Raw genomic sequence first — 53,508 nt, 5'->3', positions numbered from 1 at the left:
GCCGGGTGCCCACGCCTGCCGCCTGCTGGCCGCCCGGCTGCGGGTCGGGGTCGACGCCGCGACCGGCGCGCTCACCGAACTCAGCGTGCGGGAGGCGGCCGACGCCGCCGCTCGTGACGCCGTCGCCGCCCTGCGCCGCAACTTCTACGCCACGCCGAACCGCCCCACCGGCCTGTCGACGCCGGCCCGCGCCCTGGTCCGGCTGGTCGACGAACTGGGCTGGTTCACCGGCGTGCTCGACCAGGCCGACGGCACCCGTCTCGCCCCGTTGCGGCCGGAGGTCGCCGAGGTCCACCTGGGCGTCGCCGACGTGCTGGACCGGTGTGCCGACCTGCTCGACACCCACAGCGGCGACCCCACCGCGCTGCACGCGGCCCTCGACGTGGTGGCGGGACGTCTGGCCCACATGGAGGTCACCGCGGTCGGCACCCTGTCCGACCCCACGATGGCGCCGGAGGAGGTGGGTGCGCTCGAGCCGTCGTTCCGCGCCCAGGAGATGGTGTTCGCGACCCGTGAGATCGCGGCCAACACCGAACGCGCGGCGCGCGCGGAGCAGCGGACCTGGTGGGAACGGCTGTCGGGCCGGCAACCCGAGGGGGTCGGCGGACCGGGCGCCGCGGCGTGGGAACGCGCCAACGCCCACCTGGACCTGCGCTCGGTGTGGCTGCACAACAGCGTGCGGGGCGCGGCCGGGCTCGGGGTCGCCGTCCTGGTCGCCGACCTGACCGGCGTGCAGCACTCCTTCTGGGTCGTGCTCGGCACGCTCTCGGTGCTGCGGTCCAACGCCCTGTCCACCGGCCAGAACGCCCTACGGGGGTTGGCCGGGACGGCCGTCGGGATCGTGGTGGGCGGGTTGATCGTGTGGGCCGCGGGCACGAACCGACCGTTGCTCTGGGTGCTGCTCCCGCTCGCCGTGCTGCTCGCGGGTCTCGCCCCCGCCGCGGTGTCGTTCCTCGCCGGGCAGGCCGCGTTCACGGTCACCCTCGTGATCCTGTTCAACATCATCGCGCCCGTCGGGTACGAGGTCGGCCTGGTCCGGGTCGAGGACGTCGCACTCGGCTGTGGCGTGAGCGTCCTCGTCGGCCTGCTGTTCTGGCCCCGCGGTGCGACCTCGGTGCTGGGCCGGGCGCTGGGGGACGCCTACGAGAGCGCCCTGGACTACCTCGCCCACGCCGTGGCCTTCGGCGCCCGCCGCTGCGAGAGGGGACTGCCGGAGCTCCCGGCTCCGACGACCCAGGCCGAGACCGCCGCGGCCGCCTCCCGCCGTCTCGACGACGCCTTCCGGGAGTACCTGGCCGAACGTGGCGGCAAGAAGCTCCACCTGGCCGAGGTGACGTCGCTGGTGACGGGCACGATCGCGCCGCGTCTCGCCGCCGACGCCGTGCTCGACCTCTGGTCGCGCGAGGACGGCTCCACCACCGGCGACCGCACCGCGGCCGGCCGCGAGGTCGGCGCCGGCGCCCGCCACCTGCAGTCCTGGTACCACGACTTCGCGGCGGCGCTGCGCGGCGAGGCGGGCGTGCCCGCGCCGCTGCCGCCCGACCCGGACGTCCACGGCCGGCTCCTCGACGCCGTGCGCCGCGACCTCGCCGGCCGGGACGGCTTCGGGACGCCCACCGCCGTCCGGATGGTCTGGACCGGCGACCACCTCGACGCCGTCCGCCGCCAGCAGGACGGGCTGATCGACCCGGCGGTCGCCATCGCCCGGCCCGAGCCCGCCCCGGCCGCCCAGCCCGCCGAGGGTGTGCCCGCGTGACCCGCCTCGACCTCCCCGACGACTCCGGCTTCGGGGCCGCCCACCTGCCGTACGGGGTGTTCTCACCCGCGGAGGGGGCGCCGCGGGTCGGGGTGCGGTACGGCGACCACGTCGTCGACCTGGCGAGCGCGTTGCAGGATGCAACGTTCGCGGCACCGTCGCTGAACCCGTTCCTGGCCCTGGGCCCGGGCCGATGGCGCGAGGTGCGGGAGCAGGTCGGTGAGCTGGTCACCGGCGACGTGCCCGATGCCGCCGTCCACGCGCTCGAGGACGTCACCCTGCACCTGCCCATCGAGGTCGCCGACTACGTCGACTTCTACGCGTCGCTGCACCATGCAACGAACGTCGGTCGCATCTTCCGGCCCGACGGTGAACCGCTCGCGCCGAACTGGAAGCGGCTCCCGGTCGGCTACCACGGCCGGGCCGGCACCGTCGTGGTGTCGGGCACCGAGGTCGTCCGGCCGCGGGGGCTACGGGTCGGGCCCGACGGGCCGACGTTCGGGCCGTCGGAGCGCCTGGACTTCGAGGCCGAGTTGGGGTTCGTGGTCGGTGCCGGGTCGTCCCGGGGGACCCCGGTTCCGACGGACGCGTTCGCCGAGCACGTCTTCGGTGTCGTCCTGCTCGACGACTGGTCCGCCCGCGACGTCCAGGCCTTCGAGACCGTCCCGCTGGGCCCGTTCCTCGGCAAGAGCTTCGCCACGTCGATCGCGGCCTGGGTCACCCCGCTGGCCGCGCTCGAGGCAGCGCGGCTCCCGCTGCCGCCCCAGGACCCGACGCCCGCGCCCTACCTGCGCCCGGCCGCCCCCTGGGCGCTGGACCTGGACTTCGAGGTGGCGTGGAACGGCGAGGTGGTGAGCCGGCCCCGGTTCCGCGACCTGTGGTGGTCGGCCGACCAGATGCTCGCCCACACGACCGTGAACGGCGCCTCGCTGCGCACCGGGGACCTCTACGGGTCGGGCACGGTCAGCGGGCCGGAGCCCGACCAGCGGGGCTGCCTGCTCGAGCTCACCTGGGGCGGGACGACGCCGCTGCGCGTCGGCGGAGCCGACCGCACGTTCCTGGTGGACGGCGACGACCTGACGATCCGCGCCTCCGCGCCGGGCACGGACGGCCGGCGGCTGACCCTGGGGGAGGTCGCCGGGCGGGTGACCCCGGCGCTCGTCGACTGAGGGTCCACACAGACAGGTCGCGTACCGTCTGGACCCGACCGGACCGACCCGCGGCTGGTCTGGCAGGAGGAATGCACGACGTGGCGAGCGGCCGAACCGGCAGTGGCAAGACCCCGACCAAGCCCTCCGGATCCCCGGCACCCGGGGCGAAGTCGAGGACGAAGCCCTCGACGGCGACAGCGGCCGGCGACGCGACCTCCACGGCCAAGGCCGGAGCGGCGAGCCGACCGGCCAAGCCGGTCGGGCCGGTCAAGGGCGCAGCCCAGACCCCGCAGCAGAAGGTCGCGGCCATGCGCCGCAAGGCCGCCCGCCGCCAGCGTCGCAACCGGTTCCTGGTCATCGGCACGATCGTCGTGGTCGTCGCGGGCGCGGGCACCGCGATCGGGGTCTACTACGGCACCCGCAGTGACCCGCTGGCGAACGTCCAGACCTTCACCAACACCCGCAACCACGTGCAGGGCACCGTCAAGTACGCCCAGAACCCGCCCGCCGGTGGCGACCACAACCCGGTCTGGCTCAACTGCGGCGTCTACAACGAACCCGTCCCGAACGAGAACGCGGTGCACGACCTCGAGCACGGCGCGGTGTGGATCACGTACCGGCCCGACCTGCCGAAGGCCGACATCGACAAGCTCGTCGACAAGGTGACCGGCCAGACCTACGAGACCCTCTCGCCCTACCCGGGCCTGCCGGCCCCGGTCGTGGTGACGGCCTGGGACACCCAGCTCAAGCTCACCGGCGTGAACGACCCCGGTCTGGACGCGTTCATCAAGAAGTACAAGCTCGGCCCGCAGACGCCCGAGCTCGGCGCGTCCTGCTCCGGCGGGACGGGAACGCCGGTCGGATGACCTCCACCCGGCAGCGCGACGACCTCGACGACGTCGAGGCCGACGACGACCTCGAGGCGGACGACCTCGACGCGGACGACCTCGTCCGCCCGACGCGGCGGATCTCGTTGCGGTGGTGGGTCGCGCTGATCGCCGTGATCGTCGTCGCCGCGGCGTCCGCCCTCATCGCGGTCATCGTGGTGCGGCCGTCGTACCCCGGCGACGACAGCCCCGAGGCGGGCTTCGCCCGCGACATGCAGCAGCACCACGCCCAGGCCGTCGAGATGTCGTTCATCGTGCGCGACCGCACCGACGACTCCGCCACCCGGCTGCTCGCCTACGACATCCTCACGACCCAGGAGAACCAAGAGGGTCAGATGCTCGGCTGGCTGCAGAACTGGGGCGACTCCCAGGCCCGCACCGCTCCGGCGATGGCCTGGATGGGCCACGACATGGCCGGCATGGGGGACATGACCGGCGCGACCATGCCCGGCATGGCCACCCCGGCCCAGCTGGCGAAGCTGCGGACGTTGTCCGGCCGCGCCGCCGAGATCCTGTTCCTGCAGCTGATGATCGCCCACCACAAGGGCGGCGTGGAGATGGCCCAGGCCATCCTCGGCCTCACCGAGCAACCCGAGGTCGTGCAGTTGGCGAACTCGATGATGACCTCGCAGCAGTCGGAGATCGACCTCATGGAGTCGATGCTGAAGCAGCGCGGCGCCACGGATCAGGTGCCCGCCCACTGACCGTTGCTCACTGCAACGATCAGGACAGCTTGCTCCGCCACCGGGCGACCTTGGTGCTGACCTCGTCGGCGAGGGTCGCCGCCCCGGAGCTCGGCCGGAACGCCCGCGCCGCGGCGGTCAGGGCCGTCACCTCGTCGGCGGCCAGCGCGATCTCGCCGGCTGCGACGTTGGACTCCACCTGCTCGACGCTCGACGCGCCCGGGATGACGACGGTCCGCGGCTGCGCCACCAGCCAGGCCAACGCGATCTGCGACGGAGACGCGTCGTGGGCCGCGGCGATCTCCCGCAGCAGGTCGAGCAACGGGGCGACCCGTTCGAGGTTCTCCCGTCCGAACAAGGGATTGGCCCGGCGCACACCGCCCGGTCGGTGGTCCGGGCCGTAGCGCCCGCCCAACAGCCCCTGGGCGAGTGGGCTGTAGGCGATGACCAGGCGGTGCTCGCGCTCGGCGAACGGCACCAGGTCGTCCAGCGGGGCGGCGTGGGCGAGCGAGAACTGCACCTGGTTGCTGACCACCGGGCGTCCGAGGGCGTCGTCGGCCTTCTTCCACCGCTCCAGCGAGTAGTTGCTGACGCCGACCGCGCCGAGGGTGCCGTCGTCGACGAGGTCGGCGAGCACGGGCATCGGGACGGTGTCGGGAACGAGCGGGTTCGGCTGGTGGACCTGGTAGAGCGGGATCTTCGAGACCCCCAACCGGCTGGCGCTCGCGGTGACGCTGCGGCGCACGAGTGGCGGGAACGGCGCGACCGGGAACAGCTTGGTGGCGATCACGACCTCGTGCCGCCTGGGCCCGAGCGCATCGCCGAGGATCCGCTCGCTGCGCCCGAAGCCGTAGACCTCGGCGGTGTCGAACAGGGTGACGCCGAGTTCCAGCGCCCGCCGCACGATCTCGCGGGCCGCGCCGGTCGCGTAGTCGTCGCCGTACCCCCACTCGCGGGATCCGAACTGCCAGGTGCCCAGGCCGATGCGGCTGACCGGGGCGAGACCTTCGACGTCGAGTCGTTCCACGTGGTCAGGGTGCCCGCCGCCGGGGCGGGCTCACGCTGTGAGGACCACGAGCCGTCCGGTCGCCCGGGTCATCGCGACGTAGCGGTCGACCGCGCCCGCGACACCGGTGCCGAACGACTCGGGCTCGACCAGGACCACCAGGTCGAACTCCAGGCCCTTGGCGGTGACGGGGGTGAGCGACCGGACGCGGGCGGTGGGCTCGAAGTCGGCCGCGCCGATGACGCAGGCGACGCCGTCGTCGTGCTCACGGGCCCAGGCGGCCACGACCTCGTCGAGGTCCCTGACCGATCCGTGTTCGACCGGTCGGCCGCCCCTGCGGATCGAGGTCGGGACGTTGACGTCGGGCAGCACCGCGCGGATCACCGGCTCGGCCTCCGCCATGATCTCGGCCGGCGTGCGGTAGTTGATCCGCAGCGTCGCCGTGGTGACCCGGTCCAGCCCGACCCGGGTCAGCCGCTCGTCCCACGTCTCGGCGAACCCGTGACGCGCCTGCGCCCGGTCACCGACCACCGTGAAGCTGCGCGACGGACACCGCGCCAGCAGCATCTGCCACTCCGCGTCCGTGAGTTCCTGCGCCTCGTCGACGACCACGTGGGCGAACGGACCGGCAAGGGGGTCGGTGGGCAGCGCCGGCAAGGTCGCGCCGTCGTCGAGATCGTGGCGGGCGTCCGCGCCCGTGAGCATCGACATGAGCTTCATCTCGGAGTCGTCGGTCGCGGTGAGGTCGTCGACCACCTGCTCCATCCGCTCGCGGTACGCGGCGATCGTTGCTCTCTGCACCTGTCGAACCCGCGCCCCGTCGGGGTCGCCGAGACGCCGTCGCGCGGCGTCGAGCCACGGCAGGTCGGACGTCGTCCAGGCGTGCGGATCCGTCCGTTGCAGGGCGCGGACCTCGTCCGGCGCGAGCCACGGCGCGCAGTGCCGGAGGTACGCCGGTACCGACCACAGGTCGCCGACCACGTCCGCCGCCGCCAGCAGTGGCCAGGCCCGGTTGAACGCTGTCACCAGCTCCTCGTTCCCGACGAGGGCGCGACGCAGCAGGTGCGGCGGAGCGCCGGTGCGGTCGCGGTCGAGCAGGGTGGTGAGCAGTTCCTCGAAGACCTGGTCCCGGGCGTCGTCGTGTGGGGTGCCGGGTGTCGGTGCTGCGAAGGCCTCGGTCCAGTCGTCGGGGTGCAGGCGGAGATCGCCCCAGTCGGTCTCGACCGTGAGTCCGCGCGCGGGTGGTTCCTCGTGGAACAGCACGGCGTTCTCGATCGCCTCGGTGACGCGCGCCGTGGCCTTCAGTGCGGCGACACGGTCGTCGGTCTCCTCGGTCAGGGCGCTTCCCTCCCGCACCAGGTCGCGCAGGGTGCAGGTGTGCACACCCTCCTCGCCGAGGCCGGGCAGGACGTCGGCGACGTAGTCCAGGTAGGGCTGGTGCGGGCCGACGAACAGCACGCCGCCGCGGCGCGGACCGAGGCGCGGGTCGGCGTACAGCAGGTACGCGGCGCGGTGCAGCGCGACGACGGTCTTGCCCGTCCCCGGTCCGCCGTCGACGACCAGCGTCCCGGCCGACCCGGCCCGGATGACGGCGTCCTGGTCGGCGGCGATCGTGCCGAGTACGTCGCGCATCCGGGGCGACCTCGTGGCGCTGAGGCTCGCGATGAACGCCGACTGGTCGTCGAACGCCGCGGTCCTCTCGGTGCCGTCGAAGACCTCGTCCCAGTAGTCGGTGATCCGGCCGCCGGTCCAGCGGTACCGGCGGCGGCTCGCGAGCCCCATCGGGTGGGCGTGGGTCGCGCCGGAGAACGGCGCGGCCGCGGGGGAGCGCCAGTCGACCAGCAGCCGCCGGCCGTCGTCGGCGCCGTCGGTGAGGCCGAGACGTCCGACGTACACGGGGTCGCCGCCGTCGGCCGGCACCACTCGGCCGAGGCACAGGTCGACACCGAACCGCCGCAACGTCCGGAGCCGCGCGGTCAGCCGGTGGATCTCCTGGTCGCGGTCCAGTGCGCGTTGCCCCGAGCCGGCCGGCGCGAGGCGTTCGGCCTCGAGGCGGCGGGCGAGGTCGGCGACGGTCCGGTCGAGGCTCGCGGCGATGGCCGCGAAGTGCGCCTGGTCGGACGCGACCAGGGCCGGGGCGGCCTTCGCGGCCAGACGCTCGGGAAGGGCGAAGACGTTGTCCGGTAGGGGTTCCACGGCATCAGCTCCTGTCACAGGAGCGAGACCATAGGGCGGTTCCGGAGGCCTCATGAGCCACTCGGATCCGTGATAAGAATGAAGGGGCAGAACGTAGGTCAGTGGCGCGCCGCGGCGAGGGCGTCCCGGACCAACGGCGGCGGCCCGTTCTCGTCCCACAGTGTCTGCGTGAGCACCACGACGCTGAGGTCGTCGTCGGGAACGGTCGACCAGGTGGTCCCGAACCCGCCGTCCCAGCCGTAGCGGCCGTCCGCGTGCACGGCGAGCCCCAGTCCCCAGCCCTCGGCGTCCAGCAGGTCGAAGCCCGGCCAGACGTTCGCGCGGGCTGCAGGTGCCACCTGGTTCCGGGTCAGCTCGGCGACGAGTTCCGGAGCCAGGACGTCCGCGCCGCCGCGGCGCAGCATCGTCGCGAAGCGCAGGAAGTCCGCGGCCGTGGAGAGCAGACCCGCGCTGCCGTCGGGGAAAGCCGGCGGCCGTGACCACTGGCCGTCCGGCGGGTCGTGCACGACGAGCTCACCGCCAACGCGGGCGTACGCCGTGACCAGGCGTGCGGTGTCGGCCGTCCAGAACGCGGTGTCGGTCATGCCGAGCGGCTCGAACACCCGCTCCCGGCACAGGTCGTCGAACGGGGTGTCGGCCGCGCGGGCGGCGAGCACCCCGGCGGCCTGCGTCCCGGTGTTGTAGAGCCACCGCTCGCCCGGCTGCGCCATGAGCGGGAGCGCGCCGAGGCGCGCGATCCAGGTGTAGGGATCGGGGGTGACGGCGGGTGACGGCGCGTCGAGGCTGCGCAGTGACGCCTCGTTCTCGGCCGCGGCCACCGGCCAGGGCGGATCGGCGAGGAACACCGCGCCCTGCAGGCCGAAACCCCAGGTGAACGCGAGCAGCTCCCGCACGGTGGGAGCCCGATCGGCTCGGACGGTGTCGTCGAGCGCGGCGTCGGGGCGCACCAGGACCTGCCGGTCGGCCAGCTCGGGCAGCAGGCGGTCGACCGGTTCGTCGAGGTCGACCAGACCGTCGGCGACGAGGGTCAGCACGACGACGGCGGTGACCGGCTTGGTCATCGACGTGATGCGGAACAGGGCGTCGGTGCCGAGGTCCGGGCCGCCGAGGGTGCCGACGCCGGCGGCGGTGAGGTGGACGTCGTCGCCCCGGGCCACGCCGACCACGGCGCCGGGCGCCTGGCCGTCCGCGACCGCGGCCCGGGTGAGCTCGTCGACACGACGGCGGGTGGCGTCCGGGATCGTCATCGACCGACCGTAGCCGGACCGGCGTGGGATCTCCCGGGGCCGCCCGACGTGCTCTAGGGTCGAACACGTGTTCTCCTCCGCCGCCGCCGAGCTCGCCTGGGACCACGGTCTGGACGACGCCCAGTTCGCCGCCGTCACCCACGGCACCGGGCCGTTGGTCGTCGTCGCGGGGGCGGGAACGGGCAAGACCCGCACGCTCACGAGCCGGGTGGCGCGTCTGCTCGAGACCGGTGTGCGCCCCGAACGGGTGCTGCTGCTGACCTTCACCCGCCGCGCGGCGGCGGAGATGCTCGCCCGGGCGGCCGCGACGTGCGGGGACCCGTCGGCCGCCCGGCGGGTGTGGGGCGGCACGTTCCACGCCGTCGCGCACCGCGTCATCACCGAGTTCGCCGACGTCCTGGGCCTGCCCGAGGTGTCGGTGCTCGATCCGGGCGACGTCGCCGACCTGCTCGACCTGCTCCGCGACGACCACGGGCTGACGGCCACCGGCGGGTCGACCCGGATGCCCCGCGCGGCGGCGCTCGCCGACGTCTACTCCCGCGCCGTCAACACCGGACGGCCGGTGCGCACCGTGCTCGACACCGACTTCCCGTGGATCAGCGCCCACGCCGACGCCGTGACCGCGCTGCTGCGGGCGTACGTCGCGCGCAAGCGCGAACGGGGCCTGCTCGACTTCGACGACCTCCTGCTGACCTGGCGGGCGCTGCTCGACCACCCGGCCACCGGCGACCTGCTGCGCGAGCGGTGGGACCACGTGCTGGTCGACGAGTACCAGGACGTCAACGCCGTGCAGGTCGACATCGTGCGGGCGCTGTGCCCCGACGGCCGTGGTCTGACCGTCGTCGGTGACGACGCCCAGGCCGTGTACGGCTTCCGGGGTGCCGCGAGCGGTCACCTGCTCGCGCTCACCGAGCGGTGGCCCGAGACCACGGTCGTCACCCTCGAACGCAACTTCCGGTCGCGGCAGCCGGTGCTGGATCTCGCGAACGTGGTGCGGCCCGGTGACGGCGTCGGCCAGGTGGTGCTGCGCTCGCACCGCGACTCCACGGCCGACGACGCCGTGCCGGCCGCCCGGCCCCGCCTGGTGCGGTGCCACGACCCGGCTGACGAAGCTCGCCAGGTCGTCGACTCCGTGCTCGCGGCCGTCGACTCCGGCGGACAGTTGCGCGACCACGCGGTGCTCATGCGGTCGTCGAGTCACAGTGACCTGCTCGAGGTCGAGCTCACCAGCCGGCACGTGCCGTTCGTGAAGTACGGCGGCCTGAAGTTCCTCGAAGCCGCGCACGTGAAGGACTTCCTGGCCGCGCTGCGGGTCACGCACAACATCCGCGACGAAGTCGCGTGGTTCCGGTTGCTCCGGCTGCACGAGGGCATCGGTCCGGCCCGGGCCCGATCGTTGCTCACTGCACTGATCGCTGCTGCCGACTCCGAGGGTGTCGCCGCCGACGACCTCAACGACCTGGTGGCGTCGGCACCCGCCGCCTCCCGGACCGCTCTGGCCGAGACGTTGCTGGGACTGTTCGACACCCACCGGTCGGCGGAGGTCGCCCAGCAGGTCGCCGGCTGTGTCGCGGTCGTCCGTCCGCTCGTCGCCGCCAAGTACGCCGATTCCCCCGCCCGCGTCGAGGATCTCGACCGGCTGGCCGAGGCGGCGTCGGTGTCCGCGGACCTCGCGGCCTACGTCGCCGAGTTGACCCTCGACCCGCCCGCGAGCACGTCGGACCACGCCAAGCCGCCCCACCTCGACGAGGACTACCTGACGCTGTCGACCGTGCACTCGGCGAAGGGGTTGGAGTGGCCGAGCGTGCACGTCCTGCACGCGGTCGACGGCGCCTTCCCCTCCGACATGGCCCTGGCCGGCAGCAACGAGGGGATCGAGGAGGAGCAGCGGTTGTTCTACGTCGCCCTCACCCGCGCCCGCGACGATCTCGCCGTCTACACGCCGTTGCGGATGCCTCACCACCGCAAGGGCCGCGACGACCGCCACAGCTACGCGCCCCAGTCCCGCTTCCTGTCCGACGACGCCGTGGCCACCATGGCCGTCACGATGCCGCCCTCACGTGAGTCCTCCCGCCCCGCCGCCCTCGTCGACGCCCGCGTCGAGATCCCCACCCTCGACGCCCTCCTCGGCTGACCCGGCGACCGCCCGTCGCCGTCACCCGCGCCCCGGCCATCTCGGCGAGTGGTCACCTCTCCCTGTGAGTGGGCGGAAAGAGCTGACCACTCGGGGGGTTTCCTCACCACTCACCAGGTCTGTGCCGGGCGCGGCGGGGCGGTCAGAGCCAGCGGGGGACGACGCCGAGGTCGGGGCCGGGGGAGTGCGGATCGTCGTGGGCCGCGGCCAGGCGGGCGAGCCACCCCGCGATGCCGGCGGCGCCCTGCATGAAGCCCGCCTCGGGATCGAGGTCCGGCGGGTGGGCTGTGTGTTCGTGGTTCGACCAGCGCGTGCCGGTCGGGTCGACGATCGCACGGTCCAGGACGTCGGTCGCGAGGTCGTCGGCCCACGCCAGCAGGTCGGGATCGCCGGTCGCCCGGTAGCGGTCGAGCACCATCGTCCCCACGCCGGCCGTGCCGCAGCAGCGGGCGACGTTGTCCCAGAACCCGGGCGTGCGCCGCTCGGGCAGACCGCTGCCACGGACGGCGTCGTAGCACCGTGCAACGGTCTGCCCCCACCGCGGGTCGGCGGGGTGGAGCCGGTCGAGCAGGTCGAACAGGCGCAGCGTGCCGGTGGGCCCGTGGCACCACCCGAACGACACCGCCGGTCGGTGCTGCTGCCGCGGGATGGTCATCGGCAACGCCCAGCCGTCCGGCTGATCACCCAGTCGCAGCAGGGTTTCCGCTCCGAGACGGGCCACGTCGAGCAGGTCCGGCCGGTCGAGGCGGTCACCGGCCACGGCCAGCGCGTACGCCACGCCCGCGGTGCCGTGCGAGAAGTTGGGCATGAGGATCGAGTAGTCCGGCACCATCCGCCACTGCGGGCCCTCAGGGGTGTCCTCCGCCGTGGCGATCAGGCGGTCGGCCACGACACCGGCCGCCGCGCGGGTGGCGGATGCCGTGCCCGCGGTGAGCAACCCGACCAGGAGACCGGCGTCGCCGCTGATGATGTCCGTGTACCCGCTCACCGGAGGGAGCGAGGCCCGCGCCGCCACCCGCTCGAGCACCGTGTCCGCGGCGGCGCCGGTCGCGGCGTCCCCCGTCGTCGTCGCCCACACGCGCAGCGACACCCCGACCCCGGCCCAGCCGGTGAACAGGCCGTCGTCGTCGACCTTCTCGGCCGCGCCGGTGCGCGCCAGGCGGGACACGCGTTCCACGGCCAGTGAGGCGGTCCGGTCCAGCCCGGCACCGGTGACACCGCTCGCGACGGCCTCGGCGCAGGCGAGCAGGACTCCGACACTGCCGGAGTAGAGGGAGTCGTCGATCTCGCCGACCTCGGCCCACGCGCGGGTTCCGTCGCCCACGTCGACCGCGGTGGCTGCGATCCAGCCGAACGCCGAGGAGGCTGCCTGGCGCGCACGTTCCGCGACGTCCGGCATGCGCTCCAGCCTGTCAGCGCACGCCCGCCAGCACCAGCGCGCCGGCGCCGACGAGTTGGGCGTCGTCACCGAGCGCGCCGAGCCGCACCGCGACGTCGCGCAGGACGCCGGGTTGGGCGAAGCGTTCGAGGGATTCCACGAGCCCCGCGAGCAGCGGCGCACCGGCCGCGGCGAGTTCGCCGCCGAGGACCACCGCCCCGGGGTTCAGGCTGTTGACCATGTCGGCGAGCACCCGGCCGACGGTGCGGCCGGCGTCGCGGACGACCCGGGTGGCGCCGGGGTCGCCGGCGGCGCACAGCCGCGCGACGTCGGCCATCGTGAGGGTCTCGTCGTGGGCGGGCTGCAGCACGGCGAGGACCTGGGTGGTGGCGGCCACGGTCTCGAGGCAGCCACGGTTGCCGCACCGACAGACGGCGCCGGTGATGTCGACCGGGACGTGGCCGATCTCGCCCGCCCGTCCGCTCACCCCGCGGTGCAGCCGTCCGCCGAGCACGATGCCCGCGCCGATCCCGGTGGCCGCCTTGACGTACACGACGTCGGAGCACCCCAGCGCCGCGCCGAACGCGATCTCGCCGAGCACACCGAGGTTGGCGTCGTTCTCGACCATGACGGGCACACCGAGCGCGTCCTGCAGTTCGACCGCCGGTCGCCGCTCGACCCACTGCGGCAGGACGTTGCCCGGACCCACGGTCCCGCGTTCGACGTCGACGGGCGCCGGCAGCCCGATCCCCACGCCGATCACGCGCGACCGGTCGGCACCGGCCTCGGTCAGCAGGTCCGCGACCATCCGCCGGGCCTCGTCGAGGGCGCGGGTGGGCGAGGAGTCGACGTCGAGGTTCATCTCGCGCACGGACGTCACCCGGCCCGCGGCGTCGACCAGGCCGGTGCGGCAGTGCCGGTGGCCGAAGTCGACCCCGATCGCGAGCGAGGTGTCGACGGGGCGTCGCAGCCGGTGCGAGGGCCGACCCGCCCGGCGGCTCGACGTCGGCGGCACGTCGTCCGCCTCGACCAGGGCACCGCTCGCCAGCAGTTCCGCGACCAGGTCGGTGACGGTGCTGCGGGCGAGGCCGGTCACCTCGCCGAGCTCGGAGCGGGTGCTGCCGCGGGCGGTGTCGACGGCGGCGAGCAGACGGGCCCGGTTGTGGTCACGCAGCGTCGACCCGGGTGAGGGGTTCAGGTCGATCACCGGCGCAGCGTAACCACGAGCCGGACCGTTGTCCGGGAAGCGGTCGTGGTTTCGCCGGGAGCTCGGCCGAATCCCACGGCAAACACGACGGAATCGATGCGGTTGCGACCCTTGACCGTCCTATTTCAACCGTCTTACGCTCCGCTCTCCCACCCACGTGCTCCCATGGAAGTGAGCCGCATGCCCCGTCCTCTGCGTTCCCGGACCGCCCGCCGTCGCCGGTCGGTCCCCGTCGCCCTGGCGGCGGTCGTCCTGGCCGTCCCACTCGCGTCCCTCGTCGCCGCTCCGCCGGCATCGGCCAACAGCACCCTGCCGATCATCGAGGACTTCGAGGGCACGGTCCCGCTGTCCGACGCCTCGCCCGGCATCTTCACCTTCCACGGTGACGACGCCAGCAACCCACCGATCGCCGTCGTCGCGGCCCCGGACCGTCCGGGCGCCGGCGACGACAACCACGCCTTGAACGTCCCGTACACCATCACCAGCTACGGCGGCTTCAGCGACAACCTCGCCGCCGCCGAGAACTGGTCGTCCTACCAGGGCTTCTCGTTCTGGGTGAAGGGCACGAACACCGGTCAGCGGGTCGAGTACGAGATCAAGGACGGCGGCACCGACGGCGAGCACGCCGAGCTGTGGCAGGCGTTCTTCGTCGACGACTCCTCGGACTGGCGTCAGATCCAGACCCCCTTCTCCGACCTGGTGCACCGCGGCGACTACCAGCCGCCGGGCTCCCCGCAGGACAACGTGCTGTCGTTGACCAGCATGTGGGGCCTCGCGGTCAACCTCCCGGCCGCGAGCACCGGCAACCTCACCTTCGACGACTTCGGTGTCTACGGTCAGGCCACGGCCAACGTGACGCCCGTGCGTCCGACCGTGCTGGTCGACGCCGGCGGCACCGCCCTCGTGCCGGTGCGGGTGACGACCCCGAGTGGGTCCGCGCTGCAGCAGGACGTGACGGTCGCCTACGAGGCCACCGGCACCACCGCGGTGGCCGGCACCGACTTCCAGGCGACCGACGGAACCCTCGTGTTCCCCGCGGGAACCCCGTCGGGCACGGTCAAGAACGTGCGGGTGGTGACCCTGCCGAACACCACGCCCTCCGAGGCGAAGTCGATCACGGTCACGCTGACGTCCGACGACGCCACGGTCGCCAGGACCACCCCGACCGTGGTCGTCAACGCCCACGGCCTGCCGTACCTCGACGCCTCGCTGCCGGTCGCGGACCGGGTCAGCGACCTCATGTCGCGCATGGACCTCGCCGAGAAGGTCGGCCAGATGACACAGGCCGAGCGCGCCGCGGTCGGTGACGGCACCGACATCACCAAGTACCTGCTGGGTTCGCTGCTCTCCGGCGGCGGTTCGGTGCCGGCGCAGAACACCGCCAAGGGCTGGGCCAACATGATCGACGGCTACCAGACCCAGGCACTGTCCACGCCGCTGCAGATCCCGTTGATCTACGGCGTCGACTCGGTGCACGGCCACAACAACCTCGCGGGCGCCACGCTCTTCCCGCACAACATCGGCATCGGCGCCACCCGCGACCCGGCGCTGGCCTACCAGGAAGGCGTGATCACGGCGACGGAGACCCGCGCGACGGGTGTGCCGTGGGCCTTCGCGCCGTGCGTGTGCGTCTCGCGCGACCCCCGGTGGGGCCGCAGCTACGAGGCGTACTCGGAGGACCCGGCGCTCGTGCAGCAACTCGAGACGGTCATCGACGGTCTCCAGGGCGACGGCGACCTCGCGAAGAACACCGCTGTGCTCGCCACCGCCAAGCACTTCCTCGGTGACGGCGGCACGACGTACGGCACCGGCAGTGGCAGCTACACGATCGACCAGGGCATCACGTACGCCACCCAGCAGCAGCTGAACGCCCTGTACGTCGGGCCGTACAAGACCGCGGTCGACAAGAACGTCGGAACGGTGATGCCGTCGTACTCGAGCCTGCAGATCCTCGGCAAGGACGCCGCGCCGATCAAGATGCACGCTCGCGGCGACATGATCACCGGTCTGCTGAAGAACAAGCTCGGCTTCAAGGGCTTCGTCATCAGCGACTACGCCGCGATCGACCAGATCGGCCCGGACTACACGCAGGACATCCAGATCAGCATCAACGCCGGGCTCGACATGATCATGGTGCCGAACGACTACCCGCGGTTCACGGCGGGACTCACGTCCCTGGCGAACTCCGGCGACGTCACCGGTGCGCGGATCGACGACGCCGTCCGGCGCATCCTCACCCAGAAGTTCGAGCTGGGCCTGTTCGAGCACCCGTTCGCCGACCGGACCAACGCCGGCACCATCGGCTCGGCCGCCCACCGGGCCGTGGCCCGTCAGGCCGTCGCGGAGTCGCAGGTCCTGCTGAAGAACGACAACGCGACGTTGCCGCTCGCCAAGAGCGGCAAGATCTACGTCGCGGGCTCGGCCAGCAACGACGTCGGCAACCAGTCCGGTGGCTGGACGCTCACCTGGCAGGGCCAGTCCGGCGCCGTGCCGGGTGGGACCTCGATCCTGGCCGGGATCAAGCAGGTGGCGCCGTCGGCGAAGGTCCAGTGGTCGAAGGACGCCAGCGCGGCCACGAAGGGCTACAGCGTCGGGATCGTTGCTGTGGGGGACACTCCGTACGCGGAGGGTCAGGGTGACGTGGGCGTCAACGGCCACACCCTGCAGTTGTCGGTGGCCGACAAGGCCGCCGTGCAGAAGGTCTGCGCCGCGATGAAGTGCATCGTGCTCGACGTCTCCGGTCGCCCGCTCGACCTCACCGGCATCGCGCCGCAGGCCGACGCGGTGGTCGCGTCGTGGCTCATCGGGTCCGAGGGTGCCGGCGTCGCCGACGTCCTGTTCGGGAACCGCCCGTTCACCGGCCGCCTGCCCCTCACCTGGTACAAGGCCGAGAGCCAGCTGCCGATGGACGTCGGGTCGCCGAACTACGACCCGCTGTTCGCCTACGGCTGGGGGTTGCGGACCGACACCGACGCCCGCGCCCGGCTCCAGCAGGTGCGCGACGCCGTCGAGGTGCGGCGGGGCAACGGTGCGGCGGTCAGTGCTCTCAACGCGGCGTTGGTCGCGCGGTACTGGAACGCCGACGGGTCGGTCGCCCGACCCGCGGACCTGCTGCCGCTCCTGCAGACCGTGGCCGACGCGATGAACGACCCGTCGCGGTTCTCGTTCACCGAGCAGGACCACGTCGTCTCGGTGGTGCGTGACCTCGCCCAGGCGGCGATCGTCGCGAAGGGCGCCACCGGCATGGCGGCCACGGCGGTGCTCACCTCGAACGCCGAGCACGCGCTGATGACCGGCAAACCCGCGAGCGCGGCCCGTGGGCTGATCCAGGCCCGCGACGCCGCCCTGCGGCTGGGGGGCAAGGTGGCCGCACCGGCCAACGTGGTCGAGCGGTAGCCCCGTAGCTCTGCCCTACGCCACGACGGCCGTCACCCACACTCCCAGTGCGGTGGCGGCCGTCGCGGCGATCAGGCGGGCGGTGTCGACCCGCAGCAGACGGCGGTGGGCGTCCGCGTCGAAGCGGGTCGACAGCGCACGGTGCAACGGCACGGCCAACAACGCCGTGAGACCGAGCACGACCGCCGTGCACGCGCCGGTCGCGACCGCCCACCACCGGCTCACCCCGTCGGGCGGCCAGACGAACAGCGCGATGGCCGTGATCCCCCACGCGAGGAACAACGGCCCGACGGCGATCGAGACCAGCCGTTGGTGCCGGGCCTCGTACGCCACGAACGCCGACGCCGGGACCTGGGTGAACTGCGGGTAGACGAGCACCCGGATGGTCCACTGGAAACCTAGGTAGAGCGCGGCCGCGACCGTGAACGCGAGTGCGGTCACCGCCGGCACCCGGTCGCGGTGAGGGCGCGGGCGCTGCGCGTCAGACGGTCCACCTCGAGGTGCTACCCACCGGACGGCCTCTGGCGTGGGCGTGGTCGATGTCGGACCGCCGTCCTACGCTCCGCCTGTGACGACACCGTCGCTCGAGCCCTTCGCACCCCGCACGCCTCCCGAGGCGGTCGAGGACCTGCAGCGGAGGCTGCGCGCCACCCGGTGGCCGGACGCGCCGGACGGCGTGGGGTGGTCGCTCGGCGCGGACCTCGACGAGCTCCGTGCGCTCGTGACCTACTGGGCCGACGGCTTCGACTGGGCGGCCCAGGAGGCGGCGCTCAACGCCCTGCCGCGGTACCGGGTGCAGGTGGGTGGCGTCGGTGTCCACGTGGTCCACGCCCGGGCGGCGAACCCGGGCCCGCGGGTGCTCCCGTTGCTGCTGTGTCACGGCTGGCCGGACTCGTTCTGGCGCTACACCAAGGTGATCGACCTGCTCACCGACCCGGCCGCGCACGGTGGCGACCCCGACGACGCCTTCGACGTCGTGGTCCCGGACATGCCGGGCTACGGGTACTCGGACATCCCGACCGGTCCACTGCTGAACGCGATCGACGTCGCCGGGTTGTGGGCCGAACTCATGACGACGCTCGGCTACCCGACCTTCGCCACGGCCGGCGGCGACATCGGCAGTGCCGTGAGCCGGTACCTCGGGCTCGACCACCCGTCCCGCGTCGTCGCCGTGCACCGCATGGACGGCGGGATCCCCGTGTTCACCGGCGATCCCGCCACGCTCGCTCCGGAGGAGCGTGAGTTCATCGCCGCGGCCCGCGACTGGGGGGCGTCGGAGGGGGCGTACGCGGCCATGCACCGCACCAAGCCGCAGACGGCCGCGTTCGGACTCACCGACTCACCGGTCGGGCTGCTCGCCTGGATCGTCGAGAAGCTGCGGTCGTGGAGCGACTGCAACGGTGACCTCTCGCGGGTCTACAGCAGGGACGAGATCCTCACCGACGTCACGATCTACTGGCTGACGGGGACGATCGGGTCCTCGATGCGGATGTACCACGTCAACGGGCAGATCCCGCCGGAGCAACACCTGCGGCGCGTGGAGGTGCCGTCGGGCTTCGCGCTGTTCCCCGGCGACCTCCTGCGTCCGCCGCGGTCCTGGTTGGAGCGGACGGCGAACGTCGTGCGGGTGACGGACATGCCGAACGGCGGGCACTTCGCGCCGTTCGAGCAGCCGGAGGCGTACGTCCGGGAGCTGCGGGAGTTCTTCCGGCCGTACCGACCGTCCTGAGGGCGGCGCGGTCCGCGGCGCCGCGCGGGCGATCCCGTAACGTCGCCGCATGAGCATCGCGGCCTGCCCGCCCGCGCCGGACCTCGACCGCCCCCTCTCGGTGGCGTTGCGCGAGGCGACTGCGGAGGCGCACGAGCGCGCCGAGGGCTCGGCGTTCGTGGCCGATCTGCTCGGCGGGCGCCACGTGCTCGAGGCGTACACCGCCCTGGTGGCGCAGAACCACGCGATCTACACCGCCCTCGAAGCCGTGACCCCGCGGTGGGCCGACGACCCGGTCGCCGGCCCCTTCGTGCGCCGCGAGCTGCTCCGGGTGCCCTCGCTCGAGCAGGACCTGTCCGCGCTGCTGGGATCGTCCTGGCGGTCAGCCGCGGCGGAACTGGTGCAGCCTGCAACGAAGGTGTACGTCGACCACCTGCGCGACGTCGCCGGCGCGTGGGCGCCGGGTTTCGTCGCGCACCACTACGTGCGCTACCTCGGCGATCTCTCCGGTGGGCAGGTGGTCGGTCGTCGGGTGCGCGACGTCTTCGGCACCGCCGGTGCCGCGGCGGTGTCGTTCTACGCCTTCGACGAGATCCCCGCGGTCAAGCCGTTCCGCGACGACTACCGCTCTCGCCTCGACGCGCTCCCGTTGGGCTCTGGTGAGCGCGCCCGCATGCTCGACGAGGCGGTTGTCGCGTTCGGGCTCAACCGGGCTGTCTTCGTCGATCTTGCCGCCGTCCGGTTCTGATCGTTTCCTCTCAGCGTCGGCCGGCGGTTGCGCGGTGGTCTCGTGTCGAGAGAACTGCGGGTAGGGGTACCCGACTCCCGTGGGTGGTGCGGTGGACCAGTTGGTCTGCGGCGCTTGGCCGGCGGTTCCGTTTCCCGTGTGCCTGCTCGTGGTCTCGTTCCGGAAAGAGCGGGCGGTGACCACAGGCAGGGTGAACGGCGCGCGGCGGGTGCGCCGGGAGCGGGAGCTGGTCTGGTCCAGTCGACCACGCCGTCAGGTCGGGGACCCTCATCGCAGTTCTGTTGGAACTGGTGCACGGCGCGACCACCGCGGACACGCGGTGCGTGCGCAGTTCTTCGTTCGTCAGCCCCGGTTGCGCCGGGGTCGGGTTTCGAGAGAAGGACGAGTAGGGGTACCCGGCCCTCGTGGGTGGTGCGGTGGACCAGTACGTCTCTCGCGGTCGGCTGGCGGTTCCGTTTCCCGTGTGCCTGCTCGTGGTGCTGTTCCGAGAAGAGCGTGCGTTGACCACAGGCAGGTGAACGGTGAGCGGGACGCGAGCCGAGAGCGGGAGCTGGTCTGGTCCAGTCGACCACGCCGTCAGGTCGGGGACCCTCATCGCAGTTCCTCTCGGAACCCAGCCCGCGCGCAACCGCCGGCCGGGGAATCAGCAGCAAATCATTGACGTTCCTGCTTCGAGTGGTAGACTCGAACACGTGCACGAATCAGCGCTCGCCACCGAGGAGTGGGTGGCGTGCGAGCCGGTCTTCCTCGAGACCGACGACGGATTCGTGCTCTCCGACCAGGCGCAGGCGATCCTGGCGGCGATGGACGCCGCCGAGCACGGCGGGCAAGAGAAGCCGCTGTCGATGCTCGACCAGATCGCGGCCCTGCGCGCTCAGGTCGACCAGCTCGCGGCGCTGATACCGGCCGCGGTGCGCGAGGCCGAGGGGCACGAAGTCCTCGACGCGGTCCACGAGCTCCAAGCGACCGTGAATGTGCTGGCCTCGTGTGACCAGGCGTTGATCGCGGAGATCGAACGTCGACCCGACACCATCGAACGCACCGGCGCCCGCTCCACCGCCGCCTGGCTCGCCGGTGCCCTGCGGATCCGGCCCGCGGAGGCGAAACGACGTGTGCGGACCGCGAACGGCTGCGCCCCACGGGTCACCCTCACCGGCGAACCCCTCCCGCCGTTGCGGCCGCACGTCGCCGCAGCGCAAGCGGTCGGGGTCATCACCGCCGACCACGCCCACACCATCGACCGCGCGGTGGATCAACTACCCGTCGGGTTGCCGGTTGAGGTCGTCGACGCCGCCGAACAGGCCCTGCTGAAGGTGGCCCGGCTGTACGACGCGTCCGATGTGGCGATGCTCGGGCGGGACATCCGCGACCGGCTCGACCAGGACGGACCGACACCCCGCGACGAAGCCCAGCGCCGCCGCCGGTCCCTGCGCCTCACCCAGCACGACGACGGTGCGTGCGGTGCCCGCGGTGACCTGACCGCCGGGCTGTTCGCCAAGCTGCAGACCGTCCTGAGCCCCCTCGCGGCCCCGCGACCGGACGACGGCCACGGACCCGACACCCGCCCCGCCGACGTCCGCCTCCACGACGCCCTGGAGGAACTGTGCGACCGGTTCCTGCGCTCCGGCACCCTGCCCGACTCCGGCGGCGTGCCCACCACCCTCGTCGTCACCATGACCGTCAAGGACCTCGAACAGCGCACCGGACGGGTCCACACCAGCCACGGCGGCGACATGTCCGTCGCCGAACTGCTCAACCTTGCCGCCGAAGCCGAGATCATCCCCGTCGTCCTCAACGACGCCGGCGGCGTCCTCACCCACGGCCGCACCCGCCGCCTCGCCAGCCCGGGCCAGACCAGAGCCCTCATCGCCCGCGACGAACACTGCAGCTTCCCCGGCTGCCGCATCCCACCGCAGTGGTGCCAACGACATCACGTCCTGGACTGGCTGTTCGACGGTGAGACCGAGATCGACAACCTTACGCTGCTCTGCGGTCACCATCATCGGAACTTCCAACGGTGGGGATGGACCTGCCACATGGAAGACGGCGTGCCGTGGTGGACACCACCACCCGACGTCGACCCCACCCAGACACCGTTGCGCAACGCAACGTCCCCGACGTCCGCCAGCTGATCTGACTGCGAGGCGGGGCGTCCCAGTTCAGGTCCGAAGACGCCCACCACGGATCTCCCACCGCGCATCGTCGCTCACCGCCGTGACCGTGCGGAGATCCCACCGCAGCTCCCCGTCCACCACGCACACTGCTGTGCCGGTCCGGGCACACGAAGTAGCGGGAAGCCGCGAAGTGCGGGCGTGAGCCCTCGGCCCGACCGTCGGAGAGGTCAAGCCCACCCAGGCACCGTTGCGCAACGCAACGGTCTGACCGAATCACGAAGGCCCGGCCACCCCGAAGGGTGACCGGGCCTCGCGGGCGGTCAGCGCGGTGCGTTCACACCGCGCGGGGTCAGGACCCCGCTGCGACCACCGAGACGTTCACCGAGACCAGCGACCCGTCGGGGGCGGTACCGACCAGGCGGTGGGTGCCCACCGTGGTGCCCTGGGGGACCTTGACCGAGAGGGTCGCGTTGCCGGAGGCGTCGGTCTTGACCGTCCCCAACACCTTGGTGCCGTTGTCGAGCGTGATCGTCGCGAGGGTCCGCGGCGCCCACGCCGTCAGGGTGAGCTTCGCGAGCCCGCCCTGCTGGACGATCGACTGCTTCACCGACATCGAGCCCGCCTGGAAGGGCTTCGCGATGACCTGCAGGGTGTACACCGGCGAGGTCGCACCGGACTTGGTGGCGGTGGCCGTCAGGGCGTAGGTGCCGGCCGGCGTGCTGACCGGCAGCGTGAACTTCACCTTGTTCGAGCCGTCCGCGTTCACCACCACCGGAGCGCCCTTGGCGACGCCGTTCAGCTTGACCTGCACCTTCTCACCCGGGGCCCAGCCGGCGAGCACCGCGGTGACGGGGTCACCGGCGGCGACGGTCGGGCCGTTCTTCGACGACACCGTGCCGGACGGCGCCACCGTGACCGGGATCCGCACCGAGGTGCCGGTGGGGACGGCGTTGAGCTGCAGCGTCGCGGGGCCGGAGATGCCACGCGGAACGGTGAACTGCACCGTCGCCGCGCCGTTGGTCACCGGGAAGGTGCCGACGCTGATCCCCTTCACGTACCCCCGCAGAGCCGTGTTGGCCGGGGCGCCGGTGCTGGCGATGTTCAGGTTCGAGACCTGGAACGTGACCTGCGTGCCGGCCGCGAGGGCCGACGGCTGGTCGGTGACCTGGACCGCGCGCTTGTCGAACGACGGCGTGAGGTCCTGGTGGTTGCCCAGCCAGTCGATCCACAGGTCACGGTCGACCAGTGCGGTGTCCTGGACGTTCGTGCCGCCCTGGAACGCGGTGAAGTTGTCGCCGCCGTCGGACAGGAAGCTGAACGTCCCGATCCGGTAGGTGGCGGTCGGCTTCAACGCGTTGCCGTTCACCGTCACCGACGTGATCCGCGAACCGACGGCCGCGGCGGGGTTGTAGGTGTACGACACGTTGTTCGACAGACCCAGCTGCAGGTACGGACGTGCCGCACCCGTCGGCTGCCACTGCTGCTCGAGCACCTGCTTGAACTGCGCACCGGTCAGCGACGTGGTGAACAGACGGTTGCCGAACGGCAGGACCGCGTTGGCCTCGGCGTACGTCACGACACCGTCGGCGTCGTTCGGCGTGCCGGAGGCCGGGTAGGTGAGATCGGCCCGCAGCCCACCCGGGTTGACGACGCCGATCTGCGCCCCGCCCAGGTCACTGGTGGACAGCTCGTCGCGCAGCATGTTCGCCACGACGTTGCCCAACGCCGACTCCGTCGCCCGGTTGTCCGGCGTGCCGTTCTCGTTCAGACCGCGCGAGATGGTCTGCGAGATCGAGCCGACCGGCACGTCACCGATCTGCGCCGCGCGGGCGATCGCCGCATCGGTGATCGCCTTGACCTGCGCGACGCGCGGGTAGGCAGCGACCAGGGCGTCGTCCGCCGTCGTCGTACGCGGGACGAGCGCCATGGTGTAGCCGGCCACGGAGTCGTCCGACGTGTTGACGGTGAGCGTGATGTTGCCGATGTTGTTGCCGTACTCGCCGGTCTGCACCACCGGACGCGTCGTGCCGGCCACACCAGGCACCGGCGCGTCGAAGGTGTACGTCTTGTGCGTGTGGCCGGTCCAGATGGCCGCGACCGCAGCGGACGTGTTGTTCACGATGTCGGCGAACTCCCCGCCGTTCGCGAGTTCCTGCGGCAGGCCCACGGCGTCGGTCTCGTTGTCGACCGCGCCGGCGTGGTACTCGGCCACCAGCACGTCGGCCTCACCGTTCGCCGCGTCGCCGTCGGTCAGCTGGGCCGCGACCCGGTTGACCGCCTGGACGGGGTTGCCGAAGTCCAGGTTCGCGATGCCGCTCGGGCTGACCAGGCTCGGGGTCTCCTGCGTGACGGCCCCGATGATGCCGACCTTGATCCCGTTGACCGTCACGATCTTGTACTCGGGCAGCGCCGGGTTCTGCGTGCCCTTGAAGTACACGTTCGCGCCGAGGTAGTCGAAGTCCGCCGCGTCGGCCACGCGGCCGGTGAGGTCGGCGTACCCCTGGTCGAACTCGTGGTTGCCCACGGCCGACGCCTGCAACTGCAGGGCGTTCAGCACCTGGATCGTCGGGATGTCGCCCTGACTCGAGGAGGCGAACAGCGACGCCCCGATGTTGTCACCGGCCGAGAGCAGGACGGTGCCGTCGGGACCGGCGTTGGTGGTGGTGTCGGCGCGCTGCTGCTCCACGGTGCCCGCGAACTTCACGGTGTTGCTGTCGATGCGACCGTGGAAGTCGTTGATGTTGAGCAACGTGATCTTCTTGGTCGCCGGCTGCGTCGGGGTGAAGCTGATGCGTGCCACCTGCGGGTCGTGGTCCGACGCCTGGTCCGCGAACTCCGCGTTGGAGTGCACGACCGTGTAGTCGGTCGTCGGCGCCAGGTTGTTCGACACGAAGATGTGGTCGAGCACCTGCGAGACGCCGTTGAAGTTGTACGTGTACTGCTCGACCGGCGGCAGGGTGTTGATGAGGTCGGTGAGCAGCGCACCGTCGTCGGTGAGCGTCGTCATCGCGTCCGAGAACTGGTAGTCGTTGAAGTCACCGGCGAGCACGACGTTCGCGTCCGCGTCCGCGGCCTTCACCTGGTCCACGAAGGCGTTGAGCACCGCGGCCTGCTGGCCCCGCTGCACCTCACTGGACCGGGCCGGCGGCTGGAAGCGACCGTCGGAGTTCTGGTCGCCACCCTTGGAGTTGAAGTGGTTGCCGACCACGATGACCTTCTGACCCTGGAACGTGAACTCGCCGGCGAGCGGCTTGCGGCTGTTCGCCCACGCGCTGTTCGTCGGGTCGACGCGACCGGGGTTGGACGAGAGCGTCGGGGTGCCGTCGGCGCCGGTCGACACGGTCACCGCGGTCGTCGACGGGTCGCCGGTGCCGGTCTTCGGGACGAAGCCGACCCGCTCGGGGTTGTAGAGGAAGACGACGCGGATGTTCCCGCCGGGCTGACCGCCGTCCTGGTCGTCGACCGGGTCGATCGACGCCGACTCGTACGTCGGGCCACCCGCCGCCGTGATGGCGGCGATGAGCTTGCCGATCGTGGTGTCCGCGGCGACCACGCCGTCGTCGGTGGCCCCGGTGTTGTCCTGGACCTCCTCGACGCTGATGACGTCCGGCTGCGACAGGTCGTTGACGATGCCCTCGGCGAGGCGCGTGTACTTGTCCGCGGAGTCGGACGGCATGAGGTTCTCGACGTTGTAGGTCGCGACCGCGAGCTGACCGTCGGTCTGGGCGGGGGCCTGGTTCGGCTGCAGGTCGTTGTCCTGGCGCGTGCCGAGCTGGGTCGCGGCGATGGCGTACCCGCCGAAGCGCGACCAGTCGACCGGGCCCGCGGTGGTGCCGGTGAGCACGTCACCGACGTTCGCCGGCGGCACGGTGCCGGTGACCGGCGTGACGAGCACCCGGCCGGCCGGAACCTGGTCGTAGCCGAGGATCGTCGTGCCGCCGCTGGAGTTGCGCGCCTCCTCCGGCTTGGTGGTCACGTAGATCTCGCCGAAGTCGGCCTTGCCCGGGCCGACGACCCGCGCGTCGTCGACCGAGACGAGCATGCCCTCGTGGGCCTCCCAGAACTCCTGGGCGGACCGGGTCGGGTCCACGGTCGTGATCGACTCGATGTTGGTGCCGCTGGTGGGCGTCGCGAGCGCGGTGTCGGGGACCGTCGTCGGGGTGAGCACCAACGGGGCCGGCACCGGGTTGCCCGAGCTCACGACCGTCGTGGTGGTCGGGGTGATCTCGGTGATCGACAGGCTCGAGGTCGTGTCGACCGTGTCGCCGGTGGCGAACGGGTAGTAGTCGGAGACCGCGCCGGTCACGACCACGGAGTCGCCGACGGCCACGGTGATCGCGGCGCTGCCGGTGAACACGTAGATGCCGGACGACCTGCTCGCGTCCGACGACGGGTTGGGCTGCTGCATCCAGAAGCCCTTGCTGCTGCCGGTCGAGCGGATGCCCGTGACGACGCCCGGAACGCGGGTGACGGTGTTGCCCTTGTCGGGTGAGATGAAGCCGGGCCCCTGGACGTCCTGGATCGTCTCCGGGCCGGGGGTGCAGGCGGTGGGCAGCGGGGTGACGCTGCAGTCCGTGCCGCCGGGGTTGGTGTCAGCGGCGTTGGCAGCCTTCGGCGTGGGCGTCGCCACGATGAAGTCCGCCCCGTTGTTCCCCGTGTTGACGACCGGGCCGTTCTTCCGCTGTGCCGACGTGGTCGAGCCGAGCCCGCCCGTGGGCGTGCCGCCCGCACTGTCGTTCGCGGCGCCGTAGCCGACGAAGTCGACGACGTTCGGGGCCGCGCTGTTCGCGGGCGTCACGGTCGAGTTGGTCAAGGCGACCTTGCCGGCCGTGCCGCTCAGGCCGAGCGAGCCGGTGACATCCGGCGTGGGCAGGTCCTGGGTGCCCCCGGTGCCCAGCGCCTCGGCGACGAGGAAGACGCCGCCCGGGGCGATGGTCCCCGAGAGCGGCGTGCGGTTCGACGCGGTCGGCGCGGAGGCGAAGGTGCCGGCCGACGAGGCGTACCAGAGGTACCAGCCGGACAGGTCGATCGACGTCGAACCGGTGTTGACGAGCTCGATGAAGTCCTGCTTGAGCGTGGCGCCGGAGTTCCCACCTCCCCCGAAGACCTCGTTGATGATGACGGGCGACGAGGTGTCGACCGCCTGGGCGGGCGGCGCGGACGCCATGGCGAGCACGAGGCCGACGGAGGTCGCGGTGGCGACTCCGACGGCGACGTGTCGACGCCGGGGGTGGGGCACGGGCATGGAGGGGGCTCCTGGCTCGGTGGTGTCCCGGACGGGTACCGGGGCGGACTGGTCGACCTTGAGAACACGGCCTCCGGACGGAGACTGTTCGGATCGTCGCTGGAACGGGTGACCGGCGAACCCGCTCACGGTAAGCGCCAGGTGTCCGTGAGATGAAGGCCCGGATTGTGCCGGTACAAAAACCCCCTGACCGGGACGAAACGTCCTGGTGGACGACCGTCAGGAGCGGCGGTGGTCCCACCGCATCGTGACCGTGTCCTCGACCGGGCCCTCGAGCTCCTCCTCGACGTAGCCGGTCACGGCCACGCACTGCACGGTCACCGCACCGACCTCGGCCGTCCCCGTCACCTCGACCCGCAGGAAGTGCCGGAAGAACGGCGGGGCGTTCCAGCTGAAGAACGGCGAGAACCACTGGTGGAAGCGCCGGCCGCCGACCCGCAGCACCCAGTGGGCGGCGAACCGTCGCGCCCACGGCACCCGCACCGGGTGCAGCAGCACCTCCCGGACGCGCACCGGTACCTCGTCGGCCGTGACGTCGCGCTCGGCGTACACCGTGGCGGCCGCCTGCGCCGCGCTGAGCGCCACGTCGGGGAACCAGTGCGGCAGCTTGTCGCGCAGGACCCGGCTGTAGACGGCGAGGGAGTCCATCCGCAGGGGGTAGGTCCGGAAGTCCGCCTCGCTGACCCCGAACCGGTCGTGCGCCTCGGACTCGTCGATGCTGTCGATGAGGTGGGTCGCGTGCATGAACGCCCCACCGCCACCGGCGACGACGTGCTGGTACTCGCGCCCGCCGTGGCGCACGGGGTAGCGCTGGTAGTTGTGGATGTCGCCGCCGATGCTGCCGAGGTACCGGAACGCGGGGTGGTGGACGACGTCGAGCACGGTCTCGAACGAGGTCCACGAGTCGTCGTCGTTGCGCCGGCCGTGGTGACCGCGCAGCCGGCACGGGTCCACCCGGCCGTCGACGAGCAGGGGCTTCCCGGTGAGCAACAGCTTGGGCCGCGGGTCGTCGGACACCGCGAGCAGCCAGGCGGCCTGCTGGTCGTCGAGGTCGCCGAGGATGCCGGTGTCGATGCACACCAGCCGGACGGGGCCGGTGTCGATCACGAAGTAGGGGCCGGGTTGACGGATCGGTTGCCGTTGGTCCGCGTGCGGCCGTAGGGCCGTGGCCTGCGCGACGGCTGTCGGGTCGACCGTGGGCGGGCGGTGCCACAGCGCCCGACGGAACGCCACCCGCCACCGGGCGTCGCCGGTGCCTGCGCGGTCGGCGCTGCGGCTCGCCTTGGTGTACCGCTCGGTGCGACCCACGAAGTGGTGCTGGAACGCGGCGAGGTCGTCGTACCAGTCGTGGTTGCCCGGCAGCGCGTAGACCGGGCGGCGCAGCTCGCGGTAGGGCGCGTAGAAGGTGCGCTCGTAGGCGTTCACGTCGCCGAGCGGGTACTGGGCGTCGCTGCAGATCACGAGGAACGCCGCGTCGTCGGCCTGCTGCAACGCCTGCGCGACGGCGAACTGGGCGTGGTCGCCCTCCCCGGTGTCGCCCATGAGCAGGAACGAGACCGGCTGGTCGTCGCCGGAGCGGAGGTCGACGGTGAGCTCGGCGGGCGAGAGGCCCGCCACCCAGCGGCCCCGCTCGAACGGCACCGGGTCGGAGACCTTCGCCAGTCGGTCGTTGCGGCACGCCCAGAGCACGCGGGGGTCGAACCACGACAGCGGTCGCCGGGGCGGCAGGTCGCGCATGAGGTGCGGCCAGGTGCCGAGCCGGTGGGGCGCCCGCCCCGGCTGGTCCCACCCCGCGGCGAAGTCGCTGGTGCGCGAGCCCGCGGTCACGACGCCCGCCGGTGCAGGGCGCCTGCGGCCAGCCCCAGGGCCCGGGCCCGGTCGCGCAGGTCGTGCGCGCCGCTCGGTTCGAACGACAGCAGCGTGCGGACGACCTGACCGGTCGTGAGGGTGGCGCCGCCGCGGTCGAGCACCCCGCCGTCCGCGCCGCGCAGGGTCCACCGTTGCACCCGCGCCTTCGACCGGTGCCGAACGGGTAGGGGTGTCTCGATGTCGAGAGACTCAGCGTCGTCACCGGCGCCGACGCGGGCGCTGACGCTGAGCCGACGGCTGTCGCCGTGGCCGACGAGTTCCGCACCGGTCGTGCTGAACATCCGGTAGCCGTCCGCGTCGGTCCGGAGCGCGCCGACGCCGGTGAACCGGCCGCCGTCGCGGACCGCGGCGAGGTCGTCGGCCTCCAGGACGACGGTGGTCGAGGCGGTCCCGCGGTCACGGAACCGGCCGTCGGCGCGCAGGGACAGGCGGGCGCCGAGCCGCCGCGCGGGCGTCGCGGTCGGGGTCGCGTCGAGTGGCACGCCGTCGGGCTTGCGCTCGGAGAGGTAGTAGCAGGCGTCGCGGTAACCCGTGGCGATCAGGGTTTCCGCGTCGATGCGTCCGGCGAGGAAGTCGGGGTCGAGGGGGATCGGCAGGTCGGGGCGCACGAGGTGGACGGTCACCGGCGTCGTCGAGCCGAGCACCGCCTCGCCCGCCCGGCGGCGGGCGTTGAGATCCGCGATCCACTCCAGTTCGGCGGTGAGCCCCGCGACCGCCGACATCTCGATCATGTGGACGTACTGCTCGAGCGCGCCGGTGCCCCACCGAGGGGTGTTGGCGATGCACCAGGCCACCCAGATCTCGGTGCAGCCGCGACGGACCGTCTCGGTGAGGTTGGCGTCCTTGATCCACACGGCGTCGGTCCAGGCCGTACCGCCGCGTTCCACCGCCGGCATGACGCCGGCCAGTGACACCCCGGCGATGAGCAGGTCCTCGTCGACATCCGTGTGCGGTACGGCCACGCACCGCTTGGTGGTGAAGTCGGCGACGTTGAACGAACCCGTCGGGGTCGCGGCGGCCCGGACGCGGTCGAGGTCGACCCCGAGGTGCGGCAGCACGGTCCGCCGGATGCTGCGGGCGCTGCCGAACGCCGACCAGTTCGTCGGCGACCGCAGGTACGCCCGCCACGGCTGCGGGGCCACGAACGCCTCGACGTCGAGGGTGCGCCACCGCTCGCCCATCTCGGCGGGGGTGAGGCCGGACAGCAGCATCGCGGTCGTGAAGATGCCGCCGGAGCTGCCGTCGACGTGGTCGAACGCGAGTCCGGCCTCGGTGAGCGCGGTGAGCACGCCGGTCTGCCACGCCACCCGCATGCCGCCGCCGGCGAGCACGAGGCCGCGCCGGCTCACGTCGGCCGTCGCAGCATGCGGGCCAGCAGCACCGCGCTCGCCGCGTCGAAGGCGGCGACGCCCAGCGCGGCGCGGCGGTAGTCACCCTGTGCCACACCGAGGGCGACTCCGCCCACCGCTCCCGCCTTCTGGGCGAGCGCCCAGCGCAGGATGACGGGGGTCGTGGTGCCGTCGGTGAGCAGCCCGCCCGACACCGTCATGAACATCCCGACGACGCGGAACAGCAGCGGCGCGGGCGCACTCGACGCGGCGCCCATCGCCCGCAGGGAGGTCGACGGCGCAACCAGCAACCCCAGCCCGGACAGGGCAGTGGTGACACCGATGCCGCGTGCAACGGTCTTGTCGTTCACGACCAGCTCCCCGTGCTGACGAGGGTGATGAACCACCCGGTCACGCAGATCCACTCGACGATCCAGAAGAGGTAGCGGACCACGTTCAGGCGCACCCAGCGGGTCAGCAGGGTGGTGAAGACCTCGTCGTCGGCAACCGGTTTGTAGAGGCGGCGGTTCACCGGCAGGATCGCGACGACGGTGAACGCGGTGGCGCCCACCACCGCCGCGGTGAACACGACGATCCACCAGCGGCGACCGCCGTCGTCCCACTCCCGCGCCGACAACCAGGCGCCGGCCGCGATCATCGCGACGCTGAGGACGGTGAAGATCGCCACGGCGCGACGGACGGGATCACCGAAGCGCTCGGGGAAGTTCGCGGCGCGGGTGGTCTTCAGGGCACCGGGGAACTGGAGGACCACCAGCGAGTAGCCGAGCCCGAGGTAGAGCGACGCGCCGAAGAGGCAGACGGCGCCGAGCCAGGCCTCGAGCGTCATCGCCCGGCCGCCGTCGGGGCGGGTAGCCAGTCCTCGCTGACGGGCAGGTCGACGACCGATTCCAGTCCCTCCGGCGGCGACGCCGGGTCGGGCGCGGTGGCCGTGGTGAGGAACCAGCCCTCGCAGTGGTCGTCGAGGATGCCGTGCGAGTGCGGCAGGCACGCCACGAACGCCGGGTCGGTGGCGATGTCGAGCTCCCGGAGCGGGTCCATCCGCGGGTGCGGTCCGAGCAGCAACGAGCCGCGGGCCCGTGATCCGGCGGCCACCTCGACGTCGTCGGAGAACGCGATCGACGACTTCCAGAGCATCCCGCGGAACTGGCAGTAGTTGGCGGCCGAGAGGTTGCGCAGCGGCACCCGGAACCCTCCCGGCCGGTCGACGGTGACCCGGAGGCACAGGTCACCGTCGAGGTCGTACTGACTCGACATCTGGTCGTCGGTGACCAGGAAGTCCAGGCTGGCCTGGTGTTTGGGCATCCCCCAGATCCCCTTGCCGCCCTTGACCGACACCAGCGAGCTCACCGGCAGGTCCCACACGTACTGCCCGAAGGCCGACGCACCTTCGCGCAGCAGCATCCGGGCCAGGCCGTCGCCCGCGCGGCGGTGCACGCACGCGATGGCGATGCTGAACTCGACGTACCTGCCGATGTCGGTGGTGCGGTAGTCGATGACCGTGACCAGCAGCAGGCCCCGACCGCCGGGCAGGGCGACCGGCCGCAACTCCTCGCCGGGCAGCAACGCCGCCGCGGCGGCGCGGTCCACGGTGAACCCGGTCATCAGCGCCGGCGAGTCCTCGGAGTTGACCGGCATGTCGAAGCCGATGCCGTCGACCATGGCGTGGGTTCCCGCCAGCGCGCGCTGGCGTCGGGACTGTCTCATCGGGCGAGCTCCTCGAGGATGAGGGGGAGGGTGTCGCGGGCGGCGTAGCGGCCCATGAACACGTCGAGATGGCCGTAGCCCGGCACGACGTGCAGCGAGTGGAAACCGGGGCGGTGGGCGTCGAGGTGGGCGAAGGTCCGTCGCTGACTCTCGGGCAGGAAGCAGCGGTTCGCCGCGCCTGCGATGAGCGCGAAGCGGGCGTCGGTGGCGGGCGGCCCGCCGACCGGGTCGGGTCCGAGACCGTCGACCGCGCCGGTCGGCGTGATGCGCCCGCGGGCGATGGAGTGCGCCATCTGCGCGAAGAACGTCATCGGCACCGGGCCGAACTCGTGGCGCAGCCACTCGTGGGTGGTGGGTGACAGGTTCTCGTGGGCCCACAGCGCGGGTCGTCCGGCGCCGTAGGTGAAGCTCACCATCTTGCAGACGTCGTTCCCGCACTCGCGGTGCGTGAGCCCCACCGTGCGCAGCATGGCCTTCGGGATGAAGCGGTCCGGTCCCGTGCCGCTGCCCCAGCCCGGGTCGACGAACGGCAGGAACGGGGCGAGGACCGGCGCCACCCGGGCGATCTTGAGCCGGGAGAAGGGCGGGACGACGGGGTGCAGGGACATCGCGTTGGACACGATGACCTCCACCTCCGGCAGGAGGCCGGCCACGGCAGCCAACGCGAAACTGCTCGACCCCTGGCAGTGGATCACCGCGCGCAGGGTGTCCGCTCCGGTGCGGTCCAGCACCGTCCGCACGATGGCCGGGTGGTCGAACACCGCCGCCTGGTCGAGCGTCCAACGGTTCGGCGGCAGGTCGATGCTGGCGCGCCAGTTCGCGAGCCAGACGTCCCAGCCGTCGCCGAGCAGGGCGTCGACCACGGTGCGCCGTTCCGGCGCGCGGAAGATGTCGGCGCGCACGCCCGCGCCGTGCACGAGCAGGACCGGCCCGCGCGACGGCGGACGTGGCCCGGTGACGTGGTGGACGTTGAGCGCCATGCCGTCGCCGGCGGTCACCGGCACGACCTCCGTGGTCACGGCGGTCGGGTCCAGGACGGCGGTCACGCCGGCACCTCGGCGCGCGGTCGGCGGGCGTACGTGCGGAGCAGACCGCCACCGAAGAAGGCGCCGAAACGGCCGATGCCGGCGGGGTCGCCCCGGAACGTGGTCATCTGCCGCGCGAACATCGGCGCGTTGAGCCGGAGGATCCCGCGGGTGTACTCCGACCCGGCCGGCGCGTCGAAACCCTGATCGCCGTGGACGATCCGGGTGAACAGGGTCGTGGTGTCGGGCCACAGGTCGAAGTCGCGGTCGTTGCCCACGAGCTTGTGCCCGAGCAGCGTCATCGGTCCGGTCGGGGTGGCGAAGGGCAGGCGGTAGCGCATGAGGTGGCGACCGGCTCCGGAGTCCGGCGCGAAGAGCTGGAACTCCCCGTCGGTCACCGGTAGGTCGGCTGCCTGGATCGCTGCACAGCGCACCGATCCCGTCGCCCGCATGCGGTGCTCCGGGTCGGCGAGGGCGGCGCCGACGTCGTCGGTGCCGATCGTCAACCGGAACGCCAGCCGGTGGCCGTCACGCAGACCGGTCCAGTACCCGGCGTCGTACGCCGGCGCTCCCGGCCGGTGGAAGCCCCGCATGCCCTCGGTGAACCACGCTGCACCCACGACGCCTCCTCAGACCCCGGCCCGGACACCGGCGGGTGTGCCGGCGAGGCTGGCCGCGAACGGGCCGTCGGCCTCGGTCAGCAGGTCGTCGGCGATCCGGTCGGCGACGGCTGCGATCGTGAGCGACGGGTTGGCCCCGACCGGACCGGGCAGGATCGAGCCGTCGCACACCCGCAGTCCGGGTACGCCGTCGACCCGGCCGTACTCGTCCACCACACCGGGGCTCACGCTCGTGCGCATCGGGGACCCGCCGAGCGGGTGGACGGTGACGACGCGGTTGAGCTGGTAGGTCGGGTTGACCTGGTAGCGGGCGCCGAGGGCCGCACCGAGTTCGCGCATGTTGCGTTCCATGCGGTCGAAGTAGTGCTGTGACGTGCGGGTGCTCCACGTGCTGTCCAGGATCGGCTCGTCGTGGTCGGGCACCTCGCGCAGGTGCAACAGTCCGTCGGGGACGTCGCGGCCCATCCCCAGGATCGGCAACGCGTTCTCGCTCACCGCCGCCTTGCCCATCACGGTCGAGATGTCGTGCCCGAGGCGGGTGCGGCGCCGGCCGGTCAGCTGGGACCACGCGCGCCGCGCGACGATCTCCCCGCCCCGGCGCAGCAACCCGCCCGCCTCCGACAGTTCGGCGAGCCACGCCGCGAACCCCGGGTACCCCGCGTCCTCCAGGTACATGCCGTGGTCGGCGGCGAGGCCGGTGTCCACGCGGTCCGGGTAGCGGACGTAGGACGAGATGACCGGCCCGACCGTCCCCTGCAGCGGGGTGTCGGCGCCGAACCAGAACCCGAGCAGATCGCCGTTGCCGCAGAAGCGGGTGCCGAGCGCGGGGCTCGTGATCCCGAGCCGGTCGCGGTTGACGAGCAGCAGGTAGGTGCTGCCGTAGGTGCCCGCCGACACCACGACCCGGCGGGCGGTGATCGTGGTTTCCCGCCGTGGGGCGTGCTGGTCGTGCGGGTCCCACGTCCGCACGCCGACCTCGAACCGACCGTCGGGCCGGCGCGTCACGGTCTTGGCCTCGGTGCACACGCTGATGCGCGCACCGTGGTGGCTGGCGGCCGAGAGGTAGGTGTGGTCGAGCGAGCTCTTCGCGCCTTCGTTGCACCCGACATCACACTCACCGAGCATCCGACAGGTGCGGCGCCAGCTGCCGTGGATGTTGCCGTACGGCGCGGGTGGCAGTTCGGCGCCGATCGCGGGACGGCCGGCGCCGTCGCGGAACCGGACGGCGAGTGGTGCCAGGTGGAATCCGCCCTGCCCGGCCGCCGCCCGACGCATCGCGGCGGTCTTGCGGAGGTGGAACGGCGACCGCGGGTCCTCGGAGAAGGGGGTCTCCTGCACGTCGAGGAACTCCGACACGCGCGCGTAGTGCGGTTCGAGGTCGTCCGCGCCGATCGGCCAGTGCTCGGTGACGCCGGGCTGGTAGGGGTGCGGCTGGGTGAACCACGACGCGTCCTTGCGCAGGAGCACGTTGGCGTAGATCAGCGACCCGCCGCCGAGCCCGCTCGACACGATCGAGTCGATGCCGCTGAACGACCAGGCGTCGAACAGGCCGTACTGGTCGTCGTCGGGTGACCAGAAGTTCGCGGCGACGCCCGCCGGGGAGCGGGGGAAGTCGCCGGGGGCGTACGCCCGCCCGCGTTCGATCAGGGCGACCTGCTCGCCCAGGTGCTCGGCGAGGCGGGCGGCGACGACCGAGCCCCCGAAGCCCGATCCGATGACCAGGGTGTCGACCGCGGCCGGTGGCGCGCCGATCTGGTAGCCCACGGCGCTCGACCCCCGATGTCCGCGGCGACGTCCACGCCGAGATGATCACGAGTCTGGGCCCGGACCTGCCACCGGGCCAGAGCCTTTCGGGTGTCCGAAAGGGCAGAGCTCGACCGCCGTCAGCCCGGTGGGGGAGCGGACCGTGGCGGGTGGAGTTCTCAGGCCGGCGGAGCCATGCTGGAGGGGTGGACGTCGACCCCGTGACCACCGTGCCCCGCCGTCGTCGCGCCTGGGCCGTCCCCGCGGCGGCGGTCGTGGTGGTGGCCGCGGGCGCGGTCGTGTTCAACGTGTCCACCGCCGACGCCAACCCGAAGCTCCCGGCGCGCACGGCCGAGCAGCTGATCGCGAGCGTGCTGGCGTCGCAGACCCGGGCGCTGTCGGGAACCGTCACCGAGACCGCGGACCTCGGCCTGCCGTCGCTGCCCGGCGCCGCGTCGCAGGCCTCGCTGTCCTGGCAACAGCTGCTCACCGGCACGAACACCGCGCAGGTGTGGATCGACGGTCCCGACCGGCAGCGGCTGGCGGTCACCGCCCAGCTGTCCGAGGCCGACGTCGTCCATGACGGCGACGACGTGTGGACCTACACCTCCGCCGACGACACGGTCAGCCACCAGGTGCTCCCGGCCCACCGGGCGGAGGACGCCCCGGACCCCACGGCGTCGATGACCCCGACCGGTGTCGCCCGGCAGCTGCTCGACGCTGTCGACCCGACGACCGCGGTGTCGGTCTCCGACACCGCCACGGTCGCGGGCCGCACCGCCTACACGCTGGTGGTGGAACCGCGTGACGCCCGCACGACGATCCGGCAGGTCGCGATCGCCGTCGACTCCGAGACCGGTGTACCGCTGCAGGTCGAGGTGTTCGGCTCGGCGTCGACGCCCGCGTTCGAGGTCGGCTTCACCAGGATCGACTTCGCGACGCCGCCCGCGTCGCAGTTCGCGTTCACCCCGCCGGCCGGAGCGACGGTCACGGAGAACCCCTTCGGCGGTGGTCGACCGGCCACCTCGGTGCCGGCCGGCCGAGCCCCCACCGCGGCTCCGACCGTCGTCGGTGACGGGTGGACCTCGGTGGTCGAGTTCCCGGACGCCAAGGCGCTGCTGACCTCGTCGAACGGGCTCCTCGACCAGCTCACCAGCAAGCAGCCTGACGGCAGCCGACTGTTGCACACAGCACTGGTGAACGCGGTGCTCACGACGGACGGCCGTGCCTACGTGGGCGCCGTCGCGCCCGACGTGCTCCAGCAGATCGCCCGGTCCCGCTGACCGCGTCGGTGGAAGCGGCCGTTGCGACCCACGGGCTGACGCGCCGGTTCGGCCAGCAGACGGCGGTCGACGGCATCGATCTCGCCGTACCTCGCGGCTCGGTCTACGGCTTCCTCGGTCCGAACGGTTCGGGCAAGACCACGACGATCCGCATGCTGCTCGGGCTCGTCCGCCCGGACGCCGGCCGCATCGAGGTGCTCGGGGAGTCGGTGCCCGACCACGCGGGGCGGGTCCTCCCACGCGTCGGCGCGCTCATCGAGGGCCCGGCGTTCCACCCGTACGTGTCCGGCCGGCAGAACCTGCGCCGCCTCGACCTCGCCGACGCCACCGCCGACCCCCGGACCTCTGACCGCCGCATCGACGAGGCCCTGGCCCGCGTCGGTCTCGCCGCCGCGGCGGGCAAGCGCTACCGCCACTACTCCCTCGGCATGAAGCAACGCCTGGGCCTCGCCGCCGCGCTGCTGCAGCCCCGTGACCTGCTGGTGCTCGACGAGCCGACGAACGGCCTCGACCCGCAGGGCACCCGTGAGATCCGCCGCCTGGTGCGCGAACTCGCCGATGACGGCACCACGGTGCTGGTCTCGAGCCACCTGCTCAGCGAGATCGAGCAGATGGCCACGCACATCGGGATGATGTCGGCGGGACGGCTGCTGCGGCAGGGGCCGCTGGCCGAGGTGCTGGCGGCCGGTGCGGCCACGGTGGTGGTCACGACGCCGGACACCGCGGCGGCCCACGACGTCCTGACCGCCCTCGGTCTCGCCCCGACGGTCGACCGGGACTCGTCGTTGCTGCGTGCACCGATCGGTGACGTCGCCCCGGAGGCGGTGGCCGAGGCGCTGGTGGGCGCGCGAGTCCGCCTCCGCGGACTGCAGGTCGAACAGCCCGACCTCGAGGACCTGTTCGTCTCGGTGACCGGGGAGGGGTTCGACGGTGTCCGCTGACCCGGTCGTCCGTCGTCACCCTGGGGCGTTCTGGCGGCTCTACCGCAGCGAGGTCCGGCTGGTGCTGCTCCGCCGCCGCAACCTGGTGCTGCTGGCCTTCCTCGCGCTGGTCCCCGTGCTGATCGGCGTCGCGGTCAAGGTCAGCAACCCCGGCTCCGGTGACGGCCCGCCGTTCCTGGACCGCATCACCGGCAACGGTCTGTTCCTGGTGTTCACGGCGCTCACGGTGTGTCTGCCGCTGTTCTTCCCGCTCGTCATCGGCGTGGTCGCGGGGGACTCGATCGCCGGCGAGGCCGGGCAGGGGACGTTGCGCTACCTGTTGACCGTGCCGGTCGGCCGCACCCGCCTGCTGGCGGTGAAGTCCGCGGCGGTGCTGACCTTCACGGTGCTGGCGGTCGCGGTGGTCGCGGTGGCCGGGCTGATCACCGGGGCGGTGCTGTTCGGTGTGCGCGCCCTCGTGCTGCTGTCCGGGACGTCGGTCGGTGTCAGTGGCGCTCTGGTGCGGATGCTCGCGGTCGTCGGCTACGTGTCGCTGGCGTTGTTCGCCCTGGCCGCCGGCGGGTTGCTGATCTCCACGCTCACCGAGAACGCGCTGGCGGCCATGGCCGCGACGGTCGGGCTCGCCATCGTGTCGACCGTGCTCGACGCCGTCCCGCAGCTGTCGGGGATCCACCCGGCGCTGCTCACCGACCACTGGTTGGGTTTCGGCGAGCTCCTGCGCTCGCCGGTGTCGGGCGCCGACCTGATCCGCTGGTGCCTGCTGCACCTCGCCTACGTCGCGGTGTTCCTCTCCGCGGCGTGGGCGCGCCTGACCACCGAGGACGTCACGAGCTAGCGGGCTTGCGACGAGGCCGGGCCGACCGTGGAGGTTGCTCGCGCATGCGGTCGCGCAGTTCTCCGAGCACGCGGGTCAGCGTGGCGGCGTCCGCCGGGTCGAGGTGGTCGATGAGCATCTCGCGGACCACGTCCTGGTGGTCGGGGAGGATCGAACCGATCAGCTTCCGGCCGGCCCCGGTGATGACGACGACCGTGCCCCGGTCGTCGTCGGGGTCGGGTACACGCTCGACCAGACCGCGCCGCTCGAGCTCGCGGGCCTGGTAGGTCAGGCCGCTGCGGCTGTACACGACGCGGTCGGCGATGTCGGTCATCCGCTCGCGGCCGTGCTCGGTCCCGAGGTGCAGGCCGGCGAGGATCTGGAACTGCACGAAGCTGAGGTCGCCGTCGCGCCGGATCTGCTGTTCCAGGGCGTACTGCAGCAACCGCCCCGACTCCAGCAGGGCGAAGTACACGGCCATCTCGGCCGGGTCGAGGTCCTCCCCCTTCGCCACGGCGCGAACCGTACCCGAGCCTGTTGCTGCGAAGTCGAAGCACCTGCTAGGGTCGCCAAGTGCTTCGGATTCGCAGCACCTGAGACGAGGAGACAGACATGGACGAGACGTCACGGACCACCGGCCGCCGGGTGCAGTTCGACCACTACGGCGAGGTCGACGTGCTGGAGATCGTCGAGGTGCCCCGGCCGGTCGCGGGTCCGGGCGAGGTCGTGGTGCGGATGATCGCGTCGGGCCTGCAGCCCGGTGAGGCCAAGATCCGCTCGGGCGAGCTCGACGCCGTGTTCCCGACGACCTTCCCCAGTGGGCAGGGCACCGACTTCGCGGGTGTCGTCGACGCGGTGGGCGAGGGCGTCACCGGGTTCGGCGTCGGCGACGAGGTGGTCGGCTGGTCCGACACACGGGGCGCGCACGCGGACTTCGTCGTCAGCGACGCCGAGCACCTGGTGGCCAAGCCCCTCGCGCTCGACTGGATCCGCGCCGGGTCGGTGTTCGTCGCCGGCGTGACGGCCTGGGCCGCCGTCCGGGCCGTCGCGCCTCAGGCGGGGGAGACCGTCGTCGTCAGCGGAGCCGCGGGCGGCGTGGGGTCGGTGGCCGTGCAGCTCGCGCGTCGCACGGGAGCCCGGGTGCTCGCGGTGGCGGGTGCGGGCAACGCCGGGTGGTTGCGCTCGGTCGGCGTGGAGCCCGTCGCCTACGGCGAGGGACTCGCCGACCGGCTGCGCGCGCTCGCCCCCGAGGGGATCGACGCCGTCGTCGACGCCGTCGGCGGGGGTTACGTCGACCTCGCGATCGACCTCGGCGTCGCTCCCGAGCGGATCAACACGATCATCGACTTCGAGGCCGCGGGCCGCACCGGTGCGAAGGCCGACGGCAGCACGCAGGGCAGCAGCACCGCCGTCCTGCAGGAGATGGTCGACCACGTCGCGTGGGGGCGGGTCGTGCTCCCGATCGCCGCCGTGTACCCGTTCGAACGCATCCGCGAGGCGCAGGCCGAGCTCGAGGGCGGGCACACGCACGGCAAGATCGTGGTGACCACGCTGCTCGGCGCCGACGCCGGAGCGGTCCGCCCGTCCTGAGGAGAGAACCCGTGCCGAAGCCGCCCCTGCCGCCCGAGGTGCTCGAACTGCTGGCCAAGCCCAACCCCGCGGTCATGGCGACCGTCGCCGCCGACGGCCGGCCCGTGACCGTCGCGACCTGGTACCTGCTCGAGGACGACGGCACGATCCTGCTCGGCCTCGACTCCGGCCGGGCGCGCATCAAGCACCTCGAGCACGACCCCCGGGTCTCGCTCACCGCGCTCGCCGAGGGCGACTGGTACACCCACGTCAGCGTGCAGGGGCGGGTCGGCGAGATCGTCGACGACGAGGGCCTCGCCCAGATCGACCGGCTGTCGAAGCACTACACCGGCCAGCCCTACGGCCGGCGGGACCGGCCGCGGGTCGCCACCCACCTCACCATCGAGCGCTGGCACGGCTGGAGCGGCGGCACCGCGATCGCCGACTGAGGAGACGGGCGTGTACGACCGGCTCGCCGCCTCGGTGCAGCTGCTGGAGACCGGGGTGACCGCGGGCTCGGAGCCGCTCACGCGGCGCCACCGGTTCCTGCCCGTCACCTACGACGTCGACGGCGACCTCGCCGTGACGGTGTTCCTGCACCGGAGTCACGGCGGTGCGTCGTGGGACTCGAACGTGCTGACGCGCACCGACGGGGAGTGGTGGGTCCACGGCGGCGGCGGGTCGAACGGTGCGGACCTCGACGTGCTGACCCACGTCCCGACCCGAGAATCCCTCGGCGGGTACGTGCGTTCCGACGGCGGCGGTGGCGTGTCGATCGGTGGCGGCGGGCGCTTCCGCCGGTCGCGGTGGGCGCAGCACGCCGACCTGGTTGTGACCCCCGAGGTCGCGACGGTCGAGACCCCGACCGGGCGCCGCCTGGTCCGACCCGCGCACGGGCGACTGGTGGTCCTCTGGTGGGGGCACGCGCCGCTGCCCCTCACCCTGCGCGACGCCGACGGTGCAACGCTCGCGACGGTGACGGTCGGGTCGGACCACTGAACGCCGGCGCCCGCGAAGGTGGGTGACAACGCCCTCCACGACCGCTCCGGTGGGAGACAACGTCCCCGTCGCGGGACCGTCCCGAGAAGCCCGGCGCTACCGGGGCTGGTCGGGGGCGCCCGCCGGCCACAGGTCGGTGTTGCCGCACTGTTCGGTGAGGTCGGCGGCGGCGCGCGCCGCGGCGACGAAGTCGTCGACCACGGGTGAGACGTTCGAGGCGGCGACGGCAACGGCGACCTCGTCCGGAGCCAGGTCCCGCACGGCGACGTGCACGACTTCCGGGTGGGCGTGGAACACCCGCGTCGACCGGGGCAGGAACGAGATGCCCCGGCCCGCCGCGACGTGCTCGAGGGTCTCGTCGACACCGCGCACCCGGTACCCGGCGTCGGGGTGCGGGCGGCTCGTGGGCTGCGGCGTGTCGGCGGGCCAGATCAACGCCTCGCCGTCGAGGTCGGCTTCGCCGATCTCCTCCTTGCCGGCCAGCCGGTGGCCGCGGGGGAGCACGGCGACCCGGGGCTCGCGGTAGAGCGACGCGACCCGCAGTCCCGGTGCGGCGATCGGCAGCCGGACGTACGCGACGTCGATCCGCCCGTCGAGCAGCAGGTCGGCCTGGTCGTCGCCCTCGATGCGTTGCACGTCCACGGGGACGTCCGGATGTCGAGCAGCGAACAGGTTCACCGCTGGGGCGACGGCGATGCCACTGCGGAAACCCACCATCAACCGACGACCACCCCGAGCGGCCACACCGACGCGCAGGCGAGCCGCGTCGGCCGAGGCGAGGAGCAGACCCGCTTCGGTCAGCAACTGCTGCCCCGCGGCGGTGAGCGCGACCCGGTGGCTGTCGCGGGTGAACAGCTCGGCTCCGAGGTCCTTCTCCAACGCGCGGACCTGGCGACTCAAGGCCGGCTGCGCGATGTGCAACCGCTCGGCGGCGCGGCCGAAGTGCAGCGTCTCGGCGACGGCGACGAAGTAGCGCACCTTCCGGAGATCCAGATCCACGAGGCCCCCTCTGCGGCGATGCCTGCAGGTTATCGCCGTGACCACAACGGGTCTTGGACAGTGGTCCAGCCGGTGGCAACCCTGGGACTCGCACGTTCGCAGCGACCACCACCAGGAGCACACCCCATGACCACCGTCAGCATCATCGGTTCCGGCACCATGGCCGGCGTCATCGCCACCCGCGCGGCGCAGCACGGCCACACCGTGGAGATCACCAGCCGCGACCCGGCGGCGGCGCAGGCGCTCGCCGACCGGGTCGGCCACGGAGCCGTCGTCGGCACGTTCGGTGAGCGACCGGCCGGCAACCTCGTCGTCCTCGCCGTGCTCGCCCCCGGAGCGGTCGACGTCGTGACCCGCTACGGCGACGCGTTGGCCGGCAAGGTCCTGGTCGACATCACCAACCCGTTCAACGCCGACGGTTCCGGCGTCGTGACGAGCCCGGGGCACTCGGTCTCCGCGCAGATCGCCGCCGCTGCACCCGGGGGCACCCACGTCGTGAAGGCGTTCAACACCATCTTCAGCGGGGCCATCGCCGCGGACGGGCCGCTCGACGTCTTCTTCGCCGGGGACGACGCCGACGCCAAGGCCACGGTCGCGACGTTCCTCGGAAGCCTCGGTGCGCGTCCCCTCGACGCCGGCGACCTCGCGATGACCCACGCCCTCGAGTGGGCGGGCATCCTGCTGGTCGGCCTCGCCCGCCACGGCGCCGGCTTCGACATCGCCTTCGGGCTCGAGGCGGTCTGACCACGGCCGCGATGTCGGTGGTCGGTCCTAGCGTCCGGCACATGGCCTCACCGGTGCGCGCCCGTCCGAAGCTCGACCTCGTCATCCTCGACTGCCCGGATCCGATGGCGCTGGCGCGGTTCTACGGCGAGGTGCTCGGCTGGGAGATCGACCCGGAGTCCGCCGAGCACTTCGCGGACCTCACACCGCCCGGCGGGCGGATCAGTCGGGACAACCCCGACGGCCGCACCACGCTGTCGTTCCAACGCATCGACGACTGGGTCGCGCCGACCTGGCCGGGCGGCAGTCACCCGCAGCAGTTCCACCTCGACCTCGTGGTCGACGACATCGACGCCTCCGAGCCGGACGTCCTCGCGGCCGGTGCGCGGGTCCACGAGCACCAGCCGTCGCAGGACGGGGGGTTCCGGGTCTACCTCGACCCGGCGGGCCACCCGTTCTGCCTCATCCGCGCCTGACCGCGACCGAGCGCCGCCGGCTCAGGCGGTGACGTCGATGAGCACCTTGCCGACCGCGCCGTCCTGCACGGCCTGGTGGGCCGCCGCGGTCTCGGCGAGCGGGAACACCGTGAGCGGCAGGCCGACCTCGCGACCGACGCGGGCGGCGCCGACCTGCACGGCGGCGTTGACGTCCTCGGTCGCGATCTCCTTGGCGCGGTCGGGCTCGGTGTAGACGAGCACGAACTGCCACCGGCCGTTGACCATCATCTGGGTGCGGACCGGGATGGTGGTGGTGTCGTCGGGGTCGCCGCCGTAGATCGCGACGGCCCCGTGGAGGCCGAGGACCTCGGCGTCGACCGCCGCGTTGGCCTTGACGTTGACCTCGACCACGGTGTCGACGCCGTGCGGGACGATCTTCCTCACCTCGTGGACGACGTCCTGCGTGCGGTAGTCGATCACGTGGTCCGCGCCGGCGGCCGCGGCCAGCTGCGCCTTGGCCGGTGAGCTCACGGTGGCGATCACCGTGGCGTCGGCCCACCGGGCCAGCTGGATCGCGGCGTTGCCCACCGCGCCGGCGCCGCCCTGCACCAGGATCGTGCGGCCGGTGAGGGTGCCCTCGGCGATCCGGTCGGGCAGGTCGTCGGCGACGGTGAGGCACCGGTGCGCCGTCATGAAGGGGATGGCGAGCGCCGCGCCGAGCTCGAAGGAGGGCGCGGCGCCGAGCAGGACGGTCTGGCGGGCGGGGACGACGGTGTACTCCGCGGCCGTCCCGTACGCACGGTTCTGCGCGGCCTCCCAGATCCACACCCGCTCGCCGACCAGCACCGGGTCGACACCCTGGCCGACGGCCTCGATCGTCCCCGAGCCGTCCTGGTTCGGGCTCTTGCCGCCGGGCGGGGGAGCGGCGGTGGTCCGCGACTTCCAGTCGGTCGGGTTGACGCCGGAGAACGCGACCTTGACCAGCACCTCGCCCGGGCCGGGCTCGGGGACGGGGCGGTCATCGACCAGGTGCAGGACGGAGGCGGGGCCGGGTTCGGTGTAGATCACAGCGCGCATGCCTCAGTCCTACCCCCGGATAGGGTCGCTGCGTCCGGGCGGGTCAGGGTGAGGAGAACAGCGTGGTCACGACGGTCGACGGCGTCGAGGGCGTCCGGTCGCTGGTGGGCGAGCCGTTGGGCCCCACCGACTGGATCACGATCACGCAGGAGCAGGTCAACCAGTTCGCCGACGCCACCGACGACCACCAGTGGATCCACGTCGACGTCGAACGGGCGAAGTCCGGGCCGTTCGGCGGCCCCATCGCCCACGGCTACCTCACCCTCGCGCTGCTGCCGCAGTTCCTGCCCGGTCTGCTCGAGATCACCGGCTTCGCCATGGGGATCAACTACGGCGCGGAGCGGGTCCGCTTCCCCGCGCCCGTCCCGGTCGGGGCGCGGCTGCGCGCCACCGCCGTGGTCGACGACGTCACGGACGTCAAGGGTGGGCTGCAGATGCAGGTCACCGTCACGATCGAGATCGAGGACAACCCCAAGCCCGCCTGCGTCGCGACGGTGCTGCTGCGCCGCTACCTGTGACCGCGGCGGACGACGGCATCGTCGTCACCGGGACCGCGCAGCACGAGGCCTGGTTCGCGCGCGAGGTCCCACCCGTCGAGCGGCTGGCTGACGGTCTCTGGTCCGTGCCGGTCCCGATGCCGGCTCGCAGCCCGTTGCGCTACGTCTCGGTCCACGTCTTCGCGGTGCCGGGCGGGCTGGTCCTGCTCGACGCCGGGTGGGGCGACGACGACGGCTGGGCAGCGCTCGGCGCGGGGCTCGCCTCGATCGGTGCGGCCGTCACCGACGTACGCGGGGTGCTGGTCACCCACATGCACTGGGACCACCTCGGTCTCGCCGACCGGATCCGGCAGGCGTCGGGCGCCTGGGTCGCGCTGCACGAGGACGACCTCGCCCTCATCACCCGGCCGGAGTACCGCGACGCCGATCTCGCCGTCGCCCGCGACCACGAACGCCTCGTGCGGCTCGGCGCGAGCCCCGAGGAAGCCGCGCGTGTCGGGACCAACCCCGAGTTCTGGGAGCGGTTCGTGACGACCCCGCCGCCGGACCGGGTCCTGCGTGACGGCGACCTCGCCGACGCGCCGGGCTGGGACCTGCGGGTCGTCCACACGCCCGGTCACACCCCCGGTCACGTCTGCTTCGCCTCCGAGCGTCTCGACACGCTGTTCGCCGGTGACCACGTGCTGCCACGCATCACACCGAACATCTCCACCGAGGTGGGCGGCCCCGAGGACCCCCTCGGCCAGTACCTCAGCTCGCTGCTCACCACCTCGCGGCTGCCCCTGACCCACGTCAACCCGGCGCACGAGTGGCGTTTCGACGGCCTCGCGGCCCGCTCGATACAGATCGCCGAGCACCACGACCGCCGCCTCGCCGAGGTCGTGACCGCTGTCCGCGACCACCCCGGCACGACGCCGTGGGAGATCGCGGGACACCTCACCTGGTCGCGGTCGTGGGACCAGTACGACGGCCGGATGCGGGTCTTCGCCGTCACCGAGACCATGGCCCACGTCGCCCGCCTCGTCGCCACCGGCGACCTGCTCCCCGACGGCGGCGAGGTGCCGCGCTACCGCGTCGCGCCGGCTCGCGAGGACCGGTAGGACGCCGCCCGGAACCCTTGCCACCACGGGGAGAGCGTCACGCCGGACCCGACGTTGACCGGCGACAGGCGAACGCTCTGGTCGGCCGCCGGACACTCGAGCCGCACCGACCCGAACGCCCGCCAGGGGCCGAACGGACGCGCCGCGGCGAGGACGAACACGGCGCCTGACGCGTCGTCGGTGGATGGTGCCCGGTCGTCGCGACGAGGGAAGGCGCCGAGGTGGAACGCGGAGGTGCCGTCGACGAGCGCGATCACCGTGCCGTACGGGCCGGACGTGGGTCGGGTGCGCGGCACGACGGCGTGCCGGCCGAGCGGGCCGACGCCGGTGGTGTCGAGCAGGAGATCCTGGTCACCGTCCGGGCCGGCGACGCGGATGCCGAGGCCCAGCACGTCGGGCAGGGGTACCGGCAGGCCGAGCCCGCGCGAGAGCCGGACCAACGCCCCGTGCTCACCGGCGTCGGCGAACGGCCCCGGCCCGCCGCCGAGGCTGCGCAGCCGCGCCCGGTACACCGTGCCGACCTCGTGGATGGCCGAGCCGCGTCGCACCGACGCGACGGCGCCCGTGACGGCAGCCACGGCCCGTGTCAGTCCCACTCCCCGCCCCTACCCCGCCGGACGTGGGCCGTCACCGGGACGTGGGTAGGCCGCGAACAGCGGGCGTTGGTCCAGACCCGGCCGACGCACGCCTTCCCGTCAGGAGGAACCGTGGTCCGACCCCAGGTGCTGCTGGAACGTCTCGTCGACCGGGTGGAGCGGGCGTCCGCCCTCGATCCCGTCGCCGACGCCGCCAGCTCGGTGGTGCAGAAGCTCGGACCGGGCCGGGTCAAGAACGCCCTGAGTGGCGTCGCCGCGGGACACCCCGTCCACCCCGTGCTCGTCACGGTGCCGCTCGGGGCCTGGGTCACGGCGTCGGTGCTCGACGTCGCGGGCGAGACCGACGCCGCGCGGCGCAGCGTCGGGCTCGGCGTGCTGGCCGCGTTGCCCGCGGTGGTGACCGGCGCCTCGGACTGGGCGGAGACCGCCGGGGCCGAGAAGCGGGTGGGCCTCGTTCACGCGGCGGTGAACGACTGCGGGATCGCGCTGTACGCGGCCTCCTGGTTCGCGCGCCGCCGGGGCCACGACCGGGTCGGGGCCGTGCTCGCCGCCGCCGGGCTCGCGGTGGTGTCGGTCGGCGGATGGCTCGGTGGACACCTCACTTACGCGCAGGGGGTGGGCGTCGACACCACCGCGTTCCAGCAGTACCCCGACGACTGGACCGACGTCGGTGCGCTCAGCGACCTCGAGATCGGCCAGCCGACCCCGGTCGAGGTCGACGGCGTGTACCTCGTCGCGGTGCGGACCGAGGACGGTGTCGAGGCGCTCGCCGACCGTTGCACCCACCGCGGCGCACCGTTGCACGAGGGAACGGTCCGCGACGGCTGCATCGAATGCCCCTGGCACGGCAGTCGGTTCGACCTGTCGGACGGATCGGTGGTGCGGGGTCCGGCGACCCGGCCCCAGCCCGCCTTCGAGACCCGGGTGACGGACGGCCGCGTGGCCGTGCGCCGGGCCGGCGAGGAACGCAGCCTGCGACAGAATCCCGTGGGCGTGTGACGCGGTTCGCCACCTTCAACGTGCTGTCCGGCCGTTCCGTGGAGGACGGCCGGGTCGACGGTGACCGCTTCGCCGCCGCCGTCGCCGCCCTGGACGCCGACGTCCTCGTCATGCAGGAGGTCGACCGCGACCAGCCACGGTCAGGCGGACTCGACCTGACCGAAATCGCCGCTGAGGCCATGGGGGCGGAGCACCGGGTGTTCGCCCCGGCGCTGTACGGCACCCCGGGCCGGAGTTGGAGTCGCGCCCGCGACGGTGACGACCGTCCCGGCCCGGCGTACGGGTGCTCCCTGGTCAGCCGGCTGCCGTTGCGGGACGTCGAGGTCGTGCGCATGCCCGCCGCCCCGGTCGTCGTGCCGCTGTTCGTGCCGGGCCACGGGATGGTGGTGGCGCGCGAGGAACCGCGGGTGGCCGTCGTCGCCCGGGTGGACGTGGGCGCCGGGGTCACCGTGCTCGGGACCCACCTGCCGTTCGTCCCGGGGTGGAACCGGGCGCAGCTGCGGCGGGTGGTCAAGGCCGTCGAGCAGCGCCCGGATCCCCTGGTGTTCATGGGTGATCTCAACCTGCGCGGCAACACGCCGGCCTCGATCACCGGCTTCACGCCGCTGGTCGACGCCCCGACGTTCCCCGTCGGCAAACCCCGCTGGCAGCTGGACCACGTCCTGCTGCGCGGGCCGGTGGCCGGCCTCGGCACGGTGACCGAGGTCGGCACCCGGGCGCTGCCGGTGTCCGACCACCGCGCGGTGGTCGTCGACGTCGAGTTCTAGTCGGCCCGCCCCGAATCCCCGCCCGGTCCGACCGGGAGGTCGTGCGCGCTCGGTCCCGGCGGCGGGGTCTCGTCGTCGACCACGTACTCCGACTGCGGCACGCCGGGGTTGCCGTCGCGGACGACCTCCTCGCGGGGGCGGTCACCGTCGGTCTGGGCGTCGTGCTCGTCCGGGTCCTGCTCGGGGCGTGGCATGGGGGTACTCCTCGTGGTCGGTGGTCCGGCGTCGTCGTACCCAGCCGGAGGCTGCGACGCGACGGGCGCGAGGTAGACGCGGGTCTCGCCCGGCCACCGGGCCCGGATCTCGTCGGCCGCGTCCTGCAGGGCCCGTTCGACGTCGGCGAGGCCCATCATGGCGTCGAGCACGACCGTGCCGGTCACCAGGACGGCCTGGGGGCCGATGTAGACGGCGAGCAGTTCCGGGACGTCGACGACACCGTCGCGGTCGCAGACCCGCCTGCGCATCGCGGCGACGATGTCGGGCGAGATCGTCTGGTCGGTGAGCAGGGCGCGGTTGGCGCGCAGCAGGAACGCGGTCGTCCCCAGCAGCACCAGCCCGATGAGCAGGCTCGCGACGGCGTCGGCGCGGGCGTCGCCCGTGACCTGGTGCACCGCGAGCCCGCCGATGCCGATGAGGCCACCGAGGACCGACGCCGCGTTGTCGTAGACCAGCGTCCGGCCGCCGGCGTCGGACGTGCGGTGCAGGCCGTGCCAGAACCCGTGCCGACCGACCGCCGCCGAGCGGTTGACCGGCCGGGCCGCCGCCCACAACGCGCCGAGGTCGACCACGACGATGACGCCGAGCAGCAGGTAGCCGAGCAGGTACGCGTCCTTCGTCTCCGTCTTGCCGAGCGCGGTGACGCCGTAGTACAGCGCGACGACGCCGCCGCCGACGAACACCCCGAGCGAGGCGATCAGCGACCAGAAGAACGACTCCCGACCGTGTCCCAGCGGATGGGCCTCGGACGGTGGTCGACGGGAGCTGCGTGCCCCGACGAGCAGGAAGATCTCGACACCCGCGCCGGCGAACGACTGAGCGGCAGTCGCGACGAGCACGGCTGACCCGGTGGAGAGCGCGCCGGCGGTCAGCACGACGCCCTCGAGGACGACGAGCACGAGCGTGACGACCGTCGGCCACACCCGGGCGTGGGCGTCCTCCGCCGGGCTGACCCGGTCCAGTTGTTCGAGCGGGTCGAGGTCCTGCAGCGGTGTGGTCAGGAGCGTGCCTCGCGTGTGGCCTCGTCGTTCGCCTTCTGCAGCGCCTCGGCCAGTTCGGCCTTGGTCATCGTGCTGCGACCGTGGACGTCGGCGTCCCGCGCGAGCTCCAGCAGGTGCTCCTTCGACGCGTTCTCGTCGACCCCGCCGCGCGAGGTGCCGCGTCCCTCGCGGGCCGCGGCTCCGGTCAGCTCGGACTGCTCGTCGGACGGGCCCTTGGCGCCGCCGTCCTTCGGTTCCCAGTGGTCGCCGACCTTCTCGAAGGAGTGCTTGACCGCGCCCCACGCGGTGCGGTGCGCGCGGGCTTCGCTGTCGTACTCCTCCTCAGCGTTGCGCAGGGTGTCGACGTACGTGTCCTGCGCCTTCTGCGGCGACCGTTCGAGCGTCGACGGCAGGTCGATGTCGTCCTTCGGCATGGGGAACTCCTCACCGGGGCGGTCCGACACTCGGACACCCCTTCCGGAAGGTGTGCCCAGCTGACGCCGGTCGGCGCGGGGTGTGAGCGGGGTGCGGGGCGCCGTGAACGTTGCACCGAGCAGCGCTCAGTCGCACTCCGGACCCGTTCGAGCGCGAATCCTCTTTCACCAGAGACACTTCTGACCTCAGCAGTACCGCGGCGGGACGTGAATTCGGGGGAGACGCCGGGCGTTTCGTCCCGCATACTCGGACGACCGATCTTTCGACGGGACCAAGTGTGGGGACGATGGCCTCGACGGCGACTGACCTGCTCGACCTGGGTGCGTGGGCGCACACACCGCTGGGGGACCCGGCGCAGTGGCCGGCTGCGCTGCGGACAGCCGCCCAGCTGTGCCTGGCCTTCCCGACGTCGTGCTGCGTCCTGTGGGGCGAGAGCTCCCGTTTCCTCTACAACGACGCCATGGCGGCCGGCATCGGCATCAAGCACCCGTCGGGGATGGGGCAGCCGCTGTACGACGTCCTGCCGTTCATGTGGCGCACCCTGGGCCCGATCCTGCACGAGGTGACCCGGGCCGGGCGCGCGTTCAACGCCACCCGCTTCCCCATCCAGGTCGACCTCGGCGACGGCGTGGTGCAGTACTTCGTCGACTTCGCCCTCGTGCCGATCATCGACGGCGGCTCCGTGCGGGGCGTCTTCAGTCCCGTCGGCAACCACACGGTCACCCACCTCGACGGCCAGCACGACGCCACGGTGGCGGCGGTCGCGACGGTCCCGCAGGCAGGGTCACGGGCCGAGGTCGCGGCCCAGGTCGTGCGTCACCTCGTCAGCGCCGACGACGTCCGCTTCGCGCTCGTCTTCCTCCGGGACCCCGCGACGCAGACCCTGGTCCGCGCCGCGACCGCCGGCGCCCCGCTCCGGCCGGCGGCGACCCTCGCGGCGCTCGACGTCGCGGTGGCGCGGGGCCTGTGGCCGCTGGAGCAGATCCTGGCCGAGCGTCGCGGCCCCCAGCACATCCAGGGACCCGTGCGGGCCGCCCGGGTGACGCGGCCGCTGTGGGAGGACGCCTGGCTCGTCGCCCTGCCGGGGCCGGTCGAGGGCGTGCTGGTCCTGGGTCTCGACGCCCGCTTCGTGCTGCCCGCCGGACCGGCCGCGCTGGTGGCCCGGCTCGCGGCGGCCGTCGGCGAACGCCTGGGGCGCTGAACGGGCGTCCCGGCCGACCGGGTAGGACCGTGGGGTGAACTCCGCTCCGACCGCCCAGCTCGAGACCGAGGACACCTACCGCGTCGACGACGACTTCGACGTGCCGCCACTGGGGCGGTTCGTGCCGACGGGCGGGCAGTACGAGACCGTCACGTCGCACCTGCGGTCGGCCTACCTCGACACGCCCGACCACGCGCTGCTGCGCGCCCACGTGACGTTGCGCCGCCGTGAGGGTGACGACGACCAGGGGTGGCACCTCAAGGTGCCCGCCGGATCGTCGCGGACCGAACTCCACCGCCCGCTCGGCGACGGCCCCGAGAACGTGGCGCCGAGGGAACTGACCGCGCTCGTCGCGGGTGTCGTCGACGGCCGGGAGCTGCGACCCGCTGCGGTGATCGTGACGACCCGGGTCCGCCACCGGCTGCTCGACGCCGCCGGCGACCTGGTCCTCGAGGTCGACGACGACCGGGTGGCCGCGACGCCGTCCGGCGCGGACACCCGGCACTGGCGCGAGGTCGAGGTGGAGCTCGGCACCGGCTCGGACCGGCTGCTCGCGAAGGTGGGCAAGGCGCTGCGGGCCGCCGGTGCCTCGCCCGCGGCCGTCACGTCGAAGCTGGCCCGGACCCTCGAGGACGACACGGACGGACCGGAGCGGGTGCTCCCGGCGGCCGCGACGCTGCGGGCCTACCTCGGCGAGCAGGTCGACGCGATCGTCGCCGGGGACGTCGACCTGCGACGCGGCGCCGATCCGGTCCACCCGACCCGGGTGGCGACCCGGCGGGTCCGGAGCACGGTACGGGTGTTCGCGGACCTCGTCGATCCCGAGCGGGCCGCGTGGATCGACCGGGAACTGCAGTGGTGGGCGGGCGAGCTCGGCGCGGCACGCGACGCGCAGGTGCAGCGGGCGCGGCACCGCGAGTCGCTCGACGCCCTCGGACCCGATCTCGCGCTCGGCCCGGTGCGGGCGCGCCTCGACCAGGACACCACCGCGGCCGAGACCCGCGCCCGCGAGCGCATCGCGGTCGAACTCGACGGCGAGCGGTACCGGACGCTGTTGGCGGAGCTGCTGCGGTGGCGGACCGACCCGCCGCTCAGCCCCGCCGCCGACACCGGGCGCGGCGCACTCCGCCGCGACGCTGCCGCCGCCTCCCGCCGTGCGGACAAGCGGCTGCGCCAGGCCCTGCGTGCCGACGACGACGTGCTGCTGCACCGGGCCCGCAAGGCGGCGAAGCGCGCCCGGTACGCCCAGGAGCTGGTGGCGTCGGCCGAGGACGGCGCGAAACGCACCGAGGCCCGAGCCGCGGCCAAGCGCCACCAGCGGGTGCAGACCGTGCTGGGCGACCACCAGGACGGCGTCGTCGCCGCGGAGCTGCTGCGACGCCTGGGTGCGGAGGCGGGTGCGCGGGGCGAGAACGGGTTCACGTTCGGCGTGCTGTGGCAGCGGGAGCAGGCCCGGGCCGAGGCCGCGCGACGGCGGGCGCTGACCTTGCGCTGACAGGTCCGGGTTGACGGGTCCGGGCTGACGGGTCCGGGCTGACGTCCTGTTCGCTCTCGGCGAGCCGGAGGTCGGTCCGGACCGGCCGGGTGGGCACGCTGCCGGTCGTGCAGACACGACACATCGGCAACGACACCGTCGGCCGTCACGAGGTGGGGGCGATCGGCCTCGGCCTCATGACGTTCGACCAGACCGGTACCCAGCCGCGCGAGCAACTCGTCGACACCGTGCGCGCCGCGCTCGACGCCGGCGTCACCCTCTTCGACACCGCGGACGCCTACGGGCCGGGCGAGGAGAAGGGCGCGGAGGCGCAGGGCGAGAACGAGCGGCTCATCGCGTCGATCCTCGACGAGCTCGGCGTGCGCGACCGGGTCCTGCTCGCCACGAAGGGCGGCCACCTGCGCACCGACGGCGGCGGGTGGGACGTCGACGGCTCCGCGGCGCACCTGAAGGCGGCGGTCGACGCGTCCCTCGCGCGGCTCGGCGTCGAGCAGATCGCGATCTACCAACACCACCGCCCGGACCCCGCCGTCGACTACGCCGAGACGCTCGGTGCGCTGAAGGAGATCCACGACAGCGGCAAGGTCGCGATGGTCGGGCTCTCCAACGCCGACCCGGCCCAGATCCGGCAGGCGCACGAGGTCCTCGGCCACGCTCTGGTCAGCGTGCAGAACCAGTACTCGCCGGCGTTCCGCAGCAGCCGTCCGGAGATCGACGTCTGCGACGAACTCGGCCTCGCGTTCCTGCCCTGGAGCCCGCTCGGTGGCCTGGGCTCGGCGAAGGACCTCGCCGACAAGCACCCGGCGTTCGCGGCCGTCGCGGACGAACTCGGGGTCAGCGGCCAGCAGGTCGCACTGGCCTGGGAGCTCGCCCAGGCCCCCGTGGTCATCCCGATCCCCGGCGCCAAGCGGCCGTCCTCGATCACCGACTCCGCCGCCGCCGCCGACCTCGAGCTCACCGCCGACCAGCTCGCCCGCCTCGACGCGGAGTAACCCCACCCCGTTCTGGCGAGTGGTCACCTTCTCCACCGCCCCGCTACCGCCGCCCCGCCCCCCCCCGGATCTGGCGAGTGGTCACTTTCCCCGCCGAGTGGTCAAGAATTTCGGCTCTTGTGACGCATCTGTGGGTGGGTTCGGGGTGGTGAGATAGCAACACGCCGTTCTCTGTCTAGGTTTCTGGCTTGTCGAAGGTCAGCAACCATGAACGGAGAACGG

The 53,508-nt window shown here is 72.8% G+C and carries 45 protein-coding genes; 24 read left to right on the top strand and 21 right to left on the bottom strand.

The window, feature by feature from the left end; all coding sequences use genetic code 11:
• The 4 genes from ACXR2U_RS17010 to ACXR2U_RS16995 all read left to right on the top strand — a co-directional run.
• A partial coding sequence (locus ACXR2U_RS17010) for an FUSC family protein (RefSeq protein WP_458826257.1) occupies nt 1-1,756 on the top strand: 1,756 nt, incomplete at its 5' end.
• Nucleotides 1,753-2,925 (top strand): fumarylacetoacetase, encoded by a 1,173-nt coding sequence (gene fahA, locus ACXR2U_RS17005; RefSeq protein ID WP_458826256.1) that lies wholly within the window; start codon nt 1,753-1,755, stop codon nt 2,923-2,925. The genes ACXR2U_RS17010 and fahA, both read left to right, overlap by 4 nt.
• Before the next feature lie 80 nt (nt 2,926-3,005).
• Nucleotides 3,006-3,773, top strand: a complete 768-nt coding sequence (locus ACXR2U_RS17000) for a DUF3105 domain-containing protein (protein WP_458826255.1) — start codon at nt 3,006-3,008, stop codon at nt 3,771-3,773.
• The gene (locus ACXR2U_RS16995; protein WP_458826254.1) at nt 3,770-4,498 is read left to right on the top strand and encodes a DUF305 domain-containing protein; all 729 of its coding nucleotides are present in this window, start codon (nt 3,770-3,772) and stop codon (nt 4,496-4,498) included. Before ACXR2U_RS17000 ends, ACXR2U_RS16995 begins: the two co-directional genes overlap by 4 nt.
• Before the next feature lie 19 nt (nt 4,499-4,517).
• On the opposite strand, the gene ACXR2U_RS16990 is transcribed toward ACXR2U_RS16995, so the two are convergent.
• The 3 genes from ACXR2U_RS16990 to ACXR2U_RS16980 all read right to left on the bottom strand — a co-directional run bounded on the left by ACXR2U_RS16990 (nt 4,518) and on the right by ACXR2U_RS16980 (nt 8,926).
• A complete protein-coding gene (locus ACXR2U_RS16990) occupies nt 4,518-5,504 on the bottom strand; it encodes an aldo/keto reductase (protein WP_458826253.1) in 987 nt (328 codons plus the stop codon).
• Between the two features lie 30 nt (nt 5,505-5,534).
• A complete protein-coding gene (helR, locus tag ACXR2U_RS16985; RefSeq protein WP_458826252.1) occupies nt 5,535-7,679 on the bottom strand; it encodes an RNA polymerase recycling motor ATPase HelR in 2,145 nt (714 codons plus the stop codon).
• A 98-nt stretch (nt 7,680-7,777) separates the two neighbouring features.
• Nucleotides 7,778-8,926 (bottom strand): serine hydrolase domain-containing protein, encoded by a 1,149-nt coding sequence (locus tag ACXR2U_RS16980; RefSeq protein ID WP_458826251.1) that lies wholly within the window; start codon nt 8,924-8,926, stop codon nt 7,778-7,780.
• 67 nt (nt 8,927-8,993) lie between these two features.
• On the opposite strand from ACXR2U_RS16980, the gene ACXR2U_RS16975 reads away from it, so the two are divergent.
• Nucleotides 8,994-11,060: an ATP-dependent helicase gene (locus tag ACXR2U_RS16975; RefSeq protein ID WP_458826250.1), complete on the top strand. Its 2,067-nt coding sequence runs from the start codon at nt 8,994-8,996 to the stop codon at nt 11,058-11,060.
• A gap of 142 nt (nt 11,061-11,202) precedes the next feature.
• Here ACXR2U_RS16975 and ACXR2U_RS16970 read toward each other — a convergent pair whose 3' ends face one another.
• Entirely contained in the window at nt 11,203-12,459 is a 1,257-nt protein-coding gene (locus ACXR2U_RS16970) for a lanthionine synthetase LanC family protein (RefSeq protein WP_458826249.1), read from the bottom strand.
• A gap of 13 nt (nt 12,460-12,472) precedes the next feature.
• The gene (locus tag ACXR2U_RS16965; protein ID WP_458826248.1) at nt 12,473-13,645 is read right to left on the bottom strand and encodes an ROK family protein; all 1,173 of its coding nucleotides are present in this window, start codon (nt 13,643-13,645) and stop codon (nt 12,473-12,475) included.
• A 180-nt stretch (nt 13,646-13,825) separates the two neighbouring features.
• Between ACXR2U_RS16965 and ACXR2U_RS16960 the strand changes: the two genes are divergently transcribed.
• Nucleotides 13,826-17,041 carry a glycoside hydrolase family 3 N-terminal domain-containing protein gene (locus tag ACXR2U_RS16960; protein ID WP_458826247.1) on the top strand — a complete coding sequence of 1,072 codons (3,216 nt, stop codon included), beginning with the start codon at nt 13,826-13,828 and terminating at the stop codon, nt 17,039-17,041.
• A gap of 15 nt (nt 17,042-17,056) precedes the next feature.
• On the opposite strand, the gene ACXR2U_RS16955 is transcribed toward ACXR2U_RS16960, so the two are convergent.
• A complete protein-coding gene (locus ACXR2U_RS16955; RefSeq protein ID WP_458826246.1) occupies nt 17,057-17,482 on the bottom strand; it encodes a DUF1772 domain-containing protein in 426 nt (141 codons plus the stop codon).
• A gap of 127 nt (nt 17,483-17,609) precedes the next feature.
• On the opposite strand from ACXR2U_RS16955, the gene ACXR2U_RS16950 reads away from it, so the two are divergent.
• The 3 genes from ACXR2U_RS16950 to ACXR2U_RS16940 all read left to right on the top strand — a co-directional run bounded on the left by ACXR2U_RS16950 (nt 17,610) and on the right by ACXR2U_RS16940 (nt 21,629).
• A complete protein-coding gene (locus ACXR2U_RS16950) occupies nt 17,610-18,770 on the top strand; it encodes an epoxide hydrolase family protein (protein ID WP_458826245.1) in 1,161 nt (386 codons plus the stop codon).
• A 49-nt stretch (nt 18,771-18,819) separates the two neighbouring features.
• Complete coding sequence (locus ACXR2U_RS16945; RefSeq protein WP_458826244.1) at nt 18,820-19,497, top strand: biliverdin-producing heme oxygenase; 678 nt, start codon at nt 18,820-18,822, stop codon at nt 19,495-19,497.
• A 692-nt stretch (nt 19,498-20,189) separates the two neighbouring features.
• A complete protein-coding gene (locus ACXR2U_RS16940; RefSeq protein ID WP_458826243.1) occupies nt 20,190-21,629 on the top strand; it encodes an HNH endonuclease signature motif containing protein in 1,440 nt (479 codons plus the stop codon).
• A 331-nt stretch (nt 21,630-21,960) separates the two neighbouring features.
• Here the strand turns inward: ACXR2U_RS16940 and ACXR2U_RS16935 are convergent, their stop codons facing one another.
• The 9 genes from ACXR2U_RS16935 to ACXR2U_RS16895 all read right to left on the bottom strand — a co-directional run bounded on the left by ACXR2U_RS16935 (nt 21,961) and on the right by ACXR2U_RS16895 (nt 35,187).
• Entirely contained in the window at nt 21,961-26,856 is a 4,896-nt protein-coding gene (locus tag ACXR2U_RS16935) for a 5'-nucleotidase C-terminal domain-containing protein (protein ID WP_458826242.1), read from the bottom strand.
• Between the two features lie 219 nt (nt 26,857-27,075).
• Nucleotides 27,076-28,683, bottom strand: a complete 1,608-nt coding sequence (locus tag ACXR2U_RS16930) for a metallophosphoesterase (protein ID WP_458826241.1) — start codon at nt 28,681-28,683, stop codon at nt 27,076-27,078.
• Nucleotides 28,680-30,074, bottom strand: coding sequence for a patatin-like phospholipase family protein (locus tag ACXR2U_RS16925; protein ID WP_458826240.1), 1,395 nt, complete (start codon nt 30,072-30,074; stop codon nt 28,680-28,682). Before ACXR2U_RS16925 ends, ACXR2U_RS16930 begins: the two co-directional genes overlap by 4 nt.
• Nucleotides 30,071-30,424 (bottom strand): hypothetical protein, encoded by a 354-nt coding sequence (locus tag ACXR2U_RS16920; RefSeq protein ID WP_458826239.1) that lies wholly within the window; start codon nt 30,422-30,424, stop codon nt 30,071-30,073. Before ACXR2U_RS16920 ends, ACXR2U_RS16925 begins: the two co-directional genes overlap by 4 nt.
• Nucleotides 30,421-30,900: a DUF1772 domain-containing protein gene (locus ACXR2U_RS16915; RefSeq protein WP_458826238.1), complete on the bottom strand. Its 480-nt coding sequence runs from the start codon at nt 30,898-30,900 to the stop codon at nt 30,421-30,423. The genes ACXR2U_RS16920 and ACXR2U_RS16915 overlap by 4 nt, the downstream gene beginning before the upstream one ends.
• Nucleotides 30,897-31,778, bottom strand: a complete 882-nt coding sequence (locus ACXR2U_RS16910) for an acetoacetate decarboxylase family protein (protein WP_458826237.1) — start codon at nt 31,776-31,778, stop codon at nt 30,897-30,899. The genes ACXR2U_RS16915 and ACXR2U_RS16910 overlap by 4 nt, the downstream gene beginning before the upstream one ends.
• Nucleotides 31,775-32,758 carry an alpha/beta hydrolase family protein gene (locus ACXR2U_RS16905; RefSeq protein WP_458826258.1) on the bottom strand — a complete coding sequence of 328 codons (984 nt, stop codon included), beginning with the start codon at nt 32,756-32,758 and terminating at the stop codon, nt 31,775-31,777. Before ACXR2U_RS16905 ends, ACXR2U_RS16910 begins: the two co-directional genes overlap by 4 nt.
• 62 nt (nt 32,759-32,820) lie before the next feature.
• Entirely contained in the window at nt 32,821-33,423 is a 603-nt protein-coding gene (locus ACXR2U_RS16900; protein WP_458826236.1) for a hypothetical protein, read from the bottom strand.
• 9 nt (nt 33,424-33,432) lie between these two features.
• A complete protein-coding gene (locus ACXR2U_RS16895) occupies nt 33,433-35,187 on the bottom strand; it encodes a GMC oxidoreductase (protein ID WP_458826235.1) in 1,755 nt (584 codons plus the stop codon).
• Between the two features lie 185 nt (nt 35,188-35,372).
• Between ACXR2U_RS16895 and ACXR2U_RS16890 the strand changes: the two genes are divergently transcribed.
• Genes ACXR2U_RS16890 through ACXR2U_RS16880 form a run of 3 tightly spaced genes read left to right on the top strand, consistent with a single transcriptional unit; the run spans nt 35,373 to nt 38,225 of the window.
• On the top strand, nt 35,373-36,449 hold the full coding sequence (locus tag ACXR2U_RS16890; RefSeq protein WP_458826234.1) for a LolA family protein: 1,077 nt from the start codon (nt 35,373-35,375) through the stop codon (nt 36,447-36,449).
• Between the two features lie 8 nt (nt 36,450-36,457).
• The gene (locus ACXR2U_RS16885; RefSeq protein WP_458826233.1) at nt 36,458-37,390 is read left to right on the top strand and encodes an ABC transporter ATP-binding protein; all 933 of its coding nucleotides are present in this window, start codon (nt 36,458-36,460) and stop codon (nt 37,388-37,390) included.
• The gene (locus tag ACXR2U_RS16880) at nt 37,380-38,225 is read left to right on the top strand and encodes an ABC transporter permease (protein WP_458826232.1); all 846 of its coding nucleotides are present in this window, start codon (nt 37,380-37,382) and stop codon (nt 38,223-38,225) included. Before ACXR2U_RS16885 ends, ACXR2U_RS16880 begins: the two co-directional genes overlap by 11 nt.
• Here ACXR2U_RS16880 and ACXR2U_RS16875 read toward each other — a convergent pair.
• A complete protein-coding gene (locus tag ACXR2U_RS16875; protein ID WP_458826231.1) occupies nt 38,215-38,718 on the bottom strand; it encodes a MarR family winged helix-turn-helix transcriptional regulator in 504 nt (167 codons plus the stop codon). The genes ACXR2U_RS16880 and ACXR2U_RS16875 overlap by 11 nt on opposite strands.
• A gap of 98 nt (nt 38,719-38,816) precedes the next feature.
• Here ACXR2U_RS16875 and ACXR2U_RS16870 point away from each other — a divergent pair, with 98 nt between their 5' ends.
• Genes ACXR2U_RS16870 through ACXR2U_RS16860 form a run of 3 tightly spaced genes read left to right on the top strand, consistent with a single transcriptional unit; the run spans nt 38,817 to nt 40,772 of the window.
• Nucleotides 38,817-39,794: an NADP-dependent oxidoreductase gene (locus tag ACXR2U_RS16870; RefSeq protein WP_458826230.1), complete on the top strand. Its 978-nt coding sequence runs from the start codon at nt 38,817-38,819 to the stop codon at nt 39,792-39,794.
• Between the two features lie 11 nt (nt 39,795-39,805).
• Entirely contained in the window at nt 39,806-40,222 is a 417-nt protein-coding gene (locus ACXR2U_RS16865) for a PPOX class F420-dependent oxidoreductase (RefSeq protein ID WP_458826229.1), read from the top strand.
• Between the two features lie 10 nt (nt 40,223-40,232).
• Entirely contained in the window at nt 40,233-40,772 is a 540-nt protein-coding gene (locus ACXR2U_RS16860; protein ID WP_458826228.1) for a hypothetical protein, read from the top strand.
• Nucleotides 40,773-40,868: 96 nt separating this feature from the next.
• Here the strand turns inward: ACXR2U_RS16860 and ACXR2U_RS16855 are convergent, their stop codons facing one another.
• Nucleotides 40,869-41,771, bottom strand: coding sequence for a LysR family transcriptional regulator (locus ACXR2U_RS16855; RefSeq protein WP_458826227.1), 903 nt, complete (start codon nt 41,769-41,771; stop codon nt 40,869-40,871).
• A gap of 126 nt (nt 41,772-41,897) precedes the next feature.
• On the opposite strand from ACXR2U_RS16855, the gene ACXR2U_RS16850 reads away from it, so the two are divergent.
• Together ACXR2U_RS16850 and ACXR2U_RS16845 are read left to right on the top strand one after the other, a co-directional pair.
• Nucleotides 41,898-42,515: an NADPH-dependent F420 reductase gene (locus ACXR2U_RS16850; protein ID WP_458826226.1), complete on the top strand. Its 618-nt coding sequence runs from the start codon at nt 41,898-41,900 to the stop codon at nt 42,513-42,515.
• Between the two features lie 41 nt (nt 42,516-42,556).
• The gene (locus ACXR2U_RS16845) at nt 42,557-42,970 is read left to right on the top strand and encodes a VOC family protein (RefSeq protein ID WP_458826225.1); all 414 of its coding nucleotides are present in this window, start codon (nt 42,557-42,559) and stop codon (nt 42,968-42,970) included.
• 21 nt (nt 42,971-42,991) lie between these two features.
• Here the strand turns inward: ACXR2U_RS16845 and ACXR2U_RS16840 are convergent, their stop codons facing one another.
• A complete protein-coding gene (locus ACXR2U_RS16840) occupies nt 42,992-44,008 on the bottom strand; it encodes an NADPH:quinone reductase (protein WP_458826224.1) in 1,017 nt (338 codons plus the stop codon).
• 62 nt (nt 44,009-44,070) lie between these two features.
• On the opposite strand from ACXR2U_RS16840, the gene ACXR2U_RS16835 reads away from it, so the two are divergent.
• The gene (locus ACXR2U_RS16835; protein ID WP_458826223.1) at nt 44,071-44,526 is read left to right on the top strand and encodes a MaoC family dehydratase; all 456 of its coding nucleotides are present in this window, start codon (nt 44,071-44,073) and stop codon (nt 44,524-44,526) included.
• Nucleotides 44,523-45,605, top strand: a complete 1,083-nt coding sequence (locus ACXR2U_RS16830; protein WP_458826222.1) for an MBL fold metallo-hydrolase — start codon at nt 44,523-44,525, stop codon at nt 45,603-45,605. Before ACXR2U_RS16835 ends, ACXR2U_RS16830 begins: the two co-directional genes overlap by 4 nt.
• Here ACXR2U_RS16830 and ACXR2U_RS16825 read toward each other — a convergent pair.
• Nucleotides 45,572-46,201: a hypothetical protein gene (locus ACXR2U_RS16825; protein ID WP_458826221.1), complete on the bottom strand. Its 630-nt coding sequence runs from the start codon at nt 46,199-46,201 to the stop codon at nt 45,572-45,574. The genes ACXR2U_RS16830 and ACXR2U_RS16825 overlap by 34 nt on opposite strands.
• 111 nt (nt 46,202-46,312) lie before the next feature.
• Between ACXR2U_RS16825 and ACXR2U_RS16820 the strand changes: the two genes are divergently transcribed.
• The gene (locus ACXR2U_RS16820) at nt 46,313-47,200 is read left to right on the top strand and encodes a Rieske (2Fe-2S) protein (protein ID WP_458826220.1); all 888 of its coding nucleotides are present in this window, start codon (nt 46,313-46,315) and stop codon (nt 47,198-47,200) included.
• Nucleotides 47,197-47,967 carry an endonuclease/exonuclease/phosphatase family protein gene (locus tag ACXR2U_RS16815; RefSeq protein ID WP_458826219.1) on the top strand — a complete coding sequence of 257 codons (771 nt, stop codon included), beginning with the start codon at nt 47,197-47,199 and terminating at the stop codon, nt 47,965-47,967. Before ACXR2U_RS16820 ends, ACXR2U_RS16815 begins: the two co-directional genes overlap by 4 nt.
• Here the strand turns inward: ACXR2U_RS16815 and ACXR2U_RS16810 are convergent.
• Both ACXR2U_RS16810 and ACXR2U_RS16805 read right to left on the bottom strand, forming a co-directional pair.
• Nucleotides 47,964-49,106 (bottom strand): cation diffusion facilitator family transporter, encoded by a 1,143-nt coding sequence (locus tag ACXR2U_RS16810; protein ID WP_458826218.1) that lies wholly within the window; start codon nt 49,104-49,106, stop codon nt 47,964-47,966. The genes ACXR2U_RS16815 and ACXR2U_RS16810 overlap by 4 nt on opposite strands.
• 74 nt (nt 49,107-49,180) lie before the next feature.
• Complete coding sequence (locus tag ACXR2U_RS16805; protein WP_458826217.1) at nt 49,181-49,597, bottom strand: ChaB family protein; 417 nt, start codon at nt 49,595-49,597, stop codon at nt 49,181-49,183.
• 287 nt (nt 49,598-49,884) lie between these two features.
• Between ACXR2U_RS16805 and ACXR2U_RS16800 the strand changes: the two genes are divergently transcribed.
• The 3 genes from ACXR2U_RS16800 to ACXR2U_RS16790 all read left to right on the top strand — a co-directional run bounded on the left by ACXR2U_RS16800 (nt 49,885) and on the right by ACXR2U_RS16790 (nt 53,286).
• Nucleotides 49,885-50,799 (top strand): hypothetical protein, encoded by a 915-nt coding sequence (locus ACXR2U_RS16800; protein ID WP_458826216.1) that lies wholly within the window; start codon nt 49,885-49,887, stop codon nt 50,797-50,799.
• A gap of 34 nt (nt 50,800-50,833) precedes the next feature.
• Nucleotides 50,834-52,294 (top strand): CYTH and CHAD domain-containing protein, encoded by a 1,461-nt coding sequence (locus ACXR2U_RS16795; protein ID WP_458826215.1) that lies wholly within the window; start codon nt 50,834-50,836, stop codon nt 52,292-52,294.
• A 107-nt stretch (nt 52,295-52,401) separates the two neighbouring features.
• Nucleotides 52,402-53,286: an aldo/keto reductase gene (locus tag ACXR2U_RS16790; RefSeq protein ID WP_458826214.1), complete on the top strand. Its 885-nt coding sequence runs from the start codon at nt 52,402-52,404 to the stop codon at nt 53,284-53,286.
• The last annotated feature ends 222 nt before the right edge of the window (nt 53,287-53,508 follow it).

It is taken from the genome of Jatrophihabitans sp. YIM 134969, assembly GCF_054456675.1.
The sequence above is the reverse complement of the archived record's forward strand: the minus strand, read 5'-3'. Positions and strand labels throughout refer to the sequence as shown.

Excerpts from the sequence above, each read along its gene's own strand:
- ACXR2U_RS16995 (WP_458826254.1), top strand. The coding sequence starts at position 3,770 with ATGACCTCCACCCGGCAGCGCGACGACCTCGACGACGTCGAGGCCGAC.
- ACXR2U_RS16980 (WP_458826251.1), bottom strand. The coding sequence starts at position 8,926 with ATGACGATCCCGGACGCCACCCGCCGTCGTGTCGACGAGCTCACCCGG.
- ACXR2U_RS16970 (WP_458826249.1), bottom strand. The coding sequence starts at position 12,459 with ATGCCGGACGTCGCGGAACGTGCGCGCCAGGCAGCCTCCTCGGCGTTC.
- ACXR2U_RS16960 (WP_458826247.1), top strand. The coding sequence starts at position 13,826 with ATGCCCCGTCCTCTGCGTTCCCGGACCGCCCGCCGTCGCCGGTCGGTC.
- ACXR2U_RS16945 (WP_458826244.1), top strand. The coding sequence starts at position 18,820 with ATGAGCATCGCGGCCTGCCCGCCCGCGCCGGACCTCGACCGCCCCCTC.
- ACXR2U_RS16935 (WP_458826242.1), bottom strand. The coding sequence starts at position 26,856 with ATGCCCGTGCCCCACCCCCGGCGTCGACACGTCGCCGTCGGAGTCGCC.
- ACXR2U_RS16915 (WP_458826238.1), bottom strand. The coding sequence starts at position 30,900 with ATGACGCTCGAGGCCTGGCTCGGCGCCGTCTGCCTCTTCGGCGCGTCG.
- ACXR2U_RS16910 (WP_458826237.1), bottom strand. The coding sequence starts at position 31,778 with ATGAGACAGTCCCGACGCCAGCGCGCGCTGGCGGGAACCCACGCCATG.
- ACXR2U_RS16905 (WP_458826258.1), bottom strand. The coding sequence starts at position 32,758 with ATGGCGCTCAACGTCCACCACGTCACCGGGCCACGTCCGCCGTCGCGC.
- ACXR2U_RS16870 (WP_458826230.1), top strand. The coding sequence starts at position 38,817 with ATGGACGAGACGTCACGGACCACCGGCCGCCGGGTGCAGTTCGACCAC.
- ACXR2U_RS16850 (WP_458826226.1), top strand. The coding sequence starts at position 41,898 with ATGACCACCGTCAGCATCATCGGTTCCGGCACCATGGCCGGCGTCATC.
- ACXR2U_RS16845 (WP_458826225.1), top strand. The coding sequence starts at position 42,557 with ATGGCCTCACCGGTGCGCGCCCGTCCGAAGCTCGACCTCGTCATCCTC.
- ACXR2U_RS16840 (WP_458826224.1), bottom strand. The coding sequence starts at position 44,008 with ATGCGCGCTGTGATCTACACCGAACCCGGCCCCGCCTCCGTCCTGCAC.
- ACXR2U_RS16805 (WP_458826217.1), bottom strand. The coding sequence starts at position 49,597 with ATGCCGAAGGACGACATCGACCTGCCGTCGACGCTCGAACGGTCGCCG.
- ACXR2U_RS16800 (WP_458826216.1), top strand. The coding sequence starts at position 49,885 with ATGGCCTCGACGGCGACTGACCTGCTCGACCTGGGTGCGTGGGCGCAC.